Source organism: Pseudomonas sp. BN606, from assembly GCF_029873115.1.
Taxonomy (GTDB): domain Bacteria; phylum Pseudomonadota; class Gammaproteobacteria; order Pseudomonadales; family Pseudomonadaceae; genus Metapseudomonas.
This window is the reverse complement of the sequence record NZ_SSOF01000078.1, coordinates 57,052-112,728: the sequence shown is the minus strand read 5'-3', so window position 1 is coordinate 112,728 and position 55,677 is coordinate 57,052. Positions and strand designations below refer to the sequence as shown.

The 55,677-nt window shown below is 63.0% G+C and carries 54 protein-coding genes and 2 tRNA genes (2 of these 56 cut by a window edge); 26 read left to right on the top strand and 30 right to left on the bottom strand.

The genetic code is table 11. The annotated features are described in order from the left end of the window. The 6 genes from E8E75_RS20885 to E8E75_RS20860 form a co-directional block, all read right to left on the bottom strand. Positions 1-1,120, bottom strand: the 5' portion of a protein-coding gene (locus tag E8E75_RS20885) for an outer membrane protein transport protein (protein WP_153920285.1). Its footprint begins 473 nt before the window's first position; the window shows 1,120 of its 1,593 coding nt (coding positions 1-1,120); it begins with the start codon at positions 1,118-1,120; the stop codon falls past the left edge of the window. A gap of 18 nt (positions 1,121-1,138) precedes the next feature. After that, entirely contained in the window at positions 1,139-2,113 is a 975-nt protein-coding gene (locus tag E8E75_RS20880; RefSeq protein ID WP_120651454.1) for a transporter, read from the bottom strand. Positions 2,114-2,180: 67 nt separating this feature from the next. Then, positions 2,181-2,942, bottom strand: a complete 762-nt coding sequence (locus E8E75_RS20875) for a C39 family peptidase (RefSeq protein WP_077526270.1) — start codon at positions 2,940-2,942, stop codon at positions 2,181-2,183. A gap of 89 nt (positions 2,943-3,031) precedes the next feature. Continuing rightward, positions 3,032-3,484, bottom strand: a complete 453-nt coding sequence (locus E8E75_RS20870; RefSeq protein WP_120651455.1) for a DUF6160 family protein — start codon at positions 3,482-3,484, stop codon at positions 3,032-3,034. A 231-nt stretch (positions 3,485-3,715) separates the two neighbouring features. Further along, entirely contained in the window at positions 3,716-6,427 is a 2,712-nt protein-coding gene (locus E8E75_RS20865) for a LuxR C-terminal-related transcriptional regulator (protein WP_153920284.1), read from the bottom strand. Then, positions 6,424-9,138: a LuxR C-terminal-related transcriptional regulator gene (locus tag E8E75_RS20860; protein WP_256660971.1), complete on the bottom strand. Its 2,715-nt coding sequence runs from the start codon at positions 9,136-9,138 to the stop codon at positions 6,424-6,426. Before E8E75_RS20860 ends, E8E75_RS20865 begins: the two co-directional genes overlap by 4 nt. Positions 9,139-9,303: 165 nt before the next feature. On the opposite strand from E8E75_RS20860, the gene pabB reads away from it, so the two are divergent. Continuing rightward, positions 9,304-10,653 (top strand): aminodeoxychorismate synthase component I, encoded by a 1,350-nt coding sequence (pabB, locus tag E8E75_RS20855; RefSeq protein ID WP_120651458.1) that lies wholly within the window; start codon positions 9,304-9,306, stop codon positions 10,651-10,653. Positions 10,654-10,785: 132 nt separating this feature from the next. Here pabB and thrH read toward each other — a convergent pair whose 3' ends face one another. Further along, positions 10,786-11,403, bottom strand: coding sequence for a bifunctional phosphoserine phosphatase/homoserine phosphotransferase ThrH (gene thrH, locus E8E75_RS20850; RefSeq protein ID WP_120651459.1), 618 nt, complete (start codon positions 11,401-11,403; stop codon positions 10,786-10,788). Positions 11,404-11,595: 192 nt separating this feature from the next. Between thrH and E8E75_RS20845 the strand changes: the two genes are divergently transcribed. Together E8E75_RS20845 and E8E75_RS20840 are read left to right on the top strand one after the other, a co-directional pair. Next, on the top strand, positions 11,596-12,330 hold the full coding sequence (locus E8E75_RS20845) for a phosphoadenylyl-sulfate reductase (RefSeq protein WP_153920280.1): 735 nt from the start codon (positions 11,596-11,598) through the stop codon (positions 12,328-12,330). A 3-nt stretch (positions 12,331-12,333) separates the two neighbouring features. Next, positions 12,334-12,624, top strand: coding sequence for a hypothetical protein (locus E8E75_RS20840; protein WP_153920278.1), 291 nt, complete (start codon positions 12,334-12,336; stop codon positions 12,622-12,624). A 170-nt stretch (positions 12,625-12,794) separates the two neighbouring features. On the opposite strand, the gene cysB is transcribed toward E8E75_RS20840, so the two are convergent. From cysB to E8E75_RS20815, 5 genes are all read right to left on the bottom strand, one after another. Beyond that, the gene (gene cysB, locus E8E75_RS20835; protein ID WP_120651462.1) at positions 12,795-13,769 is read right to left on the bottom strand and encodes an HTH-type transcriptional regulator CysB; all 975 of its coding nucleotides are present in this window, start codon (positions 13,767-13,769) and stop codon (positions 12,795-12,797) included. Between the two features lie 119 nt (positions 13,770-13,888). Further along, a complete protein-coding gene (locus E8E75_RS20830) occupies positions 13,889-14,389 on the bottom strand; it encodes a universal stress protein (RefSeq protein WP_120651463.1) in 501 nt (166 codons plus the stop codon). A 178-nt stretch (positions 14,390-14,567) separates the two neighbouring features. Then, complete coding sequence (locus tag E8E75_RS20825) at positions 14,568-15,473, bottom strand: 5'-nucleotidase (RefSeq protein ID WP_153920276.1); 906 nt, start codon at positions 15,471-15,473, stop codon at positions 14,568-14,570. Between the two features lie 14 nt (positions 15,474-15,487). Next, entirely contained in the window at positions 15,488-16,441 is a 954-nt protein-coding gene (locus E8E75_RS20820; protein WP_120651465.1) for a putative 2-dehydropantoate 2-reductase, read from the bottom strand. Continuing rightward, positions 16,442-16,828 carry a thioredoxin gene (locus E8E75_RS20815; protein ID WP_120651466.1) on the bottom strand — a complete coding sequence of 129 codons (387 nt, stop codon included), beginning with the start codon at positions 16,826-16,828 and terminating at the stop codon, positions 16,442-16,444. Between E8E75_RS20815 and E8E75_RS20810 the strand changes: the two genes are divergently transcribed. Beyond that, positions 16,827-17,237 carry a PilZ domain-containing protein gene (locus tag E8E75_RS20810; protein ID WP_120651467.1) on the top strand — a complete coding sequence of 137 codons (411 nt, stop codon included), beginning with the start codon at positions 16,827-16,829 and terminating at the stop codon, positions 17,235-17,237. The genes E8E75_RS20815 and E8E75_RS20810 overlap by 2 nt on opposite strands. A gap of 168 nt (positions 17,238-17,405) precedes the next feature. Further along, positions 17,406-18,479, top strand: coding sequence for a 3-deoxy-7-phosphoheptulonate synthase (locus tag E8E75_RS20805; RefSeq protein WP_120651468.1), 1,074 nt, complete (start codon positions 17,406-17,408; stop codon positions 18,477-18,479). 59 nt (positions 18,480-18,538) lie between these two features. On the opposite strand, the gene E8E75_RS20800 is transcribed toward E8E75_RS20805, so the two are convergent. Together E8E75_RS20800 and E8E75_RS20795 are read right to left on the bottom strand one after the other, a co-directional pair. Continuing rightward, complete coding sequence (locus E8E75_RS20800) at positions 18,539-18,823, bottom strand: GNAT family N-acetyltransferase (protein WP_120651469.1); 285 nt, start codon at positions 18,821-18,823, stop codon at positions 18,539-18,541. 18 nt (positions 18,824-18,841) lie between these two features. Then, on the bottom strand, positions 18,842-20,116 hold the full coding sequence (locus E8E75_RS20795) for a hypothetical protein (protein ID WP_120651470.1): 1,275 nt from the start codon (positions 20,114-20,116) through the stop codon (positions 18,842-18,844). 453 nt (positions 20,117-20,569) lie between these two features. Between E8E75_RS20795 and oprI the strand changes: the two genes are divergently transcribed. Then, positions 20,570-20,821, top strand: a complete 252-nt coding sequence (gene oprI / locus E8E75_RS20790) for an outer membrane lipoprotei OprI (protein WP_003448337.1) — start codon at positions 20,570-20,572, stop codon at positions 20,819-20,821. A gap of 175 nt (positions 20,822-20,996) precedes the next feature. Here oprI and E8E75_RS20785 read toward each other — a convergent pair whose 3' ends face one another. The 3 genes from E8E75_RS20785 to E8E75_RS20775 form a co-directional block, all read right to left on the bottom strand. Further along, positions 20,997-21,959, bottom strand: coding sequence for a L,D-transpeptidase family protein (locus E8E75_RS20785; RefSeq protein WP_120651471.1), 963 nt, complete (start codon positions 21,957-21,959; stop codon positions 20,997-20,999). Positions 21,960-22,032: 73 nt separating this feature from the next. After that, positions 22,033-22,314: a hypothetical protein gene (locus E8E75_RS20780; RefSeq protein WP_120651472.1), complete on the bottom strand. Its 282-nt coding sequence runs from the start codon at positions 22,312-22,314 to the stop codon at positions 22,033-22,035. Between the two features lie 56 nt (positions 22,315-22,370). Continuing rightward, entirely contained in the window at positions 22,371-22,976 is a 606-nt protein-coding gene (locus tag E8E75_RS20775; protein ID WP_120651473.1) for an arylesterase, read from the bottom strand. A 10-nt stretch (positions 22,977-22,986) separates the two neighbouring features. On the opposite strand from E8E75_RS20775, the gene E8E75_RS20770 reads away from it, so the two are divergent. Genes E8E75_RS20770 through greB form a run of 3 tightly spaced genes read left to right on the top strand, consistent with a single transcriptional unit; the run spans position 22,987 to position 26,706 of the window. Beyond that, a complete protein-coding gene (locus E8E75_RS20770; RefSeq protein WP_120651474.1) occupies positions 22,987-23,670 on the top strand; it encodes an ABC transporter ATP-binding protein in 684 nt (227 codons plus the stop codon). Then, entirely contained in the window at positions 23,670-26,174 is a 2,505-nt protein-coding gene (locus E8E75_RS20765; protein WP_153920274.1) for an ABC transporter permease, read from the top strand. Before E8E75_RS20770 ends, E8E75_RS20765 begins: the two co-directional genes overlap by 1 nt. Positions 26,175-26,208: 34 nt before the next feature. Further along, positions 26,209-26,706: a transcription elongation factor GreB gene (greB, locus tag E8E75_RS20760; RefSeq protein WP_120651476.1), complete on the top strand. Its 498-nt coding sequence runs from the start codon at positions 26,209-26,211 to the stop codon at positions 26,704-26,706. Between the two features lie 29 nt (positions 26,707-26,735). Here the strand turns inward: greB and E8E75_RS20755 are convergent, their stop codons facing one another. Further along, complete coding sequence (locus tag E8E75_RS20755; protein WP_120651477.1) at positions 26,736-27,044, bottom strand: class I SAM-dependent methyltransferase; 309 nt, start codon at positions 27,042-27,044, stop codon at positions 26,736-26,738. Positions 27,045-27,240: 196 nt separating this feature from the next. Between E8E75_RS20755 and thpR the strand changes: the two genes are divergently transcribed. The 3 genes from thpR to E8E75_RS20740 all read left to right on the top strand — a co-directional run bounded on the left by thpR (position 27,241) and on the right by E8E75_RS20740 (position 30,013). Beyond that, complete coding sequence (thpR, locus tag E8E75_RS20750) at positions 27,241-27,771, top strand: RNA 2',3'-cyclic phosphodiesterase (protein ID WP_153920273.1); 531 nt, start codon at positions 27,241-27,243, stop codon at positions 27,769-27,771. Positions 27,772-27,981: 210 nt separating this feature from the next. After that, complete coding sequence (locus tag E8E75_RS20745) at positions 27,982-28,926, top strand: triacylglycerol lipase (RefSeq protein WP_153920271.1); 945 nt, start codon at positions 27,982-27,984, stop codon at positions 28,924-28,926. A 55-nt stretch (positions 28,927-28,981) separates the two neighbouring features. Next, complete coding sequence (locus E8E75_RS20740) at positions 28,982-30,013, top strand: lipase secretion chaperone (protein ID WP_120651480.1); 1,032 nt, start codon at positions 28,982-28,984, stop codon at positions 30,011-30,013. 53 nt (positions 30,014-30,066) lie between these two features. Here E8E75_RS20740 and E8E75_RS20735 read toward each other — a convergent pair whose 3' ends face one another. Together E8E75_RS20735 and E8E75_RS20730 are read right to left on the bottom strand one after the other, a co-directional pair. Then, on the bottom strand, positions 30,067-30,501 hold the full coding sequence (locus E8E75_RS20735) for a DoxX family protein (RefSeq protein WP_120651481.1): 435 nt from the start codon (positions 30,499-30,501) through the stop codon (positions 30,067-30,069). A gap of 101 nt (positions 30,502-30,602) precedes the next feature. Then, entirely contained in the window at positions 30,603-32,021 is a 1,419-nt protein-coding gene (locus tag E8E75_RS20730; protein ID WP_280359724.1) for a transglycosylase SLT domain-containing protein, read from the bottom strand. Positions 32,022-32,253: 232 nt separating this feature from the next. Between E8E75_RS20730 and E8E75_RS20725 the strand changes: the two genes are divergently transcribed. The 3 genes from E8E75_RS20725 to E8E75_RS20715 all read left to right on the top strand — a co-directional run bounded on the left by E8E75_RS20725 (position 32,254) and on the right by E8E75_RS20715 (position 35,104). Next, positions 32,254-33,060, top strand: coding sequence for a TatD family hydrolase (locus E8E75_RS20725; RefSeq protein ID WP_120651483.1), 807 nt, complete (start codon positions 32,254-32,256; stop codon positions 33,058-33,060). Positions 33,061-33,166: 106 nt separating this feature from the next. Further along, entirely contained in the window at positions 33,167-34,648 is a 1,482-nt protein-coding gene (locus E8E75_RS20720; RefSeq protein WP_153920264.1) for a methyl-accepting chemotaxis protein, read from the top strand. 96 nt (positions 34,649-34,744) lie between these two features. After that, positions 34,745-35,104, top strand: a complete 360-nt coding sequence (locus tag E8E75_RS20715) for an Mpo1-like protein (RefSeq protein ID WP_120651485.1) — start codon at positions 34,745-34,747, stop codon at positions 35,102-35,104. A 199-nt stretch (positions 35,105-35,303) separates the two neighbouring features. Here the strand turns inward: E8E75_RS20715 and E8E75_RS20710 are convergent, their stop codons facing one another. The 6 genes from E8E75_RS20710 to E8E75_RS20685 form a co-directional block, all read right to left on the bottom strand. Beyond that, positions 35,304-36,104: an acyl-CoA thioesterase domain-containing protein gene (locus E8E75_RS20710; protein WP_120651486.1), complete on the bottom strand. Its 801-nt coding sequence runs from the start codon at positions 36,102-36,104 to the stop codon at positions 35,304-35,306. A gap of 117 nt (positions 36,105-36,221) precedes the next feature. Next, positions 36,222-36,983: a CHAD domain-containing protein gene (locus E8E75_RS20705; RefSeq protein WP_120651487.1), complete on the bottom strand. Its 762-nt coding sequence runs from the start codon at positions 36,981-36,983 to the stop codon at positions 36,222-36,224. Between the two features lie 56 nt (positions 36,984-37,039). Further along, the gene (locus E8E75_RS20700; protein ID WP_153920262.1) at positions 37,040-39,028 is read right to left on the bottom strand and encodes a DUF3488 and DUF4129 domain-containing transglutaminase family protein; all 1,989 of its coding nucleotides are present in this window, start codon (positions 39,026-39,028) and stop codon (positions 37,040-37,042) included. Beyond that, positions 39,025-39,972, bottom strand: coding sequence for a DUF58 domain-containing protein (locus E8E75_RS20695; protein ID WP_153920260.1), 948 nt, complete (start codon positions 39,970-39,972; stop codon positions 39,025-39,027). The genes E8E75_RS20700 and E8E75_RS20695 overlap by 4 nt, the downstream gene beginning before the upstream one ends. Then, a complete protein-coding gene (locus E8E75_RS20690; protein ID WP_120651490.1) occupies positions 39,972-40,889 on the bottom strand; it encodes a MoxR family ATPase in 918 nt (305 codons plus the stop codon). Before E8E75_RS20690 ends, E8E75_RS20695 begins: the two co-directional genes overlap by 1 nt. An 87-nt stretch (positions 40,890-40,976) precedes the next feature. After that, positions 40,977-41,639: a transglutaminase family protein gene (locus E8E75_RS20685; RefSeq protein WP_120651491.1), complete on the bottom strand. Its 663-nt coding sequence runs from the start codon at positions 41,637-41,639 to the stop codon at positions 40,977-40,979. Positions 41,640-41,791: 152 nt separating this feature from the next. Here E8E75_RS20685 and E8E75_RS20680 point away from each other — a divergent pair, with 152 nt between their 5' ends. From E8E75_RS20680 to E8E75_RS20650, 7 genes are all read left to right on the top strand, one after another. Next, on the top strand, positions 41,792-44,239 hold the full coding sequence (locus E8E75_RS20680; protein WP_153920258.1) for an acyl-CoA dehydrogenase: 2,448 nt from the start codon (positions 41,792-41,794) through the stop codon (positions 44,237-44,239). A gap of 72 nt (positions 44,240-44,311) precedes the next feature. Continuing rightward, positions 44,312-44,722: a PA2817 family protein gene (locus E8E75_RS20675; protein ID WP_120651493.1), complete on the top strand. Its 411-nt coding sequence runs from the start codon at positions 44,312-44,314 to the stop codon at positions 44,720-44,722. A 157-nt stretch (positions 44,723-44,879) separates the two neighbouring features. Beyond that, complete coding sequence (locus tag E8E75_RS20670; protein WP_120651494.1) at positions 44,880-45,398, top strand: RNA polymerase sigma factor; 519 nt, start codon at positions 44,880-44,882, stop codon at positions 45,396-45,398. Next, a complete protein-coding gene (locus E8E75_RS20665; protein WP_153920256.1) occupies positions 45,395-46,354 on the top strand; it encodes a FecR family protein in 960 nt (319 codons plus the stop codon). The genes E8E75_RS20670 and E8E75_RS20665 overlap by 4 nt, the downstream gene beginning before the upstream one ends. Positions 46,355-46,539: 185 nt before the next feature. After that, positions 46,540-48,882, top strand: a complete 2,343-nt coding sequence (locus tag E8E75_RS20660) for a TonB-dependent siderophore receptor (protein WP_256673093.1) — start codon at positions 46,540-46,542, stop codon at positions 48,880-48,882. A 46-nt stretch (positions 48,883-48,928) separates the two neighbouring features. Next, complete coding sequence (locus E8E75_RS20655) at positions 48,929-50,059, top strand: PepSY-associated TM helix domain-containing protein (protein WP_153920252.1); 1,131 nt, start codon at positions 48,929-48,931, stop codon at positions 50,057-50,059. Beyond that, positions 50,056-50,229: a hypothetical protein gene (locus tag E8E75_RS20650; protein WP_178123519.1), complete on the top strand. Its 174-nt coding sequence runs from the start codon at positions 50,056-50,058 to the stop codon at positions 50,227-50,229. The genes E8E75_RS20655 and E8E75_RS20650 overlap by 4 nt, the downstream gene beginning before the upstream one ends. Positions 50,230-50,338: 109 nt before the next feature. On the opposite strand, the gene E8E75_RS20645 is transcribed toward E8E75_RS20650, so the two are convergent. After that, positions 50,339-50,527, bottom strand: a complete 189-nt coding sequence (locus E8E75_RS20645; RefSeq protein ID WP_120651498.1) for a hypothetical protein — start codon at positions 50,525-50,527, stop codon at positions 50,339-50,341. A 274-nt stretch (positions 50,528-50,801) separates the two neighbouring features. Further along, a complete protein-coding gene (locus E8E75_RS20640; protein WP_120651499.1) occupies positions 50,802-51,725 on the bottom strand; it encodes a LysR family transcriptional regulator in 924 nt (307 codons plus the stop codon). Between the two features lie 88 nt (positions 51,726-51,813). Between E8E75_RS20640 and E8E75_RS20635 the strand changes: the two genes are divergently transcribed. Continuing rightward, complete coding sequence (locus E8E75_RS20635) at positions 51,814-52,953, top strand: SRPBCC family protein (protein ID WP_153920250.1); 1,140 nt, start codon at positions 51,814-51,816, stop codon at positions 52,951-52,953. Positions 52,954-53,007: 54 nt separating this feature from the next. On the opposite strand, the gene E8E75_RS20630 is transcribed toward E8E75_RS20635, so the two are convergent. Together E8E75_RS20630 and E8E75_RS20625 are read right to left on the bottom strand one after the other, a co-directional pair. Further along, a tRNA-Gly gene (locus tag E8E75_RS20630) sits at positions 53,008-53,083 on the bottom strand. A 13-nt stretch (positions 53,084-53,096) separates the two neighbouring features. After that, positions 53,097-53,172: transfer RNA gene (locus tag E8E75_RS20625), tRNA-Glu, on the bottom strand. Between the two features lie 518 nt (positions 53,173-53,690). Between E8E75_RS20625 and E8E75_RS20620 the strand changes: the two genes are divergently transcribed. The 3 genes from E8E75_RS20620 to E8E75_RS20610 all read left to right on the top strand — a co-directional run. Continuing rightward, positions 53,691-54,605, top strand: coding sequence for a LysR family transcriptional regulator (locus E8E75_RS20620; protein ID WP_280359722.1), 915 nt, complete (start codon positions 53,691-53,693; stop codon positions 54,603-54,605). Positions 54,606-55,077: 472 nt separating this feature from the next. Next, entirely contained in the window at positions 55,078-55,287 is a 210-nt protein-coding gene (locus E8E75_RS20615; protein WP_088192281.1) for an AlpA family transcriptional regulator, read from the top strand. 30 nt (positions 55,288-55,317) lie between these two features. Further along, on the top strand, positions 55,318-55,677 hold the 5' portion of the coding sequence (locus tag E8E75_RS20610; protein ID WP_280359721.1) for a ParA family protein. The gene runs 507 nt beyond the window's last position; 360 of the gene's 867 nt are visible here — the first part of the coding sequence; the start codon lies at positions 55,318-55,320; its stop codon lies off the right edge, out of view.

The following is a 55,677-nucleotide window of genomic DNA, read 5'->3' as shown; positions in this document are numbered from 1 at the left end:
TGTAGCCGCTCCACTTAAGGTCGAAGTTGAACTGCCAGCGGTCGAATGGAACGATCTTGATGCCCGTGGAGAAGTTGTCCGGGTAGGTCATGTCCAATGACGCGTTGCCCATCTCTTCGTCGACGTTGCCGTAGGGGAACAGCGGGCTCAGCACCTGGCCGAACAGCGAGGACTGCATGCCGGACCAGAAGCCCTGCCAGTCCTTGCTGTAGTCGACCCGGTACTTGCCCTGCAGATGCATGCGCGCCTCGCTCTGGTACGTGGCGCCCCAGGCGAACCAGTCGGTGGGCTCCCAGAGGAAGCCGATGTTCCAGGTCGGCGACAGCGACTGCTGCAGGTCCAGGTCCATGTTGGCCAGCGTGTCGAAGGGACCGATCTTGCCGCCGCAGACGTTGATGATTCCCGAGACGACTTCGCCCAGCCCGGGCAGGCAGAGGAACTCGTTGAACAGCCGGGTCAGTCCGGTCAGGAAGCCCGGGTTGCGAAAGTCCTGGTTGAGCGCCATGGCCTGGTGGGAGAAACCAATGGACAGGCCCACCGCCAGCTCGTCATTCACCTGGTAGCCCACCGAGGGCGAGAAGTAGGTAATGCGCTGCAAGGCGACCTCACGCCCCTGGTAGCGCGCCGGATCGCTGTCCGAGTCCCGCGAGTAGCCCAGGGCCATGGGTGCGTAGACGTTGGTGGCGAAGGTGAACTTGGAGCCCGGCGGGTTGATAGACAGACCCGCCAGCGGTGCGAACAGCACCGGCACTTCGGTCATGCCGCCCATGCCCGGCAGGTACATGGCTGGCGTCAGGGTGCGGCTACTGGAGTTCGCCACCGGGTCGTCGTCGTAGCCGAGGAAGCCGTAGTCCTCGGGGGCCTCGAACTTGGCGCGAATGTCCATCACCCCGGTGAGGAACTTCACCGTGGTCTGGCGGCCCTTGAGCTTGGTCAGTGCGGCCGGGTTGTAGTGCACCGCGTCGATCCCGGGGGAATCGGCGGTGATGGCGTTGGCCATGGCCATCGCCTTGGGGTTGCCGATGGTCAGGTCGTTGGCCAGTTGGGCCTGGGCCAGGCCCGCCCAGCAAAGGCCTACCCCGACGATCGCCCGCGCAAGCGGCGAAAGGTGCGTGCTCATGAGGTGATCTCTCGCCGGTTACTGGGCCTTGAGGCCTTTGATGTCGAGGGGTACGGAAAGCCCCAGGAGTACGTCCGGCGAGTCCTCGGTCATGCCGAAGCCGGCGTTGACGTTGATGATGTAGTCCGGCGACGTTCGCAGGCCAAGGGAGAAGTTCATGATCGAACTGGTCTGTTCGGTTCCCTCCAGGTTGGCGGTCTGGAACTTGTATGTCGGCTTGGTCGTGTAGGCCATCTGGTACGAGGTGGCCAGGGACACGTCGTAGGACAGCGCATAGGCGAAGCCCATACTGAAGTTGAGGGTGTCACCCGGTTCCACGTCTTCCAGGATGCGCCCGCCGCGCATCTGGTGAATGTCATGCACCGGCATGTTGTAGGTGTACCCCACCGAGCCGAACAGCACGACCGGGTCGATCACGTAGGACATGTTGGCGCCTACGCCCAGGCTGTAGTAGCCGTTGCCGGTGGACAGGTCGTTTTCGGAGTTGATGTCGTAAGGGCTTTCCCCGGTGGGCAGGCCCAGGGTGGCGAAGAGCGTGGTGACCGGCCGGCCACGGGTCGAGGCCCAGGGCTGCCAGCGCAGGGAGGCAGAGATGTCACCGAGGCTGTAGACGTTCAGGTCGCGCTCAGTGTCGTACTTGGCGACGAAGGGCAGGCGCACGCTGAAGGTCAGGTTGTCCCACACCCCGTAGTCGAAGGTGAAGGAGTTGGTGAAGGTGTGTTGGGCCTCGCTCTGGCTTAGCACGCTGTAGACGTTGCTGCCGGTGCGGAAGGTTTCGATCTGGGTATCGCGCACCAGCGAGTAGTCGAAACCGTAGGTGAGCGTGCGCTCGCCTTTCTTCAACAGCGTGTAGCTTTTCTCGGAGGCCTGGAACACTTCTTCCAGCGCCTTGGCGCTGTCGGCATCGTCGTCCTTCTTGCTCAGCGCGTCACGCGCCTCGTCCACCGAGCTCTCCTCGGCCTGCAGCGGCAGACTGGTACAGAGCACCAGCATGGCCAGCCATGCGTATTCCCTTGGTCCCATGGTGCTATCCCCAGGTCTTTCTTGTTATGAGCGGGTGTCACTTGCGGCGGATGTAGCGGATATCGCCCCCCGAACCCAGTTCGTCGATTTCGTTCTGGGTGAACTTGGTGATCTGCGGAAACTCCTTGAACGCCAATAGGCTGACGATGCGATCGTCCACCAGGCGCAGGTCGCGCTCGGTGAGGGCCATGGCGTTCTGCGGTTCGTTGCCCGAGGGGAAGATCACGAAGAGGACGTTCTGGTCCCAGATTTCCTCGAAACGGGCACGGGTGAAACTGATGTTGCCGAGTGCGGGGTCCGCGACGAATACGTGGTCGTTGTAGACGTCGCGCACCACCACGAAATGCTTGAAGCCGCCGTAGTGGATCGGAACGATGGCCGGATGCTCCAGGGCGTCGAGGTCGCCGAATTCGGCACGGAATCCGCCACTCTTGTAGCCCAGCGCGCCGACGAAGCGCTTCATGTCCAGCAGCGAAAAGCCACGGCGCTCGACGATCTTGTCGGCTTCGCCGTAGCGCAGCAGGCCTTCCATCACCTGGCGTTCTTCCAGGTTCCGGCCCAGGTAGTAGTCCAGCAGGCTGGTCAGTGCCGCGGAGCCGCAGCTGTAGTCGTAGGCCTGACGGATGACGTTGCGAAATTGCAGCTGGCTCATCGGCTCGACCACGGCCGTTTCACGGTACGGACCATTGGGCGAGAGCGGCTGGCTGATGTTTACCGCACCTTGCGGTTGCGGCTTGGTGTCCACCGTCTGGGTGAAGCCGAACAGACCGAGCAAACTGCCAATCAGGATTTCGATCATTGCCGTTCCGACTACTCGACTCTTTTCTTGGGGAAAGGCCCCGCCGACCAGGTCGGCGAGGCTTTCCGGATTACAGGATCAACGAGCTGTCAGTGACCCCAGACCTTGAGGGTGGAGCCGGACATGTTCATGTTGTTGATGGCCAGGGAACCGATGCTGGCGGCGCTGGAGTCGCCGACGCGGATGGCGCCGACCGAGAGCTGGCCGGTGATGGACGGCAGGCTGATCTGCAGCTTGTCGCTGCCACCGGCGCCACCGTCGATCACGTCGATCTTCAGCGGGTCGCTGTCGAGGATGTCGAAGCCGGTGAAGGACACGGTTTCCAGGCGCAGGGTACCGGCGGTGGTGGTGCTGCCGGAGGTTTCGGAGTCGGTGTAGACGATGCTGCCGATGGAGCCGTTGAAGCTACCGGAGATGCTGATGCCGTCCTGACCAGTCACACCGGACAGAGCGGAATCGTCCATGGCCTTGAGGTCGGCCTGGGCCATGAACGGAGCAGCGAGCACAGCAGCGGCCAGAGCCAGTTGTTTGAAGCTTTTCATTCTTTTTATCTCCAAAGTTCACAGGTGGGTTGCCCCCGGGGCCTGCCGTCGACTCCTGTCATCGGCAGTTGGACCGGCTGACGCCGATCTCCTGGCCGGACGCTGCTTCCTTAATCGCATCCGGCGAGGATTCGTGAAGCACCATGCTTCTCGACCTGGGAACAAAACTACTTAGCCCCTCCCCCGCTGCCAGCCCATCCAAGGGATGGAGGGGCTGTGGGGTTCCCCACCTCAGGCCTCGCTCAGGAGGCCCAGACTCTTGCCCTTCAACACGGCCTGGGTACGGCTGCGCACCCCGAGCTTGGCGAACAGGTTGTGCAGATGCCATTTGATGGTGGCCTCTGACAGGTGCACCGCCTGGGCAATGTCGCGGTTGGAAAGACCTGCCGCGACATACCGCAGGATTTCGCGCTCTCGATGGCTAACATCTTGATTTTCATCGAAAGTTTCCGGATCCACGGAGAGCCGGCGGCATTGCTCGCGCAGGCTTTCGGCCACACCTTGCCAGGCGCCGGCACGCTTGGGTTCGGCGGCGCGCCAGGCATCCCAGAGCGGCAACAGCCAGAGCGCATCATCCTGGAACAACCGGCGGTAGCCACGATTCCAGGCCTCTTCCAAGGTGTTCTGGAACAGGACGAAGGCCTTCTCGCTGTTACCTTTGCGCCAGTACGCCACAGAAAGTAACAGCGACAGCCGCAGGCGACGGTCGCGCTGGTGTTCGTCCTGTTGCCGCGCGAGGCAATTCTCCAGGCTCGATTGGGCACGCTCGGGGCGGCGCTCGGTGAGTGCCAGGCGTGCCTCGGTCAGGGCCAGCACCGTGTGCGCATCGGAGTAACGCGCCAGCGGCAGCACGGCCAGGTGTTGCTGCAGTTGCAGGCAGATGCGCTCGGCTTCGTTGGGCCGCCGCAGCCAGAGCAGGAACTGCACCTTGCAGGCCATTCCATGGGCGAAGACCCGCTCGTAGCCCGCACCCTGCAGGCCAGCCAACCATTCGTCGAGCTGGGCCAGCGCCTGCTCCGGTTCACCGGCAAAGAATCGCGCCCGCGCCATCACCAACTGACCACGGCTTATCAATTCCACCGGAGTCGCTACATCTCGCCAGGTAGTCGCCAGGGGCAGTTCGGCAAGGATTGCGGCCTGGCGGTCCTGTTCGTAAAGGAGGTCAGCGTAGGCCAGGGCCAGCGGCCCACCTACCCGGCTGCGTCGCCCGAACACCCGTTCCACACGGGCTCGGGCGGTTTCGGCGATGGCCCGGCCGCGTTCCAGTTCGCCGCTTTCCTTGCAGATCAGCGCCTCGATCAGGCTGGTCATGACATGCAGGTATTCGCTGTCCACCAGTTTCAGGTTGTCACGGGCTATCGCGATGGCCTTCGCGGCTTCGCCGAATTCGCCCATCAGCGCATAGGCCGCCGCCTGGACGCAGGCCAGGCTGGCACGGAACACCGGCTGGTTGTCCGGCACCATGGCGAGCCACTGGCGGGCGACCTTGAGGCAGGCTTCCAGCTTGTCCTGATAGAGCATGACCAGGGCCTTGAGCACCTGGGAGGCCGCCAGCAGTTCGCCAAGGCCGAAATGGATCACTTTGCCGCGCCCTTGCAGCAGTCGCGTGCTGACTTCCTCGATCAGCGCTTCGGACTCCGCGAATCGCTGCTCGAACGCCAACTGCCAGGCATAGAAGATCTGGAACACCGGGTGCTCGCGAATGACCTCGGCGGGCACGCCCTTGAGCATCGAAAGAATGCCGTAGACCCGGTTGCCGGCGATCAGCCGTGCGCCCTGGCGCTCCAGCATCGCGGCGGCGAAGGCGAAATCGCGGCCACGCAGGGCGTACTTGATGGCGCGGTCCGGCATGTCGTGGCCTTCGCACCAGCGCGCCGCCGCATGCAGCAGGGTTGCCGGATCCGTCTGGCGCGCCAGGCGACCCTGGAGGAACTCGGCAAACAGATGGTGATAGCGGAACCACTCGCCCTGCTCGTCCAGGGGAATGATGAAGAGCTGCTCGCGCTGCAGCCGCATCAGCATGTCGAGCCCATCGCGGCGGCCGGTCAGGGCATTGCACAGGTCGGCGCAGAAGTCGTCGAGCACCGAGGTCTGTTCGAGGAACTGCTGCAAGGGTTGCGGCAGGCTTTCGAGCACGTCCTCGGTCAGGTAGTCGGCGATGTTGCGCTCGGTGCCGCTGAGGCTGGCGAGGAAGGCAGCACGATCGGGATGCCGGGCCAGCGCCAGGCTCGCCAGGTGCAGCGCGGTGATCCAGCCCTCGGTGCGGGTGTGCAGCAGGCGCACTTCATCGCTGGCCAGCGTCAACTGGCGCACCTCGCGGAAGTAGGCCTCGGTTTCTTCGAGGGTCAGGCGCAGGTCTTCGGCTTTCAGCAACAGCGATTCCGCCTCGCTGAACAACAGCCGTGGTGTGAAGCGGGTGCTGCTGACCAGGTGGACATTGGCCGGCAGGTTCTCGATCAGGTAGCGCGCCCCCTGGTCGAGGGCTACGTGGCGGATGCGGTGGAAGTCATCGAGCATCAGGTAGAGGTCGCCCTCGATGCGTTTCAGATCGCCGACGAACGCGTCGATCACCGCCTCGATGGGCCAGTTCACATCACCCTGCAGAAGGCCAACGGTATTGCCACCAAAGCCGGGCAATGCGGCATCCACCGCGGCGACCAGGTACTGCAGCAGGCGTTGCGGCTCGCTGTCGGCCTCATCGCAGGACAGCCAGGCGACATGTGCGCCATCGATCTGGAGCTGCTGGCGGAACAGGCTGAGCACGGTGCTCTTGCCGAATCCGGCCGGCGCACTGAGCACCAGTACGCGGCGGCTGCGGGCGCCCTGCAGGCGCTGGATCAACGCTCGGCGCGGCAGTACCGGGCGGCCACCGGCATCGGCCGGGAACAGCTTGGTGCGCAGGAGGGGAATCTGGTGCGGGCGTGACAGGCAGAGGTCGGTCATGATTCGAGCAGCCCCAGCTCGCGGGCACGCCGGATCGCTTGGGTCCGGTTACGCACCTTGAGCTTTTCGTAGATGTTGTGCAGGTGCCATTTGACAGTCCCCAGCGCCAAGGCCAGCTGCTGTCCGATCTCCTCGTTGGACATGCCCTTGGCGGCCAGACAGACCACCTCGCGCTCACGGTCGGTGAGTCCTTCTTCCAGCACATCCAGGGATTTGCGTGCGTCGTTGCCGGGCCAGGACGCCAGCAGGTCGCGGATGAAACCTTGCAGCGCGGGGTGGCGTTCGGCCGCTTCCAGTTGCTGGAGCAGTTGGCGGATGGCCTCGCCCTCCTCTATGAACAGGCTGCGCACGCCCTCCCGCTCGGCACAGAGCAGGCACTGCACCAATAGGCTCTGGGCGCGCTCCTGATAACCCAGGCGCTGGTAACTGAGGGCGGCCAGCAGGTCCAGGCGCAGCCGTTGCAGGCCATGCCAGTTGGGCTGGAGCTTGCCGCGCAATTGGGTGATCTCGTGCAGGGCTTCGCTGAAGTGCCCACGGGCTTGCTGCAGGCGCACGCGGATCAGCCCCTGTACCCAGAGCGCCGAATTGGCGCCGTGCTGGGTACCGCCGCTGGCCAGCTTGTTCCAATCCACGCCCTTGAAGCGCTGTTCGGCCCGCTTGATGCGATCGGTGCCAGGCTCCTGGAGCGTCAGCGAGATTTCCTCGGCCACCGCTCGCGCATAGAAGCGCCAGGACTGGTTGCGTGCGGCCAGGTTCTGCATCAGCACCAGGGTCGCCTGGGCTTCCTTGGGCTTGTCCTGCATGCGCTGGATGCGCGCAAGGAAGAGCATGCCCTGGGCATAGATGTCGATCGGCCGGATGACGTCGATATGGGTCAGCGCGCTGCCGAGGCGTTCCTCGAGGCCGTCGAGGCGCCCCTGCTGGTAGGCGATCAGGGATTCGACTATGACCGGCAGCGCCATCGCACGGGACTTTTGCCCCAGGTGCGGCATGACTTGCGCATGCATCTGATCGAAGAGCATCTGCGCCTGCCGCACCTGGCCCTGTTCCAGGGCCAGGAGGATCTCGACGTTGGCCAGCTGCATGTCCAGGTAGCGGCCTTCGAGGAAGTGGTTGCGCTGCTGGGCCAGGGACAGCAGGCGGCGGGCCTGGTCCGGCTGGGCGAGGACCGCCAGGGCCATGGCGCCAATCACCAGGATGGCCACTTCGAGGAAGGCCTGGTTGCGCCCGAGTTGCGCCTCAACCCGGCGGGCGATGGTGACGCAGAGTTCGAGGTCGTCCTTCTGCAGGGCGAGGGCAGCCTTTACCGCCAGGGTCGCCAGGTACTTGTCGCTGATCTGCGCCTCGGCGCGGGTTCCGCCCCAGCGGGCCAGCAACTCGTCGAGCATCTGGATGGCTTCCGGCAGTGCCATCTCGGTCGCACGGTTCCAGACATCCGCCAGTACCAGGGTCGGGTAACGCGCGGCAATATCGTCCGGCACCTTCTGCCGCCAGCGGTAGATCTTGTTCAACTGGCCGCGGTTGATCAGTTCCAGGCCGCAGCCATCCACCAGCGCCGCGAGCATGTCCGGGTCTTCGGCTAGGCTCGCGTGCTCGATGGCGAGGTTCTGCATGTGATGGTTGGTGAACCAGAGACTGGCGTTGAAGTGCAGTTGCTTCAGGCGCTCCGGATCACGGGTCTTGAGACGGCTGCGCAGGAAGTCGGCGAACAGGTGGTGGAAGCGGTACCACTGCCGCTCACGATCCAGCGGCAGCAGGAACAGCTGCATGGTTTCCAGCCGTTCCAGCAACGCCTGGCCATCCTGGCGCCCGGTCAGTGCGTTGGCCAGGTCACCACTGAGCTGGCTGGCGACACCGAGGGCCAGCAAGGCGTCCTGCAGATCGGCAGACAGCTGCTCGAAAACGCTGGCCAGCAGGTATTGACCTACCGTGGCCTGGTCACTGCCCAGGCACTCCATCTGCTCAGTGGCTTGCGGTTGGTGGCGGAGCCACAGGCTCGCCAGCTGGACACCAATCGCCCACCCTTCGGTATGGCTGTGCAGCGCGGCCAGTACTGCATCATCCAGTTGCAGGCCGGTACGGGCCAGGTAGTCGCGGGTTTCCTCGACGGACAGGCGCAACTCGTCGAGACCGATCTCCAGCAGCCAGCCCTTGGCCCGCAAGGTGGCCAGACTCAGCGGCGGCAGGGAGCGGCTGCCGACGGCCAGGGAGAAGCTGGCAGGGGCCAGGCGCACCAGGCGGCCAAGTGCGGAAAAGAGTTCGGGGTCTTTCAACAGGTGCAGGTCATCCAGCACCAGCAGGAGCGGACCATTGTGGCGGGCGAGGTCCACCAGCAGGCTTTCGAGCACGGCGTTGACCGGGACCTGCATGGTGTTATGCAGGTAGCCGCGGGCGTAGTCGCCAACGCCGGGCACGGCTTCGCCGAGGGTCTTGATCAGTTGCTGGAAGAATCGCGCGGGATCGTCGTCCTCGGCCTCCAGGGAGAACCAGGCCACTGCGCTACCGGCGGTGCGGCGTTGCTCGGCCAGGGCCGCAAGGGCGGTGGTCTTGCCGAACCCGGCAGGTGCCGAGAACAGCAGGAGGCGAGCATGAGGATGGGCGGCCAGTGCCGCCTGAACCTGGGGTCTTGGCAGATAATCGGCAGATGCCTGAGGTGTCACGAGTTTGGAGCGCTGGCGGCTACCGGCTGCGGGGTTGAGAACTGCGTCCACTGCCTGAATCCCTGTGTCGTTATCGTTGTGGTTCGGAGGTACATCTCCGTGGGATTGGTACATAAGTATCAGAATGTTTTTCCTACGTAAACGTCAGAAAAGGCTCTAGGATCGACACTGCAGGCAGACTAGAATCCGCTCCTGCATTCAGCCCGCGCCGCCCCCATGCCTGACTGTCATTTACACGCTCTTCCCTATCAGGAATCTCCCTGCGAACGCTTCGCCCGAGTCCGCCAGGCGCCCGGCGCCGTGTTGCTGGACGCCGGCCGACCGGTCGCCGAGCGTGGACGCTATGACCTATTCAGCGCCTGGCCATTGGCAGCATTTGCAGCAGCGCCGGGCGAATCGGCCAACGACTTCGCCCATCGCCTGCGGAAGGCTCTGGCCAGCCTCGGCGAGGCGAGCCTGCCTGCGGGAATCGAACTGCCGTTCGTCGGCGGCCTGATCGGCTACCTGGCCTATGACTTCGGCCGCAGGGTGGAGCAACTGCCGGAAGCGGCCATCGATGACCTGCAATTGCCCGACGCCCAGTTGGGCCTCTATGCCTGGGCGCTGGTCAGCGATCATCAACTGCGCACCAGCCAACTGGTGTTCCACCCCAGCCTTGCGCAAGCCGAGCGCGCACGCCTGATCGCCCTGTTCAGCGAGCCTGCCGAATCGGCATCCGCCCCATTCCGCCTGCACGCGCCCTTCCAGGCCAACCTCGACCAGGGCCAGTACCGCGACGCCATCGAACGGGTGCAGGCCTATATCCAGGCCGGCGACTGTTACCAGGTGAATTTCACCCAGCGCTTCCAGGCACCCTGTGAGGGCGATCCCTGGTCCGCCTACCAGGCATTGCGCGCGGCCTGCCCGACGCCGTTCGCCGGCTACCAGGCGCTGAACGATGGCGGCGCCATCCTCAGCCTGTCGCCGGAGCGTTTCATCAAGGTCAGCCAGGGCATGGTGGAAACCCGCCCGATCAAGGGCACCCGACCGCGCGGCCAGACACCGGAGGAAGACCGCATCCAGGCCGAGGAGCTACTGGCCAGCCGCAAGGACCGCGCGGAGAACCTGATGATCGTCGACCTGCTGCGTAATGACCTCGGACGCAGCTGTGCCATAGGTTCGGTACGAGTGCCTGAGCTGTTCGCCCTGGAGAGCTACCCCAACGTCCATCACCTGGTCAGCGCCATCACCGGCCGCCTGGCGGCAGACAAGGATGCACTGGACCTGATCACTGGCAGTTTTCCCGGCGGCTCGATCACCGGCGCCCCGAAGATTCGCGCCATGCAGATCATCGACGAGCTGGAGCCCACTCGCCGCTCGATCTATTGCGGGTCCCTGCTTTACTTGGACGTTCGCGGCGAACTGGACAGTTCCATCGCCATCCGCACCGTGCTGGTGAAAGACGGTCGGGCCAGTTGCTGGGGTGGCGGAGGCATCGTTGCCGACTCCGACTGGCAGGAGGAATACCGTGAGTCAATCACCAAGGTGAAGGTGTTGATGCAGACGCTGGAGAGGTTGGGAGATTAAAACCTGTGGGGGAAGAATTCATTCGCGAACCGAATTGGCACCGTGCCAGCAGACGGCCCCTCCCCCCAACCCTATTCCAGAGGGCGAGGGAATGAAAAAGCCCGCTTTCGCGGGCTTTTTCATAGGCAGGATTCAGAGGCTCAACTGACGGTTGGAGGCCTTGATGAACTCGCGCTTGAGGTCTTCGTAGGTGTGCACCGCCGGGAACTGCGGGAACTCGCGGATTACATTTTCCGGCGCATGGAACAGGATACCGGCATGAGCTTCGCTGAGCATGGTGGTGTCGTTGTAGGAGTCGCCAGCCGCGATCACACGGTAATAGAGGCTCTTGAAGGCCAGCACGGACTGGCGCTTGGGGTCCTTCTGGCGCAGCTGGTAATCCACCACACGATCGGTCTCGTCGGTGATCAGGCGATGGCAGAGCAGGGTCGGGAAGCCCAGTTGACGCATCAGCGGCTGGGAGAACTCGTAGAAGGTGTCGGAGAGGATGACGACCTGGAAGCGCTCGCGCAGCCAGTCGACGAACTCGACGGCGCCTTCCAGCGGCTTCAGGGTAGCGATCACTTCCTGGATGTCGGCGAGCTTCAGGCCGTGCTCGTCGAGGATGCGCAGGCGCTGCTTCATCAGCACGTCGTAGTCCGGAATGTCCCGGGTAGTCGCCTTCAGCGCTTCGATTCCGGTTTTTTCCGCGAAAGCGATCCAGATTTCCGGAACCAGTACACCTTCAAGGTCGAGACAGGCGATTTCCACGAGCAATTTCCCCGCATGGCTTTTTGATTGGAGGCGGCACTCTAGCGACTCGACAGATACCGTGCAACGCAGCCCTTATATCCAAAAGCAGCAGTGGTACTTCCTGATGGTTATTTAGGAGCATAACTCCCCTTTGTTAAGATGCCCGCCATAGAGCGCGCCCAGCGCCACCCCCAAAAGGAAGCCTGCCTGATGAGCCACCCCTTCGACGTCGCCGCACTGGCGACGGCTTACGCCAGCAAGTCCCCCCAGGACATCCTCAAGCTCGCCTTCGAGCATTTCGGCGACGACCTGTGGATTTCCTTCAGCGGCGCCGAGGACGTGGTCCTCGTGGACATGGCCTGGAAGCTGAACAAGAACGTCAAGGTATTCAGCCTGGATACCGGCCGTCTGCATCCGGAAACCTACCGCTTCATCGAGCAGGTGCGCGAACACTATGGCATCGCCATCGAGGTGCTATCGCCGGACCCGCGCCTGCTGGAACCCTTCGTCAAGGAAAAGGGCTTGTTCAGCTTCTTCAAGGACGGTCATGGCGAATGCTGCGGCATCCGCAAGATCGAACCGCTGCGCCGCAAGCTCTCCACCGTGACAGCCTGGGCCACCGGCCAGCGTCGCGATCAGAGCCCGGGCACCCGTTCCCAGGTGGCCGTACTGGAAGTGGACGGCGCCTTCTCAACCCCGGAAAAGCCGCTGTACAAGTTCAACCCGCTGGCGCAGATGAGCAGCGAAGAAGTCTGGGCCTACATCCGAATGCTGGAGATTCCCTACAACCCACTGCACGAGCGCGGTTTCATCAGCATCGGCTGCGAGCCCTGCACCCGCCCGGTACTGCCGAACCAGCACGAGCGCGAAGGGCGCTGGTGGTGGGAGGAAGCCACCCAGAAGGAATGCGGCCTGCATGCCGGCAATCTGATCAGCAAGGCCTGAGCCATGCGCATCACCCTGGTGAAGAAAGTCCTCGCCGATGGCCAGGACTGCCGCAAATGCCGGGATGTGATGGAGCACCTGGAACGCGGGGGCCATCTGGAGCGGATAGACCGCATCCTGGTGGCCGACGAGCGCAACCCGGGTAGTGCCGGCTGGATGGCAGCGCAGCATTACGGCGTGGACACTGCACCGTTCTTCGTGGTGCGCCACGACGATGGCCGGGAGCAGGTCTACACCGTATTCCTCGCCTTTCTGCGCGATGTGTTGCAGCCCTCCTCCAACCCACCCTCGTAGCCCAGCAGGGTGTTTGGCTTCGCGGAGCTCAGCCCAACCTACAGCCCTCTTGGCGTGCAGGTGGGTTGCGGTAGAGCAAAGAGAAACCCAACAGCATCCAGCGTCGTAACTCCTGTGTACCGCCCAGAAAAAAGCCCGGCAATAGCCGGGCTTTTTCCTTGCCCTGACCCTTAGTAGGTCGGCAGCTCCACGTCGTGGAACAGCTCGTCCAGCTCCGCCTTGTTATGACACTGCACGGCCCTGGCCTGGACATCGCGGGTCAGGTGCGGGGCGAACTTCTCGATGAAGTCACACATGAAGCCGCGCAGGAAGGTGCCGCGACGGAATCCGATCTTGGTCACGCTCGCTTCGAACAGTTCACTGGCGTCCAGCACCACCAGGTCGCTATCGAGTTTGGGATCCACCGCCATTTTCGCGACGATGCCCACGCCCAGCCCCAGGCGTACATAAGTCTTGATCACGTCAGCGTCGGCAGCGGTGAACACGACCTTGGGGGTCAGGCCACGATGGCTGAACGCTTCATCCAGCTTGGAGCGGCCGGTAAAGCCGAACACGTAGGTCACGATGGGATGTTCAGCAAGTGCTTCGAGGGTCAGCTTGGGCAGCTTGGCCAACGGGTGGCCTTGGGGAACGATGACGCAGCGGTTCCAGCGGTAGCACGGCATCATCACCAGGTCACCGAAGAACTCCAGGGCTTCGGTGGCGATGGCGAAATCGACAGTGCCATCGGCAGCCATCTCTGCGATCTGCATGGGCGTCCCCTGGTGCATGTGCAGGGCAACGTCGGGGTACTGCTTGATGAATCCACCGATCACCGGCGGCAGTGCATAGCGCGCCTGGGTATGGGTGGTGGCAATGGACAAGGTGCCTTTCTTCTCGTTGGAGAACTCCTGGGCAATCTGCTTGATGCTCTCGACCTTGCGCAGGATTTCGCCGGCGGTGGTGATGATGCGCTCACCGGCCGGAGTGACTCGAGTGAGGTGCTTGCCGCTTCGCGCGAAAACCTCGACGCCCAGCTCGTCTTCCAGCAGACGGATCTGCTTGCTGATGCCCGGCTGCGAGGTGTAGAGGCTTTGGGCAGTAGCGGACACGTTAAGGTCGTGGTGCGCTACTTCCCAGATGTAGCGCAATTGCTGGAGCTTCATAGGCAATCCTCAAAGCGATTACGCCGCAGGATGTCGGCGGCGTTTATAACCATATTAATGGTTTGCTGAATAAAACTAGACGTTTTTTTGCGCTTTGCACAACCCGCGACCAGCGGTGATCAGAAGTCGTTGCGCCCGCGATGCTGGAGCATTGGCACCAGATACACCGGCACCTCTGAAAGTTGCACCAATCTGGCAGCGGTACGGCCCAGCGGTGTATCCAGCGAAGTCCCGTGGCTGTGGCTACCTACTACGAGCAGGTCCACCGAGAGCTTCTGCACTTCTTCGAGTATGACCAGCGGCGGATCCCCCTGAACCACCCGCACCGCGCGGATCATGTCCAGGTCCTGGACCGCCTCGCCCATTTCATCGCGAAACCCCTCCAGCACCCGCTGCTCGATACTCGACATCACGGTGCCCAGCCCCTTGGCCCGCAGCTCCTTGAGGGTGGCGTCGTCAAGGTAGGTCTGCAGAACCGATTCGGCGAACAGCCCAAGGGGCTCCACCGCATGAACTACATACAATTGGGCGTTGTAGGCGCGAGCGAGAGACAAGGCGTGCTGCAGAACATATGGGGCATAGAGACCGAGGTCCGTGGCATAGAGAATGGAGCGAATCATGAGGCCTCCTACTGCCATGCTTGGCTGGCCTCACCAGAGCTTAGGTTCTGTAGGAAAAGTCGTCGAGCGACCGGCCGGCGCGGCACAAAGACCATTGGACCGCGCTGAAGCGTGCTAGCCACAAATGGCTTTCCAGGCCGATTGCGGAGCCTGCTGGCAACTCTCGTAAGGAATCCGATCAGAACTGCGGTTCGTTGCTCACACCGTGGGGAACATGCCCGGTAGCCACTACATCGCGGGCCTTTTCGCAGTGTCCGGCCTGGTCGTCGAAGAACACATCTGCGCCAAAGGTTTCGAGGATGGCGGCCTTTTCCAACCCGCCGAGGAAGAAGGATTCATCCAGACGAATGTCCCAGTCGCGCAGGGTGCGGATGACCCGCTCATGCGCCGGCGCGGAGCGCGCGGTTACCAACGCCGTGCGAATCGGACAGGCTTCCGGCGGGAACTCCTGCTGCAACCGGTTCAGCGCCGAAAGGAAAGGCTTGAAGGGCCCTCCATCCAGAGGTTCGCGCGCCGAATCGCGCTCGTGGGCCTGGAAGGCTTCGAGGCCGCCACTCTGGTAGATACGCTCGGAATGGTCGGAAAACAGCACCGCATCTCCATCGAAGGCGATGCGCAGCTCATTGCTCGCGGCGCGGCGCGGACCGCCAGAGAGAATGGTGGCGGCGGCGTAGCCCGTCTGCAGGGCGCGACGCACATCTTCGGCATGGGTGGACAGGAACAGGTGGCAACCGAAGGCGCGCAGATACGGCTCGGGACTGCGCCCGCCGACAAAGGCAGCGCGGGAGATGCCAAGACCGTAGTGCTGGATGGAGTTGAAGGCCCTCAGCCCGGTGTCGGCGCTGTTGCGCGACACCAGGATGACCTCGACCCGCTGCTGGCCCAACTGTTCGTTCAGGCCAAGCAGTTTCTCCACCAGCGGATAGGCATCGCCAGGAGCCAGCACTTCGTCTTCATGGTCGATCTGGTACTGGCGGTAGGCTTCTATGCCTTCTGCCTCGTAGACCCGGTGGCTTTCGTCCAGGTCGAACAGTGCCCGCGAAGAGATCGCCAGTACCAGCTTGTCACCCAGCCCCTTGCCCATGAAGGTCCGTCCTCTCAACCCTGATTGCGTGCATCGATGAAGCGTAGCGCCTGATAGAGCGCACGGATACGCGGCATCTCGAACCCGACTGCAGCAGCCGCAGCAAGAGGAGCTTCATATATGGCGCCGAGTTCAAGCGGGCGTTTCTGCACGAAGTCGTGGTACATGCTGGGCAAGTAGTCGGGCATGCGATCGGTTGAAGCCAGCAGCTTGGCGGCGAAGTTGTCCGGGATGCGATGCCCGATGGCAGTAGCCGCATCCACCACTTCCTGCATGATCGCCTGGATCAGTTCACGTGTATCGGTGTTGCTCATGAGCGCCGTGGTGCCAGCATCCAGCAGTACCGACAAACCGTTGTAGGGCACGTTCCAGACCAGCTTTTGCCAACGCGCCTGGTCCAGGTTGGCGACTGCCGCCGAGTCGATTCCGGCAGCCTTGAACAGGCCGGAGCCCTCCTCCGTCAGCGCCTGGCGCTCCGCTTCGTCGACCGCCGGGCCAGAGTGATAGCCGAGGTTCACCGCCCCCAGAGACTGGTGCTCGATCACCCCTGGTGCCGAGCGGTGGACGCAGATGTAGCAGAGGCCGCCAAGCAAATGCAGCGAGCTTGGCAGCAGACGACGCAGTTCGTCCTCCACCGCCAGGCCGTTCTGCAGCAGCACCACCTTCGCGCCCGGCGCGGCAACCTGGGCGATGATCGGCGACAGCGCGGCATTGCTGGTGGTCTTGGCGCCTACCAGCAACCAGTCGCAGGCGGGCATTTCAGCCGCATCACGGTAAGCCTGGGCAGGGAACAGCGCCTGAGCGCCATGCACCGCGCTGTTCAGTTGCAGACCACGTGCGACGACGGCGTCGTATTCGCTGCGCAGCAGGAAGTGCACATCAAAGCCGGCACGGGCCAGCATCACACCATAAAAGCCGCCGATGGCGCCGGTACCGATAATGCCGATACGCGGTTTGCTTGTACTCATTTAAGGAAGCTCCTCTGCCGGCCGGGCCAATACCCGCTCCAGGGCTTTTGTCAGATCGTCGCGCCGCAGGCTGGAGTGCAGCGCGCCATGGAAGTTGCCATTTCGAACCACGAACAACGCAGGCAGGTGGAATACCTCATAGCGCTCGACCAGCCCACCATTATTGCCGGCATCGATCCAGCACAATCGGTCCACCGGCAGCCCGGTTCCCGGCAGATGCTCGCGAGCCCAGCGACAACTGGCGCAGCCGACACTGGTGAAAATGACCAGTGAAATGCCGGGGAGATCGAGCAGAGAGTGATCGGCATCGAAGTCGGTCAATTCCACCTCGGGCACTATAGTTTCTGGTGCGATGCCGGGTTCGAGGCTTCTGGAGTTCGCGGTCATGCGTCAATTCCTGCGTCACCCCACGGAAATGCCCGTGGAGCTGGTTCCACGCAAGGGCAGGCACATGCCCCTGCAGCGGCTGCACGATATCAGCCTGGGTGGGGTGGCATGCAACTCCGTACGGGCGTTCCGGCGCGGCACCTCTATCGAACTGTGCATCCCGTTGCTGGGCGACCAGGCACGCTTTTCCGGAACCGTTGTCTGGTGCCGCAAGCAGGTCGATGACTACATGATCGGCATCGCGTTCACCGATGAAGAGAACATGTTCCGCGCACGGATGGTCGAGCAGATCTGCCTGATAGAACAGTACCGCAGGCAGCGCGAGGAAACGGTTGGCCATGCCCTGGCACCAGAAGCGGTGGCGCAGGAATGGATCGCCCTGCACGCAGCCGACTTCGCCCCCGTCTGAATTCGTGCCAATTCCACGTTCGGCGCATGCATTCGCCATTGTCGAGGTTACGTGGAAAGCGTTAAGGTTCCCGTCCCCGCCGCGTTTTTACTGCTGTGCTCTCCGCCAAACGGGGATCGCTGGCGGCCGGCACCCGTGACCTGACGACCCTGAACGATGAAAAGCACGATGGCTGATTTACAGATCGACGACCTTAACGTTGCCTCCAACGAGACCCTGATCACGCCGGAGCAGTTGAAGCGCGAAATTCCCCTGACCGATGGAGCCCTGGATACCGTCGCCAACGGCCGCCAGGTGGTCCGCAATATCCTCGATGGCAAGGACCATCGCCTGTTCGTGGTCGTGGGCCCCTGCTCCATCCACGACATCAAGGCCGCTCACGAGTATGCCGACCGCCTCAAGGTCCTGGCCGCCGAAGTGTCCGATACCCTCTTCCTGGTAATGCGCGTGTACTTCGAGAAGCCGCGCACCACCGTCGGCTGGAAAGGTCTGATCAACGACCCCTACCTCGACGACTCCTTCAAGATCCAGGACGGCCTGCATATCGGCCGCCAACTGCTGCGAGACCTGGCCGAAAAAGGCCTGCCCACCGCCACCGAGGCCCTGGACCCGATCTCCCCGCAGTACCTGCAGGACCTGATCAGCTGGTCGGCTATCGGCGCCCGTACCACTGAATCCCAGACGCACCGCGAAATGGCTTCCGGCCTTTCGTCTGCGGTCGGATTCAAGAATGGCACCGACGGAAGCCTGACCGTAGCGATCAACGCTCTGCAATCGGTTTCCAGCCCGCACCGTTTCCTCGGCATTAACCAGGAAGGTGGCGTCTCCATCGTCACCACCAAGGGCAACGCCTATGGCCACGTAGTTCTGCGCGGCGGCAACGGCAAGCCGAACTACGACTCGGTCAGCGTCGCCATCTGCGAACAGGAACTGACCAAGGCCCGAATTCGCCCCAACATCATGGTCGACTGCAGCCACGCCAACTCCAACAAGGACCCGGCCCTGCAGCCTCTGGTCATGGACAACGTTGCCAACCAGATCCTGGAAGGCAACAACTCCATCGTCGGCCTGATGGTGGAAAGCCACCTGGGCTGGGGCAGCCAGTCGATCCCGAAAGACCTCGACCAGCTGAAGTACGGCGTTTCCATTACCGACGCCTGCATCGACTGGGAAACCACCGAGAAAGCCCTTCGCAGCATGCACGCCAAGCTCAAGGATGTGCTGCCCAAGCGCCAGCGCTGATTGGTAGCTGTAAACGAAAACGCCGGGCAATTGCCCGGCGTTTTTCATTGCGCTTCGACTCAGCCGTTGCGCTGGGACTGACGCTGGCGTCGCTCGATATAACGTTCGACGTAGGAGCAGGATGGGATCACGGTGTAGCCGTGGTCCTCGGCATATTCCAGGGCGGATTCAGTCAATGCCGCGGCAATCCCGCGACCGCGCAGGACGTTCGGCACGAAAGTGCGATAAATGTCCAACGTCTGTTTACCCAGGTCCATATAGGCCAGGTATGCACGATGACCGTCCACGGTGGTCTCGAACTGATGACCTGCCTGGTCATGGTGGATGGACAATGCCTCGCTCATCACTACTCCTCTGAGGATCTAAAACCTTACGCGTACCTTATCGATCTTTTCCAGCCGAAGGAACATCTCTGCCGTGCCAGAACCGAACTGTACGCTGAGGTACGCCTTCCCGTTCTCCACCTTGTGTAATACACCCTGGTAATAGGCGCCATCGAAGGTGATGAACTGCAACCGCTTGCCGGCATATCCCGGCAGGTCGGCAACATTGACGAACTCATACTGCTGCGCGGCACGTCCATCGCCATCGTTTTCCCGCTCCGCGTTGATCTTCTCCATTGCGACAGGCTCATTACGCGCTGCCGTCGGGTCGACCCAAGTGAATTCGACCGGCCGCACCAATTCCTGGTTCACCAACACTGCCGGACGCAGCATCGCCACTACATCCTTGGCCTCAAAGAACTGCAGGCCATCCCACGCCATGCCCTCGCTCGGCGTAAGTTCGACACGAAGCGACTGCGGGTCCTTCAGGTAACGACCGTAAGCATCCAGCATCGATTGCCCCAGGGCGACCTTCTGGCTCCGCAGTACGGTGTCGAACTGCTGGACCGCGGTCTTCAGATACGCATCAGGTGACTGACCGAGCTTACTTGCGCAGAATTCCTGGACCTTGCGCTGGTACTGGTTGTCATTCAACTCGAGGATCAGGCTGGAAAGTTGCGGCGGATTGACCCGCAGGTCGCCCGGCTCCTCCGACATGTTAGACAACGACAGGCTGAGACGCACTTCGCCCATGTCCCGGGTATCGGAAGTCAGGTTCAGGTTGAGTTTCTGCGCACCCGGCTGGAACAGATAGGAGAACTCGGCATCGGTTTCCAGGGTGCGATACCCCATCTCCAGCAGTTCGTCTGTGCCAATGTTGCGCACTGTGCCGCACGCAACCTCGCTCATTGCAGTGAATACACTGCGCTCAGCCGGAGTGTTGTACAGCTGCTGCATGAACGGCCCGTGCACTTCCAGTGCAATGCCCTTCAGGCTGAGCGCCATCTGTTCGGGGAACTTGCCCTCGGCAAGGCGCTCCTTGAAGCTGAGGAGTTCGCGCAAGCTCTTGAACTTCAGTTCGGCCTGCTGCACGTTCAGGCTGTCGCCCATAGCCGGAACGCGAAGTTGAAGGTTTTCGAGGCCAACCCGGCCATCGAAGGAAGAAGTAATGCCCCCATAGGTGATATCCATCACCGGCGACAACTTGCTGATTGCGTCATCCATGATCGATCTGACCGACCACCAGAGTGACAACTTGATGATCAACCCCACGGCCAGAACCGAGAGCACTCCCCACTTGAGAATCTTCGACATAGTGACGTCCTTGAAGTCTGCGCTTCGCTACGGATATCGGAAGCCGTGCAAGCTTATCAGCGGCCCACGGCCACTACTACGACCGCTCTTTGTATAGAAGGTGATAATTCACGGTCCTCTGAAAAAGTTCCATTTCCAATGCAGAATTCGAGCATGAGCACGCCCTCGACCCAGCCCAAGGTAACGCTTGTCAGATTATGGGAGGGAAGCTGCCCACAGCGCTGACCAAGGCCTACACTTGGAATTTCGACTGATCAAAGAACAATCAGCCTGACTGTTTTTTGATCAGCGACCTCGTTAGTTGCTCGTGAACTAGCCGGCAAGCTGAAAAAAATGTGCCTGCCTTGCACAAGGTCAGTTTACTTACTACAAGTTATGGGTAGTATGTACGCCGGCTAATTTCCCAAGCTCGGGGAATTGCTTTATGGAAATGTCCACCTTAAGGGGAACACGATGAACAACGTTCTGAAATTCTCTGCTCTGGCTCTGGCCGCAGTTCTGGCCACCGGTTGCAGCAGCGTATCCAAAGAAACCGAAGCTCGTCTGACTGCGACTGAAGACGCAGCTGCTCGCGCTCAAGCCCGTGCTGACGAAGCCTACCGCAAGGCTGACGAAGCTCTGGCCGCCGCTCAGAAAGCCCAGCAGACCGCTGACGAGGCTAACGAGCGCGCCCTGCGTATGCTGGAAAAAGCCAGCCGCAAGTAATAGCTTTCGGGCTATAGAGCCGATCCAGTTCGCTGGGTCGGCTTTTTTATTGCCCGCACTTTGTACCCCTTCTCTTTCCGGCTTACTTCCAATAGCCGATGCATCGCCAATTCACGGGCAAAAGAAAAGCCCGCTGGCGATTCGCTCAGCGGGCCTTCTTCAAACAACCGGTAGCTTAGAGCTCGGTATTAGGCGTACTCGCCGCAACCGCCGAGTTGGGTTCTGCAATTTCCACCGGCAGGCCGTCTTCGGCCGCAACCACTTCGCGCACGACATCCCAATCCAGGCGGATGGTATTGACCAGATCCTCGCGTTTCAGTAGCGCGTTGATCACAGCAGTGTGCTTGTCCACCACCGACGGATCGCCATGATCATCCAGAGGAGCATGGGCTTCCAGGTAGATCTTGCCGCCGCTGACACCGAACTTGTAGGGCTCGTTGATGATGCGCACCGGAGTGCCCACCGGCGCCATGGAGGCCAGCGCCAGGACGTTGTTGTTCAGCATGCGGAAGCAACCATGGCTGACGCGCATGCCAATGCCGAACTTCTTGTTCGAGCCGTGGATCAGGTAGCCCGGCACGCCCAGATTGAACTTGAACGGACCCAGGGGGTTGTCCGGACCTGGCGGCACCACGGTTGGAAGCGGATCGCCATCGGCTGCGTGCTCTTCGCGAATCGACTTCGGCGGATACCAGGCCGGATTGGAGGTCTTGGCGGTGATGGTGGTGTGCGCAATGGGCGAACCCCAGCCTTCACGACCAATACCCAGCGGGAAGGTATGCACCACATTCTGCCCTTTCGGGAAGTAGTACATCCGATACTCGGCAAGGTTGATCACGATACCTTCGCGCGGTCCCGCCGGCAGGATGTAGCGAGTCGGCAGGATGACCTCGGTGCCAGCACCGGGCAGCCAGGGATCGACACCAGGGTTGGCGGCGACCATCTCCAGATAACCCAAGTCATTGGCAACGCCGATATCGGCGAACGTGTCTTCGTACTTGGCCTTGATCACCTGGACCTGGCCGACGATATCTTCGCCGGGCGGCGGCAGGGGCAGCTCAAGGGCTGCGACAGGGCCCGCCACCAGCAGGGACGCTACTGACAGGGAGCGGGCGACGGCTGTAAAGCGCGGCAACATCCGGGAATCCTTGGCAAATTGACTGATTAAAAGACTCGGAATTCTACACCGACGCGAGGCGCGCCGGGAGCCCTCAGGCCTCCGACCAGACCGAGTGCTGCCCCTTTCGGTGAGCCTCGAGAGTAGAACGGCAGTTGGAGCACAGCCGCCGATCGCGCAGCAACTCTTGTTCCAGACTACTCCAACGCGGTTGCGCCGGCAGCAAACCGCCACAGAGAGTCCTATCAGCAAAACCGTCCAGTTCAAGCTGTCGCGCTACCAGGTGCAGGCGAACCTCGCGGCAAGCAAACAGGTCGAGCTGCTCGTCGGGCTCAATCACTTTGTAGCCAAACAGGGACCAGGCGGGGCGCGGCATGGAGGACTCCAGGGAGGGTGCGCAACATTAGCCGAAAGCGAGCCGCGGGAAAAGCGTCAGAGCATGGGTTCCAGGGTTGGCCAGAGGTTATCCAGCAACCTTGGCTGGGCCTGCGCGCGAGGATGAAGGCCATCGGCCTGCATCATCTCCGGCACGCCCCCAACCCCATCGAGGAAGAAGGGCACCAGCGGTACCTGCTTCTCCGTCGCCAGGCTGCTATAGACCTTGGCGAACGCATTCGTATAGCGCGCACCGTAGTTGGGCGGAAGGCGCATGCCGAGCAGCAGCACGGACGCGCCCTGCGCCTTGGCGCTGTCGATCATGGCAGCAAGATTCTGTTGCAATTGCGCAGGTGGCTGGCCACGTAGCCCATCGTTGCCACCAAGCTCGATGATCACCAGTTCCGGCTTATGTTCGGCCAGTAGTGCCGGAAGCCTGGACAGCCCGCCAGCACTGGTGTCGCCACTGATCGAAGCATTCACCACACGCTGTTCGTAACCCTTCTCGGCGAGGCGCTTTTCCAGCAGAGCGACCCAGCCTTGGCTGGATTCCAGCCCGAAAGCGGCGCTGATACTATCGCCGACGACCAGCAAGGTCCCCGCCATGGCCTCCTGCGCCAACAGCAACAGTGACAGGCAGCCGCCCAACAACCAGGCACGCATTGGATTCTCCATGAGCGCAAGCATTCTCGATGCGCGGAACCTTAGCAAAGTGGTTCCCAGCGCGGAAGGCGAGCTGATCATCCTTCACGACCTCTCGCTCGACCTCCGCAAGGGTGACAGCCTGGCCATAGTCGGCAGCTCCGGCTCCGGCAAATCCACCCTCCTCGGCCTGCTCGCCGGACTCGACCTGCCCAGCTCCGGCGAAGTGCACTTGGCTGGATGCGCCCTGTCGAGCCTCGACGAAGACCAGCGGGCGCGGGTTCGAGCTGAGCATGTTGGTTTCGTCTTCCAGTCGTTCCAGTTGCTGGACAACCTCAACGCCCTGGAAAACGTCATGCTGCCACTGGAGCTGGAAGGCCATCGGGATGCGCGCACCCGCGCCCGCCACCTGCTCGAACGGGTCGGCCTGGGCCAACGTCTCAACCATTACCCACGCCAGCTTTCCGGCGGCGAACAGCAACGAGTCGCCATTGCTCGCGCCTTTGCCGCCGAACCCGATGTGCTGTTCGCCGACGAGCCCACTGGCAACCTAGATAGTCACACCGGCGAGCGCATCAGCGACCTGCTTTTCCAGCTCAACCAAGAGCGTGGCACAACCCTGGTACTGGTAACTCACGACGAACGCCTGGCCCATCGCTGCCGTCGCCTGATCCGCCTCGAAGGTGGGCGCCTGGTCGAACAGGTGGAACCCTGATGCGGCGTCTGCCACTCGCCCGCCTTATGGCGATGGCTGCCCGCCAGCTGTGGCGCGACGCCCACAGCGGCGAACTGCGGGTGTTGTTCTTCTCCTTGCTGGTGGCCGTTGCCGCCAGCAGTGCCATCGGCTACTTCAGCGCCCGCCTTAATGGCGCCATGCTCTTGCGTGCCACGGAGTTTCTCGGTGCCGACCTCCTGCTCAGCGGCTCATCACCAGCCAGCGCCGAGCAGGTCGAAAGAGGCATGCGGCTCGGTCTGAAACACGCCAGCGCAGTGGAGTTCTCCAGCGTTATCGCCACCGACAACGGCATCCAGCTTTCCAGCGTCAAGGCCGCCGACGCAGCCTATCCGCTGCGCGGTGAATTGAAGAGCGCCGCGCAGCCTTACGGGGAGGAAATCACTGGCAGCGGCCCGAAATCGGGCGAGGCCTGGGCCGAAGCAAGGCTCTTCGCAACGCTGGACCTCAAGCCCGGCGACAGCATCGATGTCGGGCAGAAGACCCTGCGCCTGACGCGCGTACTCACCTACGAACCCGACCGTGCAGGCGATTTCTACAGCCTCACCCCACGGGTACTTATCAGCCTGGACGACCTTGGGGCCACCGGCATCGTTCAACCCGGCAGCCGGGTGCGCTACCGGGAACTGTGGAGCGGTCCAAATGAAGCGCTGGCACAGTACCGGGCGGAGATCGAGCCCGACCTGGAAGCGAACCAACGCCTAGAGGATGCCAGACAAGGCAATCGCCAGATCGGAGGGGCGCTCGGTCGCGCCGAACGCTATCTGAACCTGGCCAGCCTTGCCGCCGTGCTGCTCGCCGGCGTCGCGGTGGCGCTGTCCGCCGCCCGATTCGCCGCACGTCGTTACGACGCCAGCGCCCTGCTACGTTGCCTTGGCCTGTCCCGCCGCGAAGCCCTCCTTTTATTCGGCCTGCAACTGGCGCTGCTCGGGCTCGTTGCCAGCGCACTGGGCGCCCTGCTCGGTTGGTTGGCACAAGTTGCGCTGTTCGAATTGCTCGCTGGACTCCTGCCGGCTGTGATTCCGTCCGGCGGACTGGTACCAGCGCTCGCCGGGATCGCCACGGGCCTACTCGCCCTGGCCGGCTTCGCCCTGCCGCCGCTGGCTGCACTGGGCCGTGTGCCACCTTTGCGCGTCCTGCGCCGCGACCTGCTGCCACTCCCCCCGAGTGCCTGGCTTATATATGGAGCAGCATTGCTGGCCCTTGGTCTGATCATGTGGCGCCTGAGCCTGGACCTGAAATTGACGATCGCCCTGCTCGGTGGCGGCCTGATTGCGGCCCTGCTGCTGGGCGGTCTGCTGCTGGCTGGACTGAAGGGGCTGCGCAAGGCCCTGGCCAACGCAACCCTGCCCTGGCGCCTCGGTCTCGGCCAACTCCTGCGCTACCCGCTGGCCGCGGCCGGCCAATCACTGGCCTTCGGCCTGATTCTCCTGGCCATGGCACTGATCGCGCTGCTCCGGGGGGAACTGCTGGACACCTGGCAGAACCAGCTACCCGTGAACGCGCCCAACCATTTCGCCCTAAATGTGCTGCCCGCCGAGAAGGACGCCTTTGCCAGTCGCCTCGCCAGCCTGTCGCCGCACCCTTCGCCGCTTTACCCGGTGGTGCCCGGCCGACTCACAGCCATCAACGGAGAAGCGGTACGCCAGTTGGTGAGTAAGGACTCCCAAGGCGAACGCGCCGTGCAGCGAGACCTCAGCCTGACATGGTCTGCCGAGCTGCCGGGCGACAATCGCCTGGTAGCCGGACACTGGTGGGGCGACCTGGAAAAATCCGCACTGCCGGGGGTTTCGGTTGAATCCAAGCTTGCCGAAAGCCTTGGCCTGAAATTGGGTGACAAGCTCAGCTTCAGCGTCGGCGGCCTGCAGCGCGACGCCGAGGTGACCAGCCTGCGCGAAGTGGATTGGGACAGCTTCCAGCCGAACTTCTACATGATCTTCGCGCCGGACACCCTCTCAGATCTCCCGGTCACCTACCTCACCAGCTTCTATTTGCCGCCGCGGCATGACCGCGACCTGGTGGAGTTGTCCCGCGCGTTCCCGGCGGTGACCCTGCTGCAGGTGGAAGCCATACTCGCGCAACTGCGGAGCATCCTCGCCCAGGTCACCCTGGCAGTAGAGTTCGTATTGCTCTTCGTACTCGCAGCCGGCCTTGCCGTGCTATTCGCCGGGCTGCAATCGACCCTGGACGAGCGCATCCGCCAGGGCGCCCTGCTCCGCGCCCTGGGCGCCGAGCGCCAGTTGCTGCTGAAAGCACGACGCGCGGAATTCGCCCTGCTCGGCGCCTGCAGCGGCCTGCTCGCTGCACTCGGTTGCGAACTGGTCAGCGCCTTGCTCTATCGCTTTGCTTTCGACCTGCAATGGCAACCCCACCCCTGGCTGCTCCTGCTGCCATTGCTGGGCGCCCTACTTGTTGGCTCGGCAGGCGTAATGGGGACGCGTCGCGCGCTCAACGCCAGCCCACTGACGGTCCTGCGCGAAGCTTGATAGGCTTCGATTTCCGAAACCCCGCAGGACCGTCATGAGCCGTTACCGCCCTCCCCGCACCGCCGGAACACCCTTGATCACCCCGGAAGGTGAGGCCCGCCTGCGTGCCGAGCTTCACGAGCTTTGGCACGTACGCCGGCCCAAGGTCACGCAAGCCGTGAGCGAAGCGGCCGCCCAGGGCGACCGTTCCGAGAACGCCGAGTACACCTACGGCAAGAAGATGCTGCGGGAGATCGACAGTCGCGTTCGCTTCCTCACCAAGCGATTGGAAAACCTCAAGGTGGTGCGCGAACGTCCGACCGACCCCGACAAGGTCTACTTCGGTGCCTGGGTCACCCTGGAAGACGACGATGGCGAGCAGTCCCGCTACCGCATAGTCGGACCGGACGAATTCGATCTGAAGCAGAACCTGATCAGCATCGACTCTCCCCTGGCCCGTGCTCTGGTGGGAAAGCCGCTGGACGCCGAAGTCCGCGTCAGCACCCCAACAGGGGAAAAGACCTGGTACGTGGTTGAAATCGATTATCCGTAGCTCTGCAAAACGAGTCGGCCTGACACCAGTCAGCGCAGCGTGATCAGGCCTTGCCGCGCCACGCGCACCAACTGGCTGAGCACTTCCGGCAGCTCCTTCGCCGAAGGCGCCTGGATCACGGCCATGTCGAAGCTGTCGCTGGCAAAGCGAGCCAATGACTCGCCTTCGCGAGCGAACTGGATCAGGAAGTTGCGCGGTCGGTCCCAGCGCTTGGGCCAGCCTTCGAGATAGCGAAGGAGCGTTGGCTGGTGCGAGCCGCCAAGCAGGATTCGCGGATTGCGCAAAACCAGCCCGGTGGTGATCGGGGCTAGCCGGAGAAGGGGTTGGGGACAGGTCATGGTGCATGTCTCCGCCTCGTAAGGTCCCGCTGGGCAGCGGTGAGAGGCGACACCGAACCAGCGTTTTAGCGGTATTTGGAAGCCTCTGAAGACTTCTGCGCCCCGCAAGTAGCTGACTAAATCGGCGCATGGGGCGACATCCTAGAGAAGCCCGCGCAATACTGTCAAGGCGACCACAACGCCCCGCGAGACGCCCATGAGCACCCCGCCCCTGCGCCTGTTCTTCGCCCTTCCCTGCTGCCCGCAGTTGGCCCACGAAATCGCCGACTGGCGCGCCCGGAACCCCGTTGACGGCAAACCCGTTGCACCCGGCAACCTTCACCTCACCCTCGCCTTCCTCGGCTCGCAACCCCGTGGACAGGTGGAAGCCCTGGAAGCCCTGGCGGCCAGCCTGGAACCGAGGGCGTTCACCCTGCACCTGGATCGCCTGGCGCGGTGGAAAAACGGTCTGCTGTATATGGCACCCAGTCGGATACCGCCTGCACTGACCGAACTGGAGCGCAACCTGCGCGAGCATTTGCTGGGCGCTGGATTCAGTCTTGAGACCCGCCCCTTCAAGCCCCATCTGACGCTGGCTCGCCATTGCCCGCGTCTTCCAGCGGCAAGCACCCCAACCTTCGATTGGCCAGCCACCGAGTTTTCCCTCTTCGCCTCGGAAAACACAGCCAAAGGCACCCGCTATCGCTCACTCGGGCAATGGCCGTTGCGGCCTTCGACCCCAGCCTGACGTTTCGCTGAGTAACAGGAAACTGGTCGGCATCTTAGGGTGAACGGATGTAAACATCCGCGAAAAGCCTAACCCAGAGCATCTGCCAGAATTTTGTAGCGAATGGCATGGTTCCTGCGCTCCGCCCTGCCTGAAGTGCACGCCCAGGAGGGGCGTGGCCACGCCAGGGAATGCAGTCAGGCCCTCCCACGCACAACATCGAGAGCGCACATGAAGAACAACAAGACCCTGCTCGCCTTTTGTATTGCCACCGGACTCGCTGCCTCCGAGCAAGCACAGGCCCTCTGGTTCGGTTCCAGCGGCTATACCCAGACCCGTTACCCGATCGTACTGACCCACGGCATGCTCGGTTTCGACAGCATCCTTGGCGTCGACTACTGGTACGGCATTCCCTCTGCCTTGCGCCGTGATGGCGCTCGCGTCTATGTCACGGAAGTCAGCCAGCTGAACACCACCGAAGCGCGCGGCGAAGAACTGTTGGAACAGGTGGAAGAAATCGTCGCCATCAGCGGCAGCCCCAAGGTCAACCTGATCGGCCATAGCCATGGCGGCCCGACCATTCGCTACGTGGCAGCGGTGCGCCCAGAACTGGTCGCTTCGGCTACCAGTGTCGGTGCGCCCCACAAGGGTTCCGCCACTGCCGACTTCATCCGCCAGGTGCCTCCGGGTTCCGCGGGTGAAGTAATGCTGGCGGGCATCGTCAATGGCCTGGGCACTCTGATTAACTTCCTCTCCGGCAGCGACAGTGACCTCCAGCAGAACGCCCTTGGTGCCCTGGAATCCCTCAACAGCCAGGGCGCAGCTGCGTTCAACGCACGCTTCCCGCAGGGCCTACCGACCACCGCATGCGGCGAGGGTGCCTACCAGGTCAACGGTGTGCGCTACTACTCCTGGAGCGGTACCAGCCCACTGACCAACGTGCTGGATGTCAGTGACACCCTGCTTGGCGCCAGTTCGCTCACATTCAATGGCCAAGCCAACGACGGCCTGGTAGGTCGCTGCAGCTCACACCTGGGCAAAGTCATTCGCGACGACTACCGGATGAACCACCTGGACGAAGTCAATCAGACCCTGGGGCTGACCAGCCTGTTCGAAACCGACCCGACCACCGTCTATCGTCAACAGGCCAACCGGCTGAAGAACGACGGGCTCTGAGCCCGCTTCGCGGGGCCTGCGGGCCCCGCACCTCTCCAGACTGCCGAGCGACCCCGTGAAAAAACTCCTGCTACTGTTCCCCATCGCCTTCGCCGGCGCCCTGGCCATCCTGTTGCAATGGGGCGGCAAACCGGCACCTGCTTCACCTAGCGTCTTACCAGCGCATGCAATGAGTGCAGCTCCAGCCAGTTCCCCCGTAACCACTTCGCAGGCGCTGCCAAGCCCTCTGGCCGGAGCGATCAGCACCACACCCCAGCTCGGATCACTGGCGGGGACGGAGGTGGACGGGCGCTTTCACCTCGACGCGGCTGGCAACCTGCTGATTACCGAGGACATCCGACGCATCTTCGATTACTTCCTCAGCACCCAGGGTGAAGAGTCGCTGGTCAGCAGCATTCAGCGCGTCAGAAGCCACATTACCGGGCAACTGGAAGCACCAGCGCGAGGTCAGGCCTTGGCATTGCTCGACCAATACCTGGATTACAAACGCCAACTCGTGCAACTGGAGCGCGACCTGCCGCTACTCGCCGACATCACCGCACTGCGTCATCGCGAAGCGGCAGTACAGGCTCTGCGCGCTCGCATCTTCAGCGTCGATGTCCATCAGGCCTTCTTCGCTACCGAGGAGACCTATAACGCCTTCACGCTGCAGCGCCTGGCCATCCAGCGAGACACAGGAATGGAACCAGCCGCCAAAGCTGCAGCCATCGACCAACTACGCGCAGCCTTGCCGGAAGAGATGCAAACATTGGCCGCGAGCCAACTGCAGGCCGAACTTCGGGCCCAGGTCGGGGCGCTCCAGGCGGCAGGCGGCAGCCCTGAGCAAGTTCGCCAGCTCCGCCAGCAACTGGTGGGCGCCGAAGCGACGGCACGGCTGGAAAACCTGGACCAACAGCGCCTGCAATGGCAGCAACGGTTACAGGCCTACCTGAAGGAGAAAGGGCGTATCGAGGCCAGTGAAGGGCTGAGCCAGAGTGACAAAACGGCCGCGATCAACCGCCTGGAGGAAGAAGGATTCAATCCGCAAGAGCGCCTGCGCCTTCAGGCCGCTGCGGAATTGGCTGCGGCCAGGAAGAAGCAGCCATGAGATGCAAAAAAGGCCCGCTCAAGCGGGCCTTTTTCAACTACCTGGTACCTGGCTCAGTTGGCCAGGTTGCGGTCCAGAGACATCTTGCCGGCGCCTTCGACCAGCAACGTGGCGCTGATCAGGGCGAGAATCATGGCGTACTCGAAACCGCCGTTGGTAATGAAGAAACCGCTCGCCCAGTGCACGCTGAAGATCGCCACGATCATCGCAACGATCAGCGCCGCAGCGGCCGGACGCACCAGCAAGCCGATCACCAGGGCGAGGCCGCCGAAGAACTCTGCGCTACCTGCCATCAGAGCCATGAGGTAACCGGGAGTCAGGCCGATGCTTTCCATCCACTGCCCGGTACCCGCCAGGCCGTAACCGCCAAACATGCCAAAGAGCTTCTGTGAGCCGTGAGCCATGAAAGTCAGGCCGGTGATGACCCGCAGCAGGGTGATGCCATAGCCAGCGTTGGTGGCGAGGATGGATTTGATCGGGTTACTCATCGAGGTGTTCCTTGTGTTGTGGGAGTCGATGAACAGAAGCTTAGTAGAATTATTTGATATTAAAACCGGAAAATTCTCACCGACTTCATCGAGTAATTCGATTATCTTCGAGTCTTACCGGCCGCTTTCGAAGGCTCCAGTAGATAACGCTCGCGATCGAAGGCCAGGTAGTACTTGTTCACGCTGTTGACGTAGGTCACCACGCCCATCCCGGCCTGTTCGGCAGCAATGCGCTCCACCTGGAAGAACCACTGGTTGGGATTCAGTCCCCGCCGCCGGGCTTCGGCGCGCATCCCCTGGACCCGTTGCGGGCCAAGGTTGTAGGCAGCGAGAACGAAGGCCATTCGCTCGCGGTCATCTAGCTGCGCGCTGGAGAAGAAACTGCGGCGCAGCTTGGCCAGGTACCTGGCTGAGGCCTGCACATTATTGTCGAGCTTGTGGATGTTCCCTACGCCAACGCTGCTCGCTGCCCCCGGCGTGATCTGCATCAGCCCGGCGGCTCCGCCTGCCCCCTTGGCGGCCGGATTCAGGCTGGACTCCTTGTAGGCGAGCGCCGCGAGGCTGAGCCAGTCGAAATCATGCTGGTCGGCGTAGCGCTGCAGCACCGGGCGCACGCGTTCGAGCCGCTGGCGCTCAGTGCGGGCAAGTGGGTTGTGGACCTTGTAGAGACGACGATAGACGCGCTGGAACGCCGCATCCTGGTCTTCAGGTGCGCGGTACCCATCGAGGAAACGGTCGACGCCGGCCCGCAACGTCGGCGCATCACGACGAACGAACCAGGTCATATCACCCTGCCGGTCGAGCACCAGGTGTTTGTCCAGGCGCAGCTTCGGCATCACCTTGGCCCAGCGCTCGGCAATCGGCTGCTCCACCGCCGTCAGCGGGAAAATGCCGGCCTGGACCATCTCCAGCACATCTTCCACCGCCAGGGTCGAGTCGACCCATTCGATGACGATGGGCGCAAGCTTGCGCGCCGCCAGCTTCTCGTTCACTGGGCGCAACGCCTCGCCCGCGGCGCTGCCGACCGGTAACGCGATGCTGCGACCGGACAACTGCTCCAGGCGCTGGTAACGACGCTGCCCTTGCCGGCTGACCAACACCAGCGGTACATCCTTGCGCAGTGGCGCACTGGCGCTGATGTTGGCGCCAATGCCCTGGTTGACCAGTTCACCTGGCGCCACCAGATCACCTTCGCCCCGCTGCAACGCAGCCAGCAACTGATCCTTGGCCTTTGGGATGATCTTCAGCTTGATTTCACGCCCATCACGGGCATTTCGATTGAGGTACTGCTCGAAGGCCCGGATACGGTGGTACTCGACTCCGACCGGTTCGCCCTTGACCTCGCCAGAGCTGTTACGGCTCTGGTTCACCAGCACCTTGAGCACGCCACTACGGCGGATCTGGGCCAAGTCGCGGGCTTCGGCCGGCTGCTGCCAGACTTCCGGCGGCCCAGCCAGGCGAGCGCTTGCCGTGAAAGGCAGCAACGCCAGCAGGCAGAGCAGCAGCAACGGTCGCGTCATCAATTCTCCAGGGACTGGCGGGACGTCAGCGCGCACCCGAACGTGTAGAGTTGCTGCGCCGCGAAACCTTGGCTGGCGAGCGAGGGGCGCGGAGATTGTCACAGCTACGCGCCTGACGCCAGTCAAAGCGTGGTATTGACTTCAACATAAGGCGCCAAGTTCCTGTATATATTGGTTTTTTTAATTGTTTCGAGCATTGTTCCGCGGCTCTGCTCCAATCCGAGGTAGCACCATGCAACTCATCGACATCGGCGTCAATCTGACCCACCCCAGCCTAGCCCGCGACGTCCGCGCCCTGCTGGAACGTGCGCAGGCCGCCGGCGTTCACCAAATGGTGCTGACCGGCACCAGCCTGGATGACAGCGAAAAAGCCCTGCTTGTCGCTGAGCAACTGGATGAAAGCGGTCGCCTGCTGTTCAGTACGGCCGGTGTCCACCCTCATGAGGCCAGCAACTGGAACAGCGATAGCCAGCGGCAACTCCGGGCGCTACTGGGCGAAGCCCGAGTGCGGGCCGTGGGCGAATGTGGCCTGGATTTCAATCGCGATTTCTCGCCACGCCCGCAGCAGGAGAAGACCCTCGAAGAACAACTCGCCCTGGCCGCCGAACTGGGCAAGCCGGTGTTTCTCCACGAGCGAGACGCCGATGAACGCCTGCTGGCCATCGTGCGGGAGTTCCGCGATCAGCTCAGTGCCGCCGTGGTGCACTGTTTCACCGGCGAGAAGCGCGCCCTCTACGGCTATCTGGACCTCGACCTGCATATCGGCATCACCGGCTGGATCTGCGATGAGCGTCGCGGTACCCATCTGCATGCCCTGGTGCGCGACATTCCCCGTGGCCGGTTGATGCTGGAAAGCGATGCGCCGTACCTGCTGCCACGAAGCCTGCGCCCTAAACCCAAACACGGCCACAACGAACCGGCCTTCCTGACCGAAGTCCTGCGGGAAGTCGCCCTGCATCGTGGCGAAAGCCATGAAGAACTCGCCCAGCACACCACTGATTGCGCACGCGCCTTCTTCGGGCTCCCGGCCATCGACTGAGTCAGGCAATCAGGTTCCTTCTTGATTCGGATCAAATCTGGTAGGAATTTTCCGTCAGAAAATAATGGCACCTTGCCAATACTGTCCGAGCCATAAGAAGAACATCATGGGTACCTGGATTCGCGATATCTCCCTGAAATACAAGTTCTGGGCCGTCAATGCGGTGGCCTTCTGCACCACCCTCCTGCTGGTTCTGCACGCACTTTACCTAGAGCAGCAGGGCCGCGCGGAAGACGCTCGCAATGCTGCTGCGACCCAGGCCCAGCTGCTGAAATCCTGGCCAACCGCCGAGCCCCTGCCCTCATTGCCCGGCGTCATCGCCTTCAACGCAGGTAGCGCCCCGCAATTACCCGGTGGCCAGTCTCTGGCCCGCGCCAATGGCTGGGTGGAGCTGGAGCACGACGGTCTGTTCGGCAGCAACCCCGCCATCGGCGCCCAGGTGTTCGATCGCACTGACGGTCAGCGCGTCGCCGTGCTGGCCAGCAGCCCGAGCATGGCCCAGTTGCTGGGCGCCCGCGCTGGGGAATACGCAATCTCCGTGTTCCTGCTGATGGTCGCCCTGCTGGCAGCTTCACAGTTGCTGATCCGTTTCCTGCTGAGCCACCTCAACACCCTCAAGGACGTGATGCTCCACGTCGAACGCAGCGGCGATCTTTCCGCCCGCGTACCGCTGGACAGCCGAGATGAAGTGGGCCAGATGGCCAACGCCTTCAATGCCATGCAAGCCGGCTATGGACGCGTGGTCGGCACCGTTGCCCAGGCCGTGGCCCGCCTCGACGAAGGCGCCGCACGCCTTGCCGGCAGCATGGGCGAGGTGCGCCAGGGCATGCTCGGCCAGCAGAGCGAAACCGATCAGGCCGCCACCGCCATCAATGAAATGTCCACTACCGTGCACCACATCGCCCAGCATGCGGCGGACACCCGCGACCAATCGCAGAATGCCGATCAGCTTGCCGGTGCCGGCCAACTGGTGGTGGAACGGGTCGAACATTCCATCACTGGGCTTTCATCCGGCGTGCAACAAACTGCGGAGACGATTCAGCGCCTGGCCGAGGACAGCCAGAAGATCAGCGGCGTCGTCAACGTCATTCACGGCATCGCCGAGCAGACCAACCTGCTGGCGCTGAACGCTGCCATCGAAGCCGCGCGTGCCGGGGAAATGGGCCGCGGGTTCGCTGTCGTGGCAGACGAAGTGCGCAACCTGGCCAGGCGCGTGCAGGACTCAACCGACGAGATCACCAGCATGATCGGCGCTCTCCAGGCCGGTACTCGCGACGCCGTGGAGTTCATGCGCGAAAGCTCGATCAAGGCCAACGATTGCGTGCACGCCGCCCAAGAGGCTGGCGCCGCCCTGGCCGCCATCACCGGCGCGGTCGCCCAGATGCGCGAAAGCAATACCCAGATCGCGGTGGCTGCCGAGCAGCAGAGCCAGGTGGCCGAGGAAATGACCCGCGCCGTGGTAGGGATTCGCGACGTTACCGAACTCACCGTCAGTCAAACCGTGGAATCTGCCGCCACCAGCAATGAACTGGCGGAACTGGCTAGCGAGCTGTCCCAGGCGATTCGCCAGCTCAAGCTAAGCGCCTGAAAGTTCCGCCCCACGCTATCCGCTCCATAGGGAGAAGGCATTCGCCGGCCCATCAGGGCCGGTCTATGCTGCCGACATCCCCTCAAGGAGCCGGACATGGGCAAACGACTTCCCAACCTGCATGCATGGCAATGGCGGACCTATTCCGACAATCACCAGCATCCAGCCAACCTGATCCTGCATGTGATTGCCGTACCGCTGTTCATCGTCGCGGCCATTACCCTTGTCTACGGACTGTTCAGCCTGAGCTTTCGGCCGTTCGTGCTGGGAATCATCGGCATTGTCGCCTCCCTGGCACTGCAGGGACGCGGGCACAAGCTGGAAGCGGTAGCACCGGAACCCTTCAGCGACCGCAAGGACGCCGTTGGCCGACTGCTGGTGGAGCAGTTCCTCACGTTCCCTCGCTTCCTGCTCAGCGGCCAATGGTGGCGCAACTGGCGCAAGAAAAAGCACTGAGCCATCAGAGTCGACCGGGACTCCGGCTCGTGGACATCAAGAGGTCTACCCGAACTAAAAGGTCCTGTTTCGCCGCAGGGTGCGCCATACGCACCGGCTCGCGCTCGGAGGTAGGACAATCGCGGCCCAATCTCCGCTGGTGCGCGCGGCGCACCCTACAGATGACCCCCACCCTCCTTGCACGACCTGCACAGGGCGATCAGCCGAACACCACCACGGTCTGCCGACTCATCGCCACCAGGTCGCCGTCCGGCGTCCACAGGGCCGCCGCCGCATGGCCGTAACCATCGCTGGCGTGCTCGATGCGCGCGCGATACCTGCACCAGTCATGGGTATCCAGCTTCGGTAGCGGCTGCACGAACTCGATGGTCCAGGTCAAAGTGCTGCCCGGTGCGGGTGTTGGCAGGTGCGGTACGGTGGCCGGCGGCCACGCGTCCACCAAGGCCAGCAGATGTGCCTCGGTGACAGGCTCCCGCTCCACTTCGCCACGAAAACGTACCCAACCGCCCATGTCGCGTTCGCGGCTCCCGGAAAACGGCATGCCGCCGATGGCCCAGCGCATGGCCAGGTGACGGGTGAATTCCGGTGTAACACCAGGAATGAAGGGCAGTTCGAAGCAATCTGCCGCGGGCTTCATGTCGGGTGCTGGCTCAGCGGCCATCTGCACCACCGACTGACGCGAGCCGCCGAAGCTGCCCTGCACCAACGCCACTACCTGGCCCTTCTGCACCACACGGCAGAACACCTGGCTCACTGCCTTGCCTTCGCGCAGCAGCTCGGCCTCGAAGCTGGCAGGCACTTCGGGCTCCAAAGGGCCGACGAAAGTCGTGGCCAGGGATCGCACCGGCCGGCCCGGCTCGACCTTCGCGCGCATGGCTTCGAACGCCAGCGCCGCAACCACACCACCGAAGGCGGCCCGCCCCTGTCCCCAGGTGGCAGGCACCACGATCTCATTCGGATTGCTGCGCGCCGCCTGGATCAGTTCGGAGAATAATTTCATCTGGAGTCCCTGTAGTGAATCGCTCAGTCGGCGATCTTAGGGCATTGCCCCGCAGGCTCGAAAGGCGCGTCGCAAGGCTGCCGCGCCAACGCCGATGGGATACCGGCCATGGGCGAATCAGGCCAGTCGCCGCAGCAGCTTCTCCAGTACCCGGTCCGAACGGACTTCAGCGGCATGCAACGCCACCTGCCACCCACGAATTCGCGGGCGCAGGTCAGGCTCCTGGTCCGCACGGCCCAACCACTGCAGGTTGTCATGCCATTTGCCCAGCGCGGATTGCGCACCCACCAGCAGCCGCCGGGTCTTGGGCGACAACTCGATCAAGTCCGGGTAGGCGTCCACGCCGTAGCGCAGGCGCTTGATCAGCAGCCGCAGGCGATGACGGTCGTGGGCGGGATCCTGGAGCGCCTGTACGAGACGGCGGTGACTCTTGCCAAGGGATTTGGCCACTGTCCTGCACAACCCCTTCAGCAGCCCCTCGCGATCGTACACACGCATCAGATGGGGCCAGGCTTCGAGCACCAGGAACAGGCGAGCGAGCTCCGGGGCCAGCAGAAACTGTGCATAGCCAAGGTGCCGAGCGCGTTCCCGGCCCGGAGTCAGGCGATCCAGACCGTGACTGCGCAACTCGATGATCAGCACTTCCAGATCCCGCAATGGCCCGCTCAGACTTGCCAGATCGGCAGCCGCCTGGTTCAGCACGTCGACTGCCGGCAACCCGCGAAAAGGACGCAGCAAGCTACGCAGGCGCCTGGTTGCAACGCGCAGGTCATGCAGGGCCTCGTCATCCGTACCCGCGGCCAGCCGCTCGGCACAGGCATGCATGCGAACCTCCAGACCAATGACTTGGGCGATCAGGTCATCCAGCATTCCGGCCATCTTCTAGCTCTCCAGGGGTCAGGCGCGCAGGCGACTACGGCAGTACTCAGCATGGATCATCCGCGCGCACCGCGCAGGCGCCAGGGCAATGCCTTACGCAGGGCGCGCAGGTGCCTGGCCGGATCGGACGTCCACTGGCTGGCATATCGGCTAGCCTCGAAGGCTGCGAGGAAGGCGCGGATCTGCGCCGCCTGCCGGGGCAGCTCGCGGCTTGCACGCTCAGCGAAGGCGCGCGGCCCTTCGCCCTTGCCACGCACTACGCCATGGCGCGCCAGCAATTGCTCGAAAACCTGGAACTGACGCAACTGGGGGTCGGGCTCACGTCGCCATGGCGCGAACAGAAACAAGGCCAGCAGCGCCATCAGCACTGCTCCGGCACCGACCAGGCCCAGGCCGAGCGAGCGCCCATCCAGGGTGCCGAACCAGCGCCGCACAAGCTCCATCTGCGCCTCTCCCTGGTAGCCCAGTACCCAGCGCTGCCAGCCGTAGTTGAGATTGTCCCAGGCCAATCGCACCTCGTTCAGCCAGGCCAGCTGTCGAAAGCGCAGAGGTGAAAGGGGTGACCCCTCGAGGAAGCTCTGCTCGCTGGCCACGGCATCTTCAAGGCCACGCTCGATGCGGCTCGGCGCCACTTGGAAAGTTGGATCGACGCTGATCCAGCCGCGTCCCGGTAGCCAGTATTCCACCCAGGCGTGAGCGTCGAACTGATGCACCAGCACGTAGTTGCCGGCAGGATTGAGTTCGCCACCCTGATACCCGGCCACCACCCGCGCGGGAATGCCGGCGGCTCGCAGGACGAAGGTCATGGCGCCTGCATAATGGGCACAGAACCCCCTGCGGGTATCGAAGAGAAACGCATCAATATTGTCCTCACCCAGCGGCGAAGGCTTCAGGGTGTAGACGTAAGGCTCGCGATTGAAATGCGCGAGCAGTGCATCCACCAGCTGTTGCGGCTCAGCGTACTGCCGCTTGAGCTCCCCGGCCCAGGCCCGCGTTCGTGATTCACCTGCCTCTGGCAGCTGCAGGGCCCTGCGCAAGGCATCGGGGTTGCCATCAGGTTCGCGTACCGCCTTAGGCCAGGAGGTGACCTGGTAGAGCAGCGGGCGATCGACCGGCGTGCGGCGCTCGAGGCGGAAGTCCGCCCGCGGGCGCACACCCTCCTCGCCCGTCTCGGCCACATCCAGGCCAAACAGCCACGGCCTGCCGCTGGGCTGCATGACAATGCTGTAGCGCAGTGGCTCACCTTCCCGACGCCAGACCGCCTCCTGGCCGAACTGGGAAGTGAGAGATTGGGACCAGCGGCGCCCATCGAATCGCTCAAGGGTCAGCGCGCGCCAGTAGAGCTGGCTCATGGGCGGCACCGGACCTTCGAAGCTGGCGCGGAAAGCCAGGTCGCCGGAGCGGCTGAGTTCGGCGATATCCGCTGGACTCATCGCATCCGCCAGGCCGGTAACCCCCTTGTCACTCGGCAGGGGCAGCGACCACAGCGGCCCCAGGCGCGGAAAGAACATGAACAGCAACAGCATCAGCGGCACCGCCTGTAGCAACAGGCTGCCCGCCGCCTTCAACGGCACCAGCGGGCGTTCAGCGAAGCGGCTCTGCTGCAACCCCACCAGGGAGGCCAGCAATGCGCAAAGGGGCAGCAGGCTGTAGAGCCCGGCCAGCATGCCGTCGTTGAACAGATAGGCGGTGACCTGGGTGAAGAACCCGAGGAGCACCAGCACCAGGGCATCACGCTGGGTGCGCAGTTCCACCAGTTTGAGGATGAACACCGCCACCAGCAGCACGACCGCCGCCTCCAGCCCAACCAGCGTGCCCCTGGAGAAGAATACGCCCAGCGCGACCGCGAGGATCAGCGCGGCCTTGATCGTGCCGCTGGGGTACTGCGCACGCATGCGGAATATCCGGATGCGCCATCCAGCACAGCCCAACCACATTGCAATGATCCACAACGGCAGGTAGGGCAGATGCGGCAGGATCACCAGCACCTGCGCCACCAGCAGCCAGGTCAGGCCGATCCGGGTAATGGGCAGGCCGGCCTTCATCGCGCCCCCCCGAACAGGGCCAGGGCCCGCAGGCAGGCTTCGCGGTGGGCATCACCGGTGTCGGCGCCCAGCTCCTGGCCCCCCAGGCGCAGGCCGAAGGGTTGGCCACGGGAAGAAAACTGCAACACCCAGTAGCAGAGCAGACCCAACCGCTGCTCCAGATCGCCGTCCAGCCGATCGAGGTCGAGCCAGACATCACGCCCGGACAGGGCGGCGAAGTCCTTTACGAACAGCCCCTGGCCGCGAGAAAAGGCCTTCCAGTGCAAGCGGCGACGCGAATCGCCCGGCTGGTAGGCGCGCAGCCCCTGGTAGTCGTCCGCCCCGGCACCGAGCACATGCTGGCCGTCGTCGCCGTCATCATCGCCACGGCCAGGCATCAGCGGCAGATCGCCCTCCAGCGGGCGCGGATAGACCAACAGGGCCTGGTCCAGATCCACCCAGCTCCACGCCACCAGCAACCCGAGCGGATAACGGCTTTCGACGCGCAGGCGTCGGGGCCGCAGCCAGCCACGCCGTCCGGTAGGCAAGTGCAACTCCACCTCGCAGGCGCCATTGGCGGCTACGTCCTGCACCTGCAACGGCAAGGGCGGCCAACCCAGCGCGACGGCCTGGTGCTCCCGGCCGCTGCTTTCCAGCGTGACGTGGAAGTGCGCTTGCTCGCCGAGGAAAACGGGCGCACCACCCGCTGCCTTGAGGTTCAGCCCCGAAAGGTTGCGGAAGGTGTGCAGGATGGCCACCAGGAATACCGACAGCAACAGGAAAGTCAGCGCGTAGGCCAGGCTGTTCTGGTAGTTGATCGCCACCAGCAGCATTGGCACCAGGGCTAGCCCGAAAGCGGCTCCGGCGCGGGTTGGCAAGATGAAAATCCGTCGCTGATCGAGACGTACCTGGTTCGCTGGCGGGATGCGGCGCGCCAGCCAGCGATCGACCTGGACTTCCAGCATCAGAGAGCCGGCACTTCGCGCAGCAGCCACTGCACCAGCGCGCCACCGCCATGTCCGGATGGATCGGCGCGCTCGCGCAGGCGATGGCCGACTACCGAAGGCAGAACCGCCTGGACATCTTCCGGTATCACATAATCGCGCCCTGCCAACAGGGCCCAGGCACGCGCAGCGGAGAGCAACGCCAAACTGGCGCGGGGCGACAGCCCCCAGGCGAACTGCGGTTGGCTGCGGGTGGCATCCACCAGGCGCAACACGTAATCCACCAGCGCGTCGCGAGCCACCACCTTGGGCACTTCGGCCTGGATAAGCCCCAGCTCGGCGTGGGTGAAAATGGGTTCCAGGCGCGGCAGCAGCTCACGCCGCGCCTCGCCTTGCAACAATGCCTTCTCCGCCGCCCTGGCTGGATAGCCGAGGGACAGGCGCATGAGGAAGCGGTCCAGTTGCGACTCCGGCAAGGCGAAGGTACCGCCTTGGCTGGCCGGGTTCTGCGTGGCAATGACGAAGAAGGGTTCCGGCAGCGGGCGCGTGGCCCCCTCGATGGTCACCTGCCCTTCCTCCATGGCTTCCAGCAACGCGCTCTGGCTCTTGGGAGTGGCGCGGTTGATCTCATCGGCCAGCACCAGCTCGGCGAACACCGGCCCCGGGTGGAAGACGAACTGGCTGCTGTCCTTGTCGAACACCGAGGTGCCAAGGATGTCACCGGGCAGGAGGTCCGAGGTGAACTGGATGCGCTGGAAGCTCAGCCCCAGCACCTTGGCCAGGGCATGGCCCAGGGTGGTCTTGCCCATACCGGGCAGGTCTTCGATCAACAGGTGTCCACGGGCCAGCAGGCAGGTCAGGGCCAGGCGTACCTGTGCTTCCTTGCCCAGCACTACCTGATTGACCGCGTGCAGACAGGCATCCAGTTTGGTTCGCATTCGTCGCTCCCTGTGCAATGCGACGATGCTACTGGCAGGGCGGGTAATGGCAAAGCGCCCGGCAAACTTTACTCATGAAACTGTGCGTCAGCTCGCTGCGCCAGCCTCGGCATGCAGGTCGCCGGTCAGGAAGGCCGCGCCCTCGCAGAACAGGTGCGGATAAACCTCGGCAAGGTGATCGAAGAACAGTTGCTCAGGCAGGTCAGCGAACTGGCCGTGGTCCGCCAGGTATTCCATGTAGCGCTCGCCCTGGCTGTTGAAGGGGTGGAAAACGCTGTCCTGGCGTCCGTCGAACTCCAGCGGAGGCACCTTGAACAGCCGGCACAGCGCCAGGTTGAAAGCCGGTGTGGCCTTGACCCAGCGGCCGTCGAGGTGCAGCTCGGTGTAACCGTGCATGGCGAACACCTCGCTGCGCAGGAGCTCCAGCAGTCGGGGCGTGGCCAGATGGTTGCGCACGTCGGCGAGACCAATGCGTGCAGGGATGCCGCAATGCCGCGCGCATGCCGCCAGCAGGATCGCCTTGGGCACGCAGTAGGATTCGCCCGCCCCCAGAGCATGGCTGGCCTTCAGAGTCTGCGGGTCCCGGCTGAATACATAAGGGTTGTAGTGGATCTCGTCGCGCACCGCGCGGTACAGGCTGACAGCTTGATCGATTGGGTCGCGGCTTGCCCCACGGTGCATTTCCGCGAACTCGACCACCAGGGTGTGGTCACTATCAACAAAGCGGCCGGGCTCCAGGAAGTGCTGCATGGCGTGTTCTCCTGCGGGTAAGTCGCAAGTCTATCCAGCGCCCCGCCGCCCCGGGTACGACATACCGGCCAAGCTCGCCGTTCCTGTCGCCATGGCCATGGTTGGCGATAAGTCTCGTGACGGCCCCTCGCCGCCATCAAGGAGGATCGACCATGCTGTTGCTCTGGATACTTGCCCTGGGCCTGGGCGTCGCCTATCTCGCCCACCGCCGCATAGCCCCCCTGCCCGCGCTGGCCCTGGTGGCCGGTTATCTGGTGCTGATGGGGCTGTTCGGCCATTCACCCGGCTGGCTGCTGCTGGTGTTCTGGCTGCTCTGGCTGGCTGTCGCGCTGCCCCTGGCGTTGCCCGGGCCACGTCGGCAATGGCTCAGCTCACCGCTCTTTTCCTGGTTCCAGCGAGTGCTGCCGCCCATGTCCGAGACCGAGCGCGACGCCATCGAGGCCGGCACCGTCTGGTGGGACGGCGAGCTGTTCAGCGGACGTCCGGACTGGCGCAAGCTCCTGGACTCCCCTCGCCCGCAGTTGACCGAAGAGGAGCAGGCCTTCCTCGACGGTCCTACGGAAGATCTCTGCGCCATGGTTAGCGACTGGGAGATCGGCCAGAAGCTCGACCTCCCGCCTGAGGCCTGGGAGCACATCAAGAAGCACGGGTTCTTCGCCCTGATCATCCCGAAGGAGTACGGCGGCAAGGGCTTTTCCGCCTACGCCCACTCCCAGGTTGCAATGAAACTCGCGACGCGTAGCGGCGACCTGGCTTCGACCGTGATGGTGCCCAATTCTCTCGGCCCCGCCGAACTGCTGCTGCACTACGGCACTGACGAGCAGCGCCGGCACTACCTGCCACGTCTTGCGAGCGGCGAGGACATTCCCTGCTTCGCCCTTACCGGGCCACTCGCCGGCTCGGATGCCGGTGCCATGCCGGACGTCGGCATCGTCTGCAAGGGCCAGTGGCAGGGAGAGAACGTGATCGGACTGCGTCTGACCTGGGAAAAGCGCTACATCACGCTCGGTCCAATAGCCACTTTGCTGGGCCTGGCCTTCAAGGCCCACGATCCGGACCATCTGCTGGGCGATGAAGAAGATCTTGGCATCAGCCTCGCGCTCATCCCGACGGATACCTCCGGCGTGGAGATCGGCCGGCGCCACCTGCCTTTGGGCGCGGCCTTCATGAACGGGCCGAACTCTGGCAAGGACGTGTTCGTGCCCCTGGACTTCGTCATCGGTGGCCAGGCCATGCTCGGCAAAGGCTGGATGATGCTGATGAATTGCCTGTCGGTAGGCCGCTCCATTTCCCTCCCCGCCGCCTCAACCGGTGCCGCCAAGTTCACCAGCCTGGTAACGGGCCAGTACGCCCGCATACGCGAACAATTCAACGTACCCCTGGCGGCCTTCGAAGGCATTCAGGAAGCCTTGGCGCGTATTGCCGGCAACGCCTGGCTGATGGACAGCGCGCGCATCCTCACTGCCAGCGCGGTGGATCTGGGTGAGAAGCCTTCGGTGCTGTCGGCCATCCTGAAGTACCACCTGACCGAGCGCGGCCGCGAATGCATCGGCCACGCGATGGACGTACATGGCGGCAAGGGCATCATCCTCGGGCCGAACAACTACCTGGGGCGCGCCTGGCAGGGAGCGCCCATCTCCATCACGGTCGAAGGCGCCAACATCCTCTCGCGCAACCTGATGATATTTGGCCAGGGCGCGATCCGCTGCCATCCGTTCGTGCTCAAGGAAATGGCCCTGGCCGGCCGCCAAGATCGTGACCAGGCGCTGGAGGAGTTCGACCAACTGTTACTGCGGCACATCGGTTTCGCCGTGGGCAACGCAGCCAGCAGCCTGCTGCTCGGTCTCAGCCTTGGCCGTCTTGGCGACGCGCCCGGCGACAATCTCTGCCGTCCCTACTTCCGCGCCCTCGATCGGCTGGCAGCTGCCTTCGCCCTGCTCGCCGACTGCAGCATGCTATTGCTTGGCGGCGAGCTGAAACGTCGTGAGCGGCTTTCCGCGCGACTGGGCGACGCCCTGAGCTACCTCTACCTGGCATCGGCGGCTCTCAAGCGCTATCACGACCGCGACTACCCCGAACACCTGCAACCACTGGTGCGCTGGGCACTGGAGGAAAGCCTGGGCAAGGCCGAGCAGGCCCTGGACGGACTGCTCGACAACTTCCCAAATGCCTTCATGGGCGGCCTGCTGCGAGTACTGGTGTTCCCCCTCGGCCGTCGCCATCCCGGCCCCTCGGATGAGCTGGACGCCGAAGTCGCCGGAGTGATCGGCCGCGACCGGGGAGATCCGGCGCTGGAGGAGCTGCTCGCAGGCTGCTACCGCCCGCAATCCGCCGAAGACCCAGTAGGCGCGCTGCAGCAGGCTGTCGACCTGGCCGACAACTGCCAGCCCTTGCAGCGCAAGCTGCAACAAGCGGTCAAGGCGGGCAGCCTGAAACCCGCCACGGATGAGTCCCTGGTGGACGCAGCCTTGGCCGCGGGACTGATCGATGCCGCCGGAGCCACGCAGTTGCGTGCCCTCGAGGCGGCACAGCGGCGAGTCATAGACGTCGACGATTTCAGCAAGGACGAACTCGCGCCCAGCGCGGGCAAGATTCGCTGAGCCCGCAGGCAGGACAGCCGGCGCGGCGGGCCTTATACTCCCGCGCCCGATCCAGTTTCAGGAAAGTCCGCCATGTCCAATCCCTATCTCGACCACCATCTCGCCCTGCTCGCGCACCTGCGCGGCATCCTGGTCGCCCTGGGCGAGGCGGAGCAGGTTCCCGAGGAGAACCATGCGCTCTTCGTCGAGCGCTTCGACGACCTGATGGGCGAGCTCCCGCGCGACCCGGAAGGCAGCCTGTACCTTGGCCAGGACCTGATCAGCCAGGTCTTCCATCGCTACCCGCAGATCGCCCACCTGGTCCCACGCGATCTCCTCTGGTTCTTCGGCGGCGACTGCCTGCACTTCATGCCCGACGAAGAAATCGACCTGTTCCAGCGCCTCGATGAGCGCCGCTACGAAGCCGAACAGAACGGCGAGCCGTTCGACTGGAACCTGGAGAAGCGGTTGCTGGCCCTGCCGGAAGACAGCAACAAGCACTGACACCTGCCGGGGCGGCACTCTCTGCCGCCCCATCTTCGCGCCGAATTTCGCCACCCATCGCCCGCCTTCCCGACACAATTGCGGCAAGGTGCCAGCCTCTGCCATCATTGCGAATCATTCGTAAACACTCTTTCAAGTACTTCTCAATGAGGTCAGCGTGTCGGTCGGTAATTCCGCAAATCCGCAACTGGTAGGGCTGCTTTACCGAGACCATCGTGATTGGCTGTTCCACTGGCTTCGCAAGACGGTGCAATGCCCCCATCGCGCCGAAGACGTGAGCCAGGACACCTTCGTCCGCCTGCTCGCACGGACCGACCTGCAACCTCCCCGTGAACCCCGTGCCCTGCTGGCTACCATTGCCCGCGGGTTGCTGGTGGATCAATTCCGTCGCAATGACCTGGAACGCGCCTACCTGGACGAACTGGCCCAGGCTCCGCAGGACCTGCACCCAAGCCCCGAGGAACAGGCACTGATCCTGGAAAGCCTGCGTGAAATCGATCGTCTGCTTGGCCAGCTGTCCAGCAAGGCGCGTGCCGCGTTCCTCTACAACCGCCTCGACGGCCTGGGCCACGCCGAGATCGCCGAACGCCTGGACGTTTCCCCGTCACGGGTTCGCCAGTACCTGGCCCAGGGTATGCGCCAGTGCTACATCGCGCTTTACGGAGAGCCGGCATGAGCCGGGTATCCGCGCGTGCGCTGGACGAGGCGATTGCCTGGCAGCTTTGTCTGGATTCCGGTGAGGCGACCGACCGCGAGCGGCATGAATTCCGCCGCTGGCTAGGTGCCCACCCGGAGCATGCCCAAGTGTGGCAACAACTTTCCGGCATCGATCAGCAACTGGCAGCAGCAGCCTCCGCCCACGCCCGTCGCGCGCTGTTGCGCGGCGGTGGCGTACGACGGCGCAGCCTGCATCGCCTCTCAGGCAACGCCCTGGCTCTCGTACTCGCAGTGGGCCTTGGACTCGGCCTTTTGGCCCAACAGCGCCCACTGGGCGATTACCTGGCCGATGAAATGACGGCCAACGGCGAGCACCGCGAACTGCGCCTGGCGGACAACAGCCTCGTGCAGCTCAACAGCCGTACCGCCCTGGATATCGACTTCGACGGACCACAGCGTCGCCTCTACCTGCGCAGGGGTGAGATCCTGGTGAAGACCGGTCACGACGACCCGCGCCCTTTCATCATCGAGACCAGCCAGGGCCGCCTGCAGCCTCTCGGCACTCGCTTCCTGGTGCGCCGCACGGGTGAGGCGACCCAACTGATCGTGCTGGAGTCCGCCGTGGCGGCAAGACCGCACAACGGCTCGGTCGAGCGCGTGGTCCGCGCTGGCGAACAGGTCTGGATCGATAGCGAGCACCTTGGGCCCACGCGCGCTGCTCCTGTGGGCGCCGAGGCCTGGAGCCGCGGACTGTTGGTAGCGGAGGACATGCCGCTGCCCCAGCTGATCGACACCCTGAGCGAGTACCACAGCGGTTATCTGGGCCTGGACCCGGGCCTGGACAATCTGCGCATCAGCGGCGTCTTCCCGCTCAACGAAAGCGACAAGGCCCTGGCCGCCCTGCCCCCCAGCCTCCCCGTGAGCATCGAACGCATCGGTCACTGGTGGACACGCGTGGTACCCGCGAAGGACTGAAGACCGCAAGGTGGGCAGAGCCGCGCTGCCCACCTCGAAAAATCACGCCCAGGGACGGGGAGAAAAGTTTTTGGCGTCCCCCTGTCACTTTTCGATTCTCGCTCGGCAAGAAGGCATTGAGACGATTTCTCACTTAGGAGATATTCGCAATGCAACTTGCTTCCGCGACCTTCCGCCACACCCTGATGGCGCTGGCCATCACAGTCGGCAGCCTGGCCAGCCAGGCCCAGGCAGAAACGTATCAGCTGCCCTCCGCGCCGCTGGCGAGTACCCTGAACCGTATCGCGGCCGATGCCGGCATCGTTCTGAGCGTCGATCCCGCCCTGACCGCAGGCAAGACCGCCCCCTCCGTGCAAGGCGACCTGAGTCCGCTGCAGGCGTTGTCCGTGGCGCTGCAGGGCAGCAACCTGCGCCTGGTGCAGAACGGTTCCGATAGCTACAGCCTGGCGCCCGTGGCCGACGAGGCGATGAGCCTGCCGGATGTGAACATCGACGGTAACCGCAGTTACGAAACCGCCTGGGACCCCACCACCGGAATGGTGGCCACGCGCACCGCCGCTGGCACCAAGACCGACACGGCGATCAATGAAATTCCCCGCTCGATCTCGGTCATCACCCGTGAGCAGCTCGACTCGCGCCCCACCCTCAGCCTGAACGATTCGCTGCGCTACACCGCCGGCGTGATGAGCAGCGGTTACGGTTCCGACTCCCGCGCCGACTGGCTGAAGGTGCGTGGCTTCGTGCCGACCCAGTTCCTCGACGGCCTGCCCCTGCCGGTGGGTTCCTTCGCCAACCCGAAGATCGAGCCCTGGAACCTGGAGCGCATCGCTGTTCTGCGCGGCCCGGCATCCTCCGTTTACGGCCAGACCCCACCCGGCGGCCTGCTGGACATGGTCAGCCGCCGCCCCCAGGCCGAGCAGGCCAACGAGGTTGAGCTGCAGGCTGGCAGCAACGAGCACAAGCAAATCAATTTCGACAGCACCGGCAAGATCGACGACGAGGGGCAGTTCCTCTATCGCGTGAGTGGCACCGTGCGCGACAGCAACTCGCCCGTCGACCATATCCCGGACAAGCGCTACAACATCGCGCCGAGCCTGACCTGGAACATCAACGACGACACCAGGCTGACGTTCCTCTCGCAGTACACCCGCGACGATACCGGTATCACTGGCCAGTTCCTGCCTCTGCAGGGCACCAAGATCGACTCGCCGTTCGGCAAGATCTCGCACCACAAGAACCTGGGCGAGCCGGACTGGGACTTCTACGACCGCACCTACTACGCGCTGGGCTACTCCTTCGAGCATCGCTTCAACGATGTCTGGCAGTTCCGCCAGAACCTGCGCTACACCAAGAGTGACCTGGAGTTCCAGGCAGTGAACGTCTCCACCTTCAACACGGTCGACGCCGACGGCAACGTCAGCCGTGAATCCGGCATCGTCGATGAGGACATCAGCCAGTTCGCCGTGGACAACAACTTCCAGGCCGACTTCAGCACTGGCGAACTGGACCACACGCTGCTGCTCGGACTCGACCACCAGCGTTCCAACAGCAACTACCGCTGGCTCTATGGCTTTGGCGTGCCGCCGATCAACGTCAACAACCCGATCTATGGCGCCGACCTGTCGAACGTCACCTACTTCACCCTCCAGGACTACAACCAGAAGACCTACCAGACCGGCCTCTACATTCAGGACCAGATCGCCCTCGATAACTGGCGCCTGACCCTGGGCGGCCGCGAAGACTGGGTACATACCGGTACCGAGTTCTTCAACCAGAACGACATCACCAATACCCAGCGCGATGTGGCCTTCAGCGGCAACGTGGGTCTGAGCTACCTGTTCGACAACGGCATCACCCCGTACATCTCCTACGCCGAGTCCTTCCAGCCCTCCATGGGCGCCACGGTCAGCACCACCCAGTCCTTCGAACCCACCGAGGGCAAGCAGTACGAAGTCGGCATCAAGTACCAGCCGCCCGGCACCGACGCCATGCTGACCGCCGCCGTATACGACCTGACCCAGACCAATGTCAGCGTCACCGAAGGCAGCGTGACACGCCAAATCGGTGAGCTGAAGCTTCGCGGCCTGGAGCTGGAAGCCACTGCCGACATCACCGAAAACCTCAAACTGGTGGCGTCCTACAGCTACACCGACAGCGAAATCCAGAAAGGCGTGGACAAGGGCAATCGCATGGCCCAGGTACCGCGCAACCAGGCCACCGCCTGGGCCGACTACACCTGGCACAGCGGCATCCTCGACGGCTTCGGCGTTGCCGGTGGCGTGCGCTATGTCGGCGACAGCTACGGCAACACCGCCAACACCTGGCTCGGCCACACCGGTTCCTACACTGTGTACGACGCCTCGGTGCACTACGACCTGGGCCGCCTGAACAGTTCGATGCGCGGCCTATCCGTGGCAGTGGACGCGAAGAACGTGTTCAACAAGGAATACCTGTCCACTTGCGACGGCTACTGGTGCTACTACGGTGACGAACGCACCGTGGTCGGCAGTGTGAATTACAAGTTCTGACGAAGCACGGCCGCCCTCCGGGGCGGCCCCTGATTCGGGAATCGCCATGCAAAGCCGCACCATCCGGCGCTGGTCCGTGATCCATACCTGGACCAGCCTGATCTGCACCGTCTTCCTACTGATGCTGGCCCTCACCGGCCTGCCGCTGATCTTCCACCACGAACTGGAGCACCTCCTGGGCGAAGCGCCCGAACTCCGCGAGATGGCTCCGGATACGCCGCATCTCGGGTTGCAGCAACTCGTGGAGGCTGCCCAGCGCCACCGCCCCGGTGAGGTGGTGCAGTACGTGGGCTATGAAAAAGACGAGCCCAACGGCGTGGTCGCCATTACCGCCGCCACCGCCGGCACCGAGCCCAACTCTTCTCACACCTTCATGCTCGACGCCCGCACCGGTGAGGCGCTTGCCATGCCGGCGGCCAACGGCGGCGTGCTGATGTTCATTCTGCGCCTGCACGTGGACATGTTCGCCGGGCTGCCGGGCAAGTTGCTGCTGGCGTTCATGGGCGTCCTCTTCGTCGTCGCCATTGTTTCCGGCGCGGTGCTGTACGCACCATTCATGCGCCGCCTCAAGTTCGCCGAGGTGCGCCACCACCGCTCAACCCGCACCCGCTGGCTGGACCTGCACAACCTGATTGGTATCGTCACCCTGACCTGGGCCCTGGTGGTGGGAGTCACCGGCGTCATCAGCGCCTGCGCCGACCTGCTGATCAGCGCCTGGCGGCAGGACGCACTGACCGCCCTGGTAGAGCCCTACCGCAATGCGCCTCCACTGACCGAACGCGCCCCGGTGAACAACGTCCTCACGATTGCCGCTAAAGCGCTGCCCGGCATGCAGGCGGATTTCATCGCCTTCCCCGGCACGCGTTTCTCTAGCGAGCATCACTACACGGTGTTCATGGTCGGCAGCGCTCACCTGACGGCCCATCTGTGGACGCCAGTGCTGATCGACGCACGAACCCTGGAGGTCACCGCCGTCGCGCAACGGCCCTGGTACATGGATGCCCTGGCGATGTCCCAACCCCTGCATTTTGGCGACTACGGCGGCCTCCCGATGCAAGTGCTCTGGGCTGCGCTCGACGTTCTCACAATCATCGTGCTGGGCAGCGGCCTGTATCTCTGGTGGGTACGCCAGCGGCGCAGTACCGGGACACGGGCATCCGAGGAGGCCAGGGCATGAACTGGCGACAGTCCACCTTCACCCTGCCCCTGATCATCGGCCTGCTCGGCGCCCTGGGGCTGTTCAGCGCTCTGCTGGGCGATGGCTCGTGGGACGCCCTGGCCTGGCTCGGCCTGGGGGTTCCCACGCTGCTTGGATGCTGGCCTCTATTGCGCCGCCCGCGCGAGTAGGCCTCTAGGCTCGACAGATTCGAGACGTAAAAAAGGCCCGCTCAGCATTGCCGGGCGGGCCTTCTTCATCGAGTGAGTAAATGCGCGGAGGCTTGGCCGCGGCTTCAGATCAACCCTGGCGGGCCTGCTCCGCGCGCTGTTTTGCAGCCACAGACTCTTGCTGCTTCTGCTCCAGCTGGACCTTGGCCAGACGCGCCTGCCAGCGTTGAGTCGTACGATCGCCGCCGCCGGCAGCCATGGCGGAAGTGGCCGAAAGGACGATAGTCAGGGCGGAAGCAAGGGCGATAACTTTTTTCATAATCAAACTCCGAACAACAAACAAGGCAAAGCGAAAAGCTCAAAGAAGGCCCGATCAAGGCGGCTGACTGCAGCACGCACGAGTACGCACATGGCTACGGGCCAATGATCAATTCGGAAGATAGGACCAGCCCTAATCCCAATTCGTTCGCTAGCTAACTTGTTTTACGGGCAGCGGAGACCAGCCAGATCGCGCTGACGCCGGGAGCCTAGAGCACCCCGAACCGCCCGTCGGTCCACCTGCTGAAACCACTCCTTGCGAACCGCTGGACGGCTCAGGTAGCACCACTGGCGAGCGTCGCGCCGAGTTGCGCCAGTTGTTCGCGCAACCAGCCCAGCCCGGGCGCCAGTTCCTGCTGACGGTGCCAGATCAGACTCACCTGCACGGACGGCGTCTCCACCGGCAGCGGCGCTATTTCCAATGCGTAGATGGCGGCGAAGTGCTCGGCTAGCCGGCGTGGCACGGTGCCCAGCAGGTCAGAGCGCGCCACGATGGGCGGAATCGACAGGTAGTGGGGCACCTGCAGGCCCACCCGACGCTTGATCTTCGCCGAACCGAGCACTATCTCCAGCGGCGAGCCACGGCCTGCACGGGGCAGTATCAGCACATGCTGGCTGCCCAGATAGCCGTCGCGAGTGAGCCCACCTACGAAAGCCTTGTGCCCGGCCCGCCCTATCACCACCAGCTCCTCTTCCATCAGGGGTTGGTAACAGAGATCCGGGTTGTCGAAGTAGAGGTAGTCGATGGCCAGGTCCAGCTCACCGGTCGCCAGCCGTGTCAGCAGACTTTGGGCTTCATCGTCCTGCACCTCCAACACTACCCGCGGCGCTTCGTGCCTCAGTTGCTCCAGCAACGCCGGCAACAGCATGGCCTGGGCGTAGTCGTTCATCGACAACCGGAAGCAGTGCTCAGCCAAAGGATCGAAGACCTCCTGGGCACCCAGCCCGAGTTGCAGCAGGTTCAGCGCCTGGCGCACCGGCGCATAAAGAACCTGGGCATGGGCGGTAGGCGACATGCCGCGCGCAGTGCGCTTGAACAACGGCTCGCCCAGTTGGCTACGCAACCGCGCCAGGGCGTTGCTCACTGCAGGCTGACTCATATGCAAACGCGTGGCGGCCCGCGACAGGTTCTGTTCCTGCATCAGGGCGTCGAACACCAGCAGCAGGTTCAGGTCGATGCGGCGCAAATTCAGGATCATGAATAATGCTCATTTCGACTATCCATTATCGGAATAAAGCATTCACCACTATGCTCCCTGATATGTCAACAAGACTGCCGGAGCAGCCATGAGCCACGACACCCAGGCCTTTCGCGACCGCTATCGTGCGGGCATCCACCCCCTCTACAACGTCTGGCTGCATGGTGGTTTCGTGCTGCTTTACGGCGCGGCCTGCCTGGCCTTCTTCATCGGCAGCCTGAGCGACGTGAAGCCCTGGGAGTGGCTGGTCGTGCCGACCGCCCTGGTGTTCTTCAACTGGGGTGAGTACTCCATCCACAAAAACCTCGGGCACCACAAGACTCGCGCCGGCTCGATGTTCTACAAGCGCCACACCGGCGATCACCACAGCTTCTTCATTGCCGGAAAGATGACCTGGGAATCCGCCCGCGATTGGCGGGTAATCCTCTTTCCTGCCTGGCTTATCGTCTTCTACAGCATTGGCCTGTTTGCAGCCTGGTGGTTGCTGTCTTTCGTGAACACCAACGTCGCCGCACTCTTCGCCACCACGCTGCTGGCCGGATACCTGAGCTACGAGGTCTTCCACGCCTGCGAACACCTGCCCGCCAACCACCCCATCTCGCGCCTGCCATGGATCAGCCACATGCGCAGGCTGCACGAGCTTCACCACCGCCGCGACCTGATGCAGACCCACAACTTCAACCTCGTCTTCCCGCTGATGGACTGGCTCAAGGGCAGCCTGCACTGGGAACCACTGGAACAGGAGAACTCCATGACCCGAATGCAGCACGAAGTGGAAATCGCCCGAAGCCCGGAACTGGTCCTGGCCTACGCCAGTAGCGCCACTCGCTGGCCCGAGTGGCATCCCTCCTCCCTTCGCGTGGACGGGCCCGCCGGACCACTGCCAGCCGGCAGCCATTTCGAGGAAGACATCCACGCAGGCGGGCGCGCAGGACACCTGAGCTGGGATGTGACCGAGTACAGCCCCGGCCGGCTCTGGCGTGCCACCGCCAAAGGCACCCATGGGCTGGAACTGGTGCTGACCTACGAATGCGAAAGTAGCGGCAGCGGAACGCGGTTCGTCCGCACCCTGGAGTACGGTTTCTCCGGGCTGGCCATGCAGATCGCGAACTGGCTGGTGATGCGCAGCAAGATCGACCGAGAATCGGTCGAATCCATGAAGCAGCTGAAGGAGATGGCCGAACGCGCCATCGACAAGTCCTCGACTCGCCAGCACGACCTGGCCTGAATCGGAAACGCAAAAACGAAAACGCCGCTCGAATGAGCGGCGTTTTCGTTTAACTGGAGCGGGAAACGAGACTCGAACTCGCGACCCCGACCTTGGCAAGGTCGTGCTCTACCAACTGAGCTATTCCCGCATTTGACACAAAGTGGCGTCCCCTAGGGGACTCGAACCCCTGTTACCGCCGTGAAAGGGCGGTGTCCTAGGCCACTAGACGAAGGGGACTGAAATTGGAGCGGGAAACGAGACTCGGACCCAGTCTCTAACTCTTTGATTTATAAGAGCTTTCCGCAACCACTGCCTCAGCAGCGGACGCAATTATGGACTTGTTCGAGGGTGCTAGGCAACCCCCTCTGCGATTTTTTCTTTCGAAACAGCAGGATGGCGCTAGCCAGCCGTCTCTCCGCCCAATTCGTGACCACCCAGGCCTGGGAACTTTGCCCGGGTCCGCCCCTCTATGAAGGACGCCCGTTCCAGCAGCCACGGCCAATCCAAGAATGTCTCATCCTCCCGCGGCGACGGAGCAACCAACTCTGAGAACGAACGACACGGGATATCCAGAGGGACAGTCAGGACTAATCGCCCTAATCCCTATGTCAGTCGTGAGGAGGCAAGGGCTAGCAATCACCAAGGAATTTCAATGAGCAATCTACAGGCGGACGGATCCACCTGCATTTCCTGCCCTCAAGACCGGATGTTTACGTCCGTTCTTGAGGAGCACAGCCACGCATGGAGGCCGTTGTATGCGGATACGTTACCTACACTACTTCCTGGTCGTCGCCGAAGAGCTGAGCTTTTCGCGGGCGGCTTCCAGAGTCCACATCGAACCTTCGCCCCTCTCTCGTGCCATCAAAGAACTGGAGTCAGAGTTGGGCGTTCGTTTGTTCCTGCGCACAAAAGGGCGCCTGCATTTGACATGGGCGGGCGAAGTTTTCCGGGAAGAAGCCTGTCGCATGCTCAGTTTCATGGAGGGCGCTCAGGCCCGCGTACATGCAGCTGAGAAAGGCTATCGAGGCCGGCTTCGCATCGGTCTGACAGACAGCCTTGCACAACCCAGTCTGATCAAATTGTTGGCGCGTTGCCGCGAAGAGGAACCCCTCACCGAGGTGAAGATCATCGAAATGACTGTCAGCGAGATGGTCAAGGCATTGGAGCATGACCAGATTGATGCCGGCTTCACCATGCACACCGAACTCAGCAAAGGACTCGTCAAAGAAGTCGTCTGGACCGACCGCCCTGTCATCGCCATTCCCAGAAACCACCCTCTCCTTTCTCTCGAGAAGATTCCCCTCCAGGAAGTCGCCCGGCATGCCTTGATTCTTTGCCATCCCGTGTTGTGCTCGGGTGGATACAATGTCATCAGCCGCTGGTTTTGCGAGCGCACGCTGCCGTTGCCCTCGAACGCTGAATATGTTTCAGGGCATGAACCGATGATGATGTTGGTGGCGGCGGGTTACGGCATTGGTGTTGGACTGGCATCGCAAATCATGCTGTACAGTCAACCCGACGTTATCGTCCGCCCTGTCACGGACGATGTACCGAGCACTGCGACGTTCATGACCATGCTGGATAAACCGCGCTCGGAGGAGCTAAGCAGATTCCTCGCCCGCGCCCAGCAAGTTGGTGAGGTAGCTCCCCCCCTGATGAACGCTCCCTAAACGAGCACTATGACCCTGGTTCCATCGCCAGGGTCGTTTTGTTTTCGTCACGTCCCGGACCTTAAATGTCAGATCGCCACGGAACGCACGCCAGATCGCAATCTGCAGCCCCGGATGGCTGCCGGCCGCAGGCCCCAAGCAGCTGCGAGAACCCACTCCCACCCTACCTGACTGATTTCGTCATCTGGGCGACGCAATGATACGAACTCGTCAGCTCATCAGTCCCATAGCAGAGCTCTGTTACATTTGGGCCTTGATTGCCTCAGAAACGCTACCAATAGTGAACCGCCTGCGGATCGGCTTGACGGTGTACGCCATCAAACCAGCAGGAAATCGGAACAGCCGAATGCCACGGCTCTCCGATGAAGCTGGTGGTCAGCACGATCCGATTGTTTGATGCGCTCAATGGACTGACGCTCTTGTACTACCGGTCACGCCTACGAGTGCTACCAAGCATAAAGGAGTGACCACTATGTCCACTGAGCAAACTGCGACTGCCGAGCACCGCATCCTCCGCCGCGCTGAAGTTGAAGCCAAGACCGGCTTCAAGCGCGCCCATATTTACAACCTGATGAAGGAAGGCAAATTCCCGAAGGCCATGCGCCTGGGCGTTCGTGCGGTCGGCTGGGATTCCGTCGAGATCGACGCCTGGATCACCGAACGCCTCCAAGAGCGCGTTTGAGGTCGCTCCACCACTGACGAGGAGCGCGCCATGCAGGTGATTGCCATCATCTCGACTAAGGGCGGTGTCGGCAAAACCACGGTCGCGGCCAATCTGGGCGGATTTGTTGCTGACGCCGGCAAGCGGGTGCTGCTGATTGACCTAGATGTGCAGCCTACGCTGTCGTCCTACTACGAACTCGTCCGCCGCGCTCCCTGCGGCATCTACGAGTTGCTGGCCTTCAACGAGCCAACCCTGTCGCAGCTGGTTTCTCAAACCAGCATCAATGGCCTGGATGTTGTGCTGTCCAACGACGACCACCAGCAGTTATTAGGATCGCTGCTGCTGCATGCAGCCGATGGACGCTTGCGCTTACGCAATCTCCTGCCGCTGTTCCAGCCCCACTACGAC

Bases quoted from the DNA above. Each gene is read 5' to 3' on its own strand.
- E8E75_RS20880 (WP_120651454.1), bottom strand. From the start codon at position 2,113: ATGCTGGTGCTCTGTACCAGTCTGCCGCTGCAGGCCGAGGAGAGCTCG.
- E8E75_RS20875 (WP_077526270.1), bottom strand. From the start codon at position 2,942: ATGATCGAAATCCTGATTGGCAGTTTGCTCGGTCTGTTCGGCTTCACC.
- E8E75_RS20870 (WP_120651455.1), bottom strand. From the start codon at position 3,484: ATGAAAAGCTTCAAACAACTGGCTCTGGCCGCTGCTGTGCTCGCTGCT.
- E8E75_RS20865 (WP_153920284.1), bottom strand. From the start codon at position 6,427: ATGACCGACCTCTGCCTGTCACGCCCGCACCAGATTCCCCTCCTGCGC.
- pabB (WP_120651458.1), top strand. From the start codon at position 9,304: ATGCCTGACTGTCATTTACACGCTCTTCCCTATCAGGAATCTCCCTGC.
- E8E75_RS20845 (WP_153920280.1), top strand. From the start codon at position 11,596: ATGAGCCACCCCTTCGACGTCGCCGCACTGGCGACGGCTTACGCCAGC.
- E8E75_RS20840 (WP_153920278.1), top strand. From the start codon at position 12,334: ATGCGCATCACCCTGGTGAAGAAAGTCCTCGCCGATGGCCAGGACTGC.
- cysB (WP_120651462.1), bottom strand. From the start codon at position 13,769: ATGAAGCTCCAGCAATTGCGCTACATCTGGGAAGTAGCGCACCACGAC.
- E8E75_RS20830 (WP_120651463.1), bottom strand. From the start codon at position 14,389: ATGATTCGCTCCATTCTCTATGCCACGGACCTCGGTCTCTATGCCCCA.
- E8E75_RS20825 (WP_153920276.1), bottom strand. From the start codon at position 15,473: ATGGGCAAGGGGCTGGGTGACAAGCTGGTACTGGCGATCTCTTCGCGG.
- E8E75_RS20820 (WP_120651465.1), bottom strand. From the start codon at position 16,441: ATGAGTACAAGCAAACCGCGTATCGGCATTATCGGTACCGGCGCCATC.
- E8E75_RS20810 (WP_120651467.1), top strand. From the start codon at position 16,827: ATGCGTCAATTCCTGCGTCACCCCACGGAAATGCCCGTGGAGCTGGTT.
- E8E75_RS20815 (WP_120651466.1), bottom strand. From the start codon at position 16,828: ATGACCGCGAACTCCAGAAGCCTCGAACCCGGCATCGCACCAGAAACT.
- E8E75_RS20805 (WP_120651468.1), top strand. From the start codon at position 17,406: ATGGCTGATTTACAGATCGACGACCTTAACGTTGCCTCCAACGAGACC.
- E8E75_RS20800 (WP_120651469.1), bottom strand. From the start codon at position 18,823: ATGAGCGAGGCATTGTCCATCCACCATGACCAGGCAGGTCATCAGTTC.
- E8E75_RS20795 (WP_120651470.1), bottom strand. From the start codon at position 20,116: ATGTCGAAGATTCTCAAGTGGGGAGTGCTCTCGGTTCTGGCCGTGGGG.
- oprI (WP_003448337.1), top strand. From the start codon at position 20,570: ATGAACAACGTTCTGAAATTCTCTGCTCTGGCTCTGGCCGCAGTTCTG.
- E8E75_RS20785 (WP_120651471.1), bottom strand. From the start codon at position 21,959: ATGTTGCCGCGCTTTACAGCCGTCGCCCGCTCCCTGTCAGTAGCGTCC.
- E8E75_RS20780 (WP_120651472.1), bottom strand. From the start codon at position 22,314: ATGCCGCGCCCCGCCTGGTCCCTGTTTGGCTACAAAGTGATTGAGCCC.
- E8E75_RS20775 (WP_120651473.1), bottom strand. From the start codon at position 22,976: ATGCGTGCCTGGTTGTTGGGCGGCTGCCTGTCACTGTTGCTGTTGGCG.
- E8E75_RS20770 (WP_120651474.1), top strand. From the start codon at position 22,987: ATGAGCGCAAGCATTCTCGATGCGCGGAACCTTAGCAAAGTGGTTCCC.
- E8E75_RS20765 (WP_153920274.1), top strand. From the start codon at position 23,670: ATGCGGCGTCTGCCACTCGCCCGCCTTATGGCGATGGCTGCCCGCCAG.
- greB (WP_120651476.1), top strand. From the start codon at position 26,209: ATGAGCCGTTACCGCCCTCCCCGCACCGCCGGAACACCCTTGATCACC.
- E8E75_RS20755 (WP_120651477.1), bottom strand. From the start codon at position 27,044: ATGACCTGTCCCCAACCCCTTCTCCGGCTAGCCCCGATCACCACCGGG.
- thpR (WP_153920273.1), top strand. From the start codon at position 27,241: ATGAGCACCCCGCCCCTGCGCCTGTTCTTCGCCCTTCCCTGCTGCCCG.
- E8E75_RS20745 (WP_153920271.1), top strand. From the start codon at position 27,982: ATGAAGAACAACAAGACCCTGCTCGCCTTTTGTATTGCCACCGGACTC.
- E8E75_RS20735 (WP_120651481.1), bottom strand. From the start codon at position 30,501: ATGAGTAACCCGATCAAATCCATCCTCGCCACCAACGCTGGCTATGGC.
- E8E75_RS20730 (WP_280359724.1), bottom strand. From the start codon at position 32,021: ATGACGCGACCGTTGCTGCTGCTCTGCCTGCTGGCGTTGCTGCCTTTC.
- E8E75_RS20725 (WP_120651483.1), top strand. From the start codon at position 32,254: ATGCAACTCATCGACATCGGCGTCAATCTGACCCACCCCAGCCTAGCC.
- E8E75_RS20720 (WP_153920264.1), top strand. From the start codon at position 33,167: ATGGGTACCTGGATTCGCGATATCTCCCTGAAATACAAGTTCTGGGCC.
- E8E75_RS20715 (WP_120651485.1), top strand. From the start codon at position 34,745: ATGGGCAAACGACTTCCCAACCTGCATGCATGGCAATGGCGGACCTAT.
- E8E75_RS20710 (WP_120651486.1), bottom strand. From the start codon at position 36,104: ATGAAATTATTCTCCGAACTGATCCAGGCGGCGCGCAGCAATCCGAAT.
- E8E75_RS20705 (WP_120651487.1), bottom strand. From the start codon at position 36,983: ATGGCCGGAATGCTGGATGACCTGATCGCCCAAGTCATTGGTCTGGAG.
- E8E75_RS20700 (WP_153920262.1), bottom strand. From the start codon at position 39,028: ATGAAGGCCGGCCTGCCCATTACCCGGATCGGCCTGACCTGGCTGCTG.
- E8E75_RS20695 (WP_153920260.1), bottom strand. From the start codon at position 39,972: ATGCTGGAAGTCCAGGTCGATCGCTGGCTGGCGCGCCGCATCCCGCCA.
- E8E75_RS20690 (WP_120651490.1), bottom strand. From the start codon at position 40,889: ATGCGAACCAAACTGGATGCCTGTCTGCACGCGGTCAATCAGGTAGTG.
- E8E75_RS20685 (WP_120651491.1), bottom strand. From the start codon at position 41,639: ATGCAGCACTTCCTGGAGCCCGGCCGCTTTGTTGATAGTGACCACACC.
- E8E75_RS20680 (WP_153920258.1), top strand. From the start codon at position 41,792: ATGCTGTTGCTCTGGATACTTGCCCTGGGCCTGGGCGTCGCCTATCTC.
- E8E75_RS20675 (WP_120651493.1), top strand. From the start codon at position 44,312: ATGTCCAATCCCTATCTCGACCACCATCTCGCCCTGCTCGCGCACCTG.
- E8E75_RS20665 (WP_153920256.1), top strand. From the start codon at position 45,395: ATGAGCCGGGTATCCGCGCGTGCGCTGGACGAGGCGATTGCCTGGCAG.
- E8E75_RS20660 (WP_256673093.1), top strand. From the start codon at position 46,540: ATGGCGCTGGCCATCACAGTCGGCAGCCTGGCCAGCCAGGCCCAGGCA.
- E8E75_RS20655 (WP_153920252.1), top strand. From the start codon at position 48,929: ATGCAAAGCCGCACCATCCGGCGCTGGTCCGTGATCCATACCTGGACC.
- E8E75_RS20650 (WP_178123519.1), top strand. From the start codon at position 50,056: ATGAACTGGCGACAGTCCACCTTCACCCTGCCCCTGATCATCGGCCTG.
- E8E75_RS20645 (WP_120651498.1), bottom strand. From the start codon at position 50,527: ATGAAAAAAGTTATCGCCCTTGCTTCCGCCCTGACTATCGTCCTTTCG.
- E8E75_RS20640 (WP_120651499.1), bottom strand. From the start codon at position 51,725: ATGATCCTGAATTTGCGCCGCATCGACCTGAACCTGCTGCTGGTGTTC.
- E8E75_RS20635 (WP_153920250.1), top strand. From the start codon at position 51,814: ATGAGCCACGACACCCAGGCCTTTCGCGACCGCTATCGTGCGGGCATC.
- E8E75_RS20620 (WP_280359722.1), top strand. From the start codon at position 53,691: ATGCGGATACGTTACCTACACTACTTCCTGGTCGTCGCCGAAGAGCTG.
- E8E75_RS20615 (WP_088192281.1), top strand. From the start codon at position 55,078: ATGTCCACTGAGCAAACTGCGACTGCCGAGCACCGCATCCTCCGCCGC.